Below are 57671 nucleotides of genomic sequence, written 5' to 3' on the forward strand. Positions count from 1 at the left end.
CCATCGTTATACACTTTCGGCAATATGTGCACACTTTACTACACGTTTTACATAAAAACGACGCAAATAGTCGCTGCTCTATATTTCCACAGCGCTGACATACATATTTAGAAGCCTTCTTTTTTACACCTTGTACACACACGACCTCTCCCTTCTTTTTCAAATCATTTAATTCCCTCTGTAAATCTGAAGAAAGTTCGTCTAATAGCAACTGTTTCCCCGCTAGCATCAACAATCACCTCCAGCACTACTATAAACCTTTCTCATCATCTCGTAAAAACTCAAAAAAGCCGATAACCTACTTATAGAATAGTAAGCTATCGACTTTATACACATGTTTTATTCTTTTATAAATCCTAGAATCGACCGTATCCTAAGAAATGTTTTTTGTTATACGAACTGTTAATATCACCGTACGCAATTCCTTTATCACTAGCATGGATCATTTGGCCATTACCAACGTAAATACCGATGTGAGATGGGCCTGCTTTGTAAGTACCTTGGAAGAATACTAAGTCTCCTGGTTGTGGGCTACTTACTTTAGAAACTGAGTTCCAGTAACCATTAACGTCTTGACGACCTACACCAAAAATGTAAGAAATGAATCCACTACAGTCAAAACCACCGTTTGATGGAGATGCACTACCCCAAACATATGGTAAACCTAAGTAGCTTTGCGCTTTACCAATTACGCCACCCACATTTGAAGCTGGCTTTTTCTCTTCTTGTTTAGGTGCTTCTTTCTTAGGCTCTTCTTTTTTTGGTTCCTCTTTTTTAGGCTCTTCTTTTTTAGCTTGTCCACCATTGTTTGCTGGTGCAGCTTGCTCTGCAGGTGCTTGTGCTGGCTGAGCTTGCGCAGCTTTAGCAGCTTGCTCTGCTTGCTCTGCTTGCTCTGCTTGCTCTGCTTGTTTTTGAGCAGCAGCTTCTTGTGCAGCTTTTGCTTGTGCTTCTTCTTCTGCAATGCGTTGTAATTGTAATGCTTGTTTCTCAAGCTCTTTCAATTGACCTTCCGTACTTGTCATTGAAGTTACAACTGTATCCATTTTACTGCTTAAATCGTTTACCGCTGTTGCTTTTTTCTCTTTTTCAGCGTCAAGTTCTTTCTTAGCAGTTTCAATTTGAGCTTGTGCTTCTTTTAATTCTTTTTGCTTCTCTTTTACAGTTGCAACATCTTTTTTCACACTAGCTTGATCTTCTTGTTGTGTTTTCATGATATCTTCATCAGACTCAAGAATTTTAGAAACAGAAGTTAAACGATCAACTAAATCTGCAACGTTTTTAGAGTTTACAAGAACTTCTGTTACAACGTTCGTATTTGGTTGTTCTTGAAGTGCAACTAAACGCTTTCTTAATAGCTCTTCACGTTTTGCAATCTTTGTTTGTAATTCTGCAATATCTTTATTTTTCTTTTCAATTAATTGCTCAGTATCAGAAACTTTTTTCGTTGTTTCATCAAGCTTTGCAGCATTCTCTTGAACAGATTTATCTAAACCTTGAATTGTTTTGTTTAAGTCATTCATTTGTTTTTGTAATTCATCACGTTCTTGTTGTTGTTTATGTAAAGTTTCATTTTGTGTATTAATTTGTGATTTCACGTCAGAAATTTTATCTTCTGCAAATACATTTGGTGTTAGCCCTGAAAACATTAACCCTGCAACTAATGCGCAAGATGTCATTTTTAGCTTTTTCATTTTATTTTTTACACCGCTTTCTTTTTTCTTTTTCCGTATATAACCTATAAAATTTATACCATAATTCGGGATTTTTTTTGCTAATGTTACGTTTTTGTAAAACAAATGTAATATTATATGTAACTATAGTGCAAAATTCGTATATTTTTGTATGTGTGTGTAGAAATTTATATACTTTCCTTACTTCTATAAACAAAGAAAAAACGTAAGGAATCCCTTACGTTTTATTAAATATACGAATACAAATGAAATGCTACTTCATCCATTTCTCAGCCCAATTTTGGACCTCATCCATAACACTTTCTAACGCTTTTCCCTTGTCAGTTAAGCCATACTCGATTCGAACTGGTACTTCTGGATAGACATTACGAACTACAATGCCCTCGCTTTCCAATTCCTTCAAACGCTCTGACAACATACGATCGCTCATATTTGGGATAATATCTGCGATTTCTCTAAAACGTTTCGACTCTTCAAGCAAAGATTTAATAATTAAGCCAGTCCACTTCTTACTAAGCAGAGTAAAAGCTGACTCAAACTTTGGACATAAACAAGAATTATGCTCCATATGTTTCACCTCTCTTCTATTATAATATAGTTTCTTGTAAAAAGTAAGTTATAAAACTTTCCTCATTATTTTATTTTACGTACATTTTACCATTTCCAAATATTAACTTGTCAACTAAACGTAACATACCCGTAAAAAAACCCTCTTAAAAAGAGAGCTTTTTATATCTTTATTACTTCGTATACCATCCAAGACCTAATGCACCTTCACCTAAGTGCGTACCAATTACAGCTCCAAAATAACCTGTACGAATTGTGACGTGAGGATATTTTGCTTCTAATTCTTTCTTCCATTCATTCGCTTCTTCTTCACGTTGCGCATGAATGATAACTGCTTCCATAGGTACACCTTTACTTGCTTGCTCATCAAAAATTTCAATGATACGTTTTAATGCTTTTTTACGTGTACGAATCTTTTCAAACGGAATAATGATTTTATCTCTAAAATATAAAACTGGCTTCACTTGTAACAGACTGCCGATGAAAGCTTGCGCGCTATTCAATCGACCACCACGCTGTAAATGATGTAAATCATCAACTACAAAATAGGCGTCCATCGTTTTCTTCATTTCATCAAAACGAGCGATAATCTCTTTTGGGTTCTTTCCTTCACTTGCTAACTTTGCACCTTCACGCACATAAAATCCTTGTACTTCACAACTAATTTCAGAGTCATACGTGTATACATCAATACCCTCTACCATCTGTCCAGCTGTCGTTGATGTTTGATATGTACCACTAATTCCACTTGATAGGTGAATACTAATAACTGCATCATAATCTTTAGCTAGTTCTTCATATAGCTCAACAAACTTTCCGATTGCTGGTTGAGAAGTTTTTGGAAGTTCCTCTTGTTCACGTACTTTCACATAAAAATCATCTGCTGAAATTTCAGCTTCTTCTTGATAAGATTCTGTTCCAAACACAACGTTTAATGGAATCATATATATATTGAGTTCATCACGAATTTGCTTCGGTATATATGCCGTACTATCAGTAACAATAGCTATTTTCATTTTCGTACCTGCCTTATAAAAAGTTTTATTTCCTAATTTTACACGAAAACTACAAATGGTGCATCCATACATGAAAATGCCGGTTGAAATTATACCTACCATCTCGACAAATTACAACAAAAAGATAAAATACTCACCAAAAACTTCAGCATATTTAGAAAAAATGTTTGAATATAAAAAGGCTCGCTTTTAAAATGGAAAGTACTAGTCATTTTGATAGATAGGGGCGTACACAAGTGCTATTACAATATTTTACAATCAAAGACTACGGCGAACACGAAATCGTCATTCAAAAATCAAGATTTATTTGTTATATTAGCCGAGCAATGACTGAGGAAGAGGCTCAAGCATTTATACAAAAAATAAAAAAACAACATTGGAATGCAACACATAATTGTTCCGCTTATTTAATTGGCGAACAAGACCATATTCAAAAAGCAAATGATGACGGCGAGCCTAGCGGTACAGCTGGCGTACCAATGCTAGAGGTACTTAAAAAACGTGGACTAAAAGATACCGTTGTTGTCGTAACACGCTATTTTGGTGGTATTAAACTTGGCGCAGGTGGATTAATTCGTGCATATGGAAAATGTACAAGTGAAGGCATTAATCATGTCGGTGTTGTCCAGCGAAAACTAATGCGTGTGATGCAAACCGAGATTGATTACACATTACTTGGCAAAGTGGAAAATGAATTACGCAATTCAAAATATGCCATTAAAGATATACATTATCTAGAAAATGTCACATTTGATACGTATGTAGAAGAAGACGGCAAACAAGCATTTACAGATTGGATGATTGAATTAACAAACGGGAAATGTACAATTACAGAAGGAGATATGCTGTACTTAGAACAAGATGTTATCTAAGCATAACCCATTTATCACCTTCAAAGATTAATGTAGTGAATTACTTCCCTACAAATGAACTAACGAACTAAGGAGATTATATATGGAAGAACGTTATTATCATCTCCAAAATAGCAGAATAAAAAAGAAGCGAAGAAGGAAACTTTTCTTCTTCCTTATTTTCGCATTTTTATTTGGCAGTATAGGAGTTTATGTGTTAAATTCTTACTCTTCTCTTATGGGGATGTATAGTGGTTTTACTCGTGAAAAATCGGATTTAAGAAATAAAGATGTAGAAATTACAAAGGAACCTTTTACAATTCTCATTATGGGTATAGAAGATTATGCGACAGACGGTCAAAATGGTCGTACAGACTCATTAATGTTTGCAACAGTCAATCCAAAAACACAAAAGATTTCACTTATGAGTATTCCTCGTGATTCTCGAGTTAAAATTGTTGGCAAAAATAAAGAAGACAAAATTAACGCTGCCCATGCTTACGGCGGAGAAGAAATGGCAATCAAAACTGTCGAAGGCTTTCTAAAAGTTCCTGTAGACCATTATCTTAAAATTGATTTCCAAGGCTTTAAAGGTATCGTTGATGCTGTTGGCGGCGTTACCGTTGACGTACCCTTCGATTTCTGGGAGCGATCTGACGTCGATTACTACAAAAAAATCCAATTTAAGCAAGGACAGCAAAACTTAAACGGTGAAGAAGCACTTGCTTATGTACGTATGCGAAAGCAAGATCCAAATGGCGATTATGGTCGAGCTGCTAGACAAAGACAATTACTAGCCGCTGTTGCTCATAAACTAAACTCCACTTCTACTGTATTTAAAATTAAAGATTTAACAGCTGTCGTTGGAAAATATATAAAAACCGACATTCCTATTTCAGACGGACTTGCTCTTTACAATAAACTTTCTGGATTTGATCCTTCTACAATGCAAACGTTAAAGCTTGAAGGTGAAGATAAAAAGATAGGCGGTATTTATTACTTCCTTCCAGATCCAATCAGTATAGAAATGGTGCGTAACGAAATTGAAAAAGAATTAGGAGAAAAAGCAAAAAATCCAACTACAAAAAACAACTCAAATCCTGATTCAAATTCAAGTTCTAATTCTAACGAACAAACAAAAAAAGAAACAAACCAAAATAAAACACCAACTGATCCGCCACCTTCTACAAATGCTCATGCGGAGTGGATTATGCGCAATCAGCCGTAGCAAAAAGGCCCAATCTATCCGATTGGGCCTTTTTTATTTACTTATTAAAGTGTTGTAAAATTGCTTCTACAATACGCTCTGATGCACGACCATCACCGTAAGGGTTAGATGCTTTCGCCATCTTATCATGAGCTTCTTTATCTGATAACAATTCATCAGCAAGACTAAAGATTGTCTCTTCGTCTGTTCCTGCTAATTTCAGCGTACCTGCTTCAATACCTTCAGGGCGCTCTGTTGTATCACGAAGAACAAGAACTGGTACACCAAGTGATGGAGCTTCTTCTTGTACACCACCAGAATCCGTTAACATTAAGTATGAACGAGCTGCAACATTGTGGAAATCAATTACATCTAGCGGCTCAATTAAATGAATACGGTTATGTTCACCTAAAATTTCATTTGCTATTTCACGAACGACAGGGTTCATATGAACAGGGTATACAACTTGTACATCTTCATGCTTATCAACAAGACGCTTAATTGCACGGAACATGTTACGCATCGGTTCACCTAAGTTTTCACGACGATGAGCTGTCATAAGTACAAGACGATCATTTCCAAGTTTCTCTAGTACAGGATGACTATATGTTTCTTTTACAGTCGTTTGCAGCGCATCAATCGCTGTATTTCCTGTGATGAAAATACGTGATTCATCTTTATTTTCCTTCTGTAAGTTCGTTGCTGATTTTGCTGTCGGTGAGAAATGAAGATCCGCCATTACACCTGTTAATTGACGATTCATCTCTTCTGGGTATGGAGAATACTTATCCCACGTACGAAGGCCCGCCTCAACATGACCTACTGGAATTTGATTATAAAAAGCAGCTAAGCTTGCAATAAATGTTGTTGTTGTATCACCATGTACAAGTACAATATCCGGCTTCGCTTCTTTCATTACTTTATCCAAACCTTCTAAGCCACGCGTTGTAACATCAATTAAAGTTTGGCGATCTTTCATGATATTTAAATCGAAATCTGGCGTAATTCCAAAGATACTTAATACTTGGTCTAACATTTGGCGATGTTGTGCTGTTACAGTCACAATCGATTCAATTTTTTCTGGGTGTTTTTGCAACTCTAATACAAGAGGTGCCATTTTAATTGCTTCTGGACGTGTCCCGAAAATTGTCATTACTTTTAAACGTTCAGTCATGTGATTGCCTCTTTTCTTTCACTAATTACAGCTTCTATTATGACATATAAAAATAGGCATGAGTATATCCCTTTTTAACGTATAACAGAAACTTTTCTATTACAAATACTTTTTCTTCCCACCGAGTAATAATCTATCTTTTGTTTCTTAACATCTTCATCAGTATAACAATTTCTCCCATCAAATAAAATAGGCTCCCTCATAAGTTGTACGTACTTTTCTAACGGATAAGTTTGAATATCTTCCCATTCTGTTACGATAAAAACCGCACTCGCATCTCTAATCGATTCATCTATACAATTGCTATATTGTATAGCATCTCCAAATATATTTTTCACATATTGAATTGCTTTTGGGTCGTAAAGAACAATATCTGCACCTATATTAATTAATGCTTCTATTATAATAAGAGATGGCGCCTCTCTAATATCATCCGTATTTGGTTTAAAGGATGCGCCAAGAACTGCAATCCGCTTTTTATTCATGTTCATGACTTTTTTCGCTTTTTCAATCAATAGCAGTTGTTGCTTATTATTTACTTCAATAACCGCTTTTAACAAACGAAAATCATGAGCAACATTTCCCGCAATTTGCACCAGCGCTTTCGTATCTTTCGGAAAACACGACCCTCCGTATCCAATGCCCGCATTTAAAAAAGACGCACCAATTCTCTTATCCATTCCCATCCCTTTAGCAACATCCAGTACATTTGCGCCTACCTTCTCACATATATTTGAAATTTCATTAATGAAACTAATCTTTGTAGCTAAAAAGGCATTCGACGCGTATTTAATCATCTCTGCACTTTTAATATCTGTAACATACGTTTCTAAGCGTAATTCGCTATACAAACTCTCTACTCTTCTTGCTACTTCCTCACTATCTGCTCCAATTACAATACGATCTCCATGAAAGAAATCATAAATACCTGAACCTTCACGCAAAAACTCTGGATTCGATACGATATGTAATGTATATCTCCCCTTTAACTCCTCCTCAATCCATCCTTTCATTACATCATTTGTACCTACTGGAACTGTACTTTTCGTAACAACAATAATATCGTTCGTCGCATATACTCCAATATCATTACAAGCACTCTGAATATACGTTAAATCCGCCGTCCCATCTAATAAAGGTGGTGTTCCAACTGCAATAAATATAAACTCTACATCCTCAAACGCCTCTTCTTTATTTGATGTGAAAGTTAAAGCATTATTCTCATATGCATGATTTATTAATTCATGTAATCTAACCTCATAAATAGGTAAATCCCCTTGTTTTATCCGTTCAATTTTCTCATCATCTATATCAAAACATGTAACTGAATGCCCCAACTTTGCCAATCCTACTCCTGTAATCAATCCAACATATCCAGTACCTACTATCGTAATTTTCATTTCCTTTTCGCACAGGAATATACAATAGAAAAGATATGAAATATAGAATTCTCCCTGTGCTTCCCCCTCTCACATTAAAAATGAGAAAACTCTTTTCCTTTTTCATTATATGAATTACTTCCCTCATTCTTTTTAAAGTTTTTGTAAAATTAAATGCACTATAATATAAAGTGCAACTTAATCATTGGGAAACCAGCTACCAGCTCACTCCAGATAAATTCCCACATTTTAACACGAGACTTACTCATTTCTACGTGTAACACTTATAATACTGAAATAAAAGTATTCACTATTGAAGAAAAAGAGGAAATGTCATATTCCAAAGTCTAGTACGATTAACCTTCTCATATGATTCAACATTCTATATACAATTGTCATATATTTTATCCGCTTCCATTAAGCGTAAAAAGAAAAAAAGATTGAATTCTAATCTTTTTGTGATACCATATGTTATGAGCCTGTAAATAAACATCATAATTTTCAGATAAATATATTTTCAAAAAAAAATTACGTTAGACTATAAAGGGTGGGGTATTAATGGACTCACAAGTGATTTATGCCATTTTGGCATCTTTCATCACTGTACTCGTCGTTACTCCTTTAGTTATTAAATTAGCTTTTAAAATAGGAGCGACAGATAAGCCAAACGCACGTAAAGTGCACCAAAAGATTATGCCTCGTCTTGGCGGGTTAGCAATCTTTATCGGTGTAGCTGTAGGATTTGTTGTTGGCGGCTTATATGAGCAAAGAATGTTATCGATAACGCTAGGTGCGATTATCATTGTAATCATCGGAATTTTAGATGATATGTACGAGTTATCTGCGAGAGTAAAATTCGGTGGACAACTGTTAGTTGCCATTATGATTGTAAAAAGTGGATTATTAGTGCAAGTATTATATATCCCATTCCTTGGGGATACTGAACTTGGATGGCTTGCTTATCCAATTACAGTATTTTGGCTTGTAGGTATTACGAATGCAATCAACTTAATTGACGGCTTAGATGGATTATCTGCGGGGATTTCATCTATCGTACTTGCAACGCTAGCATATATGGCCTTCACTAGTCCATGGGGTACTGGAACAGCTATTATATTGCCACTTGCATTAATTATATTAGCAAGTACAATTGGATTTTTATTCTACAACTTCCATCCAGCAAAAATTTTCATGGGAGATACAGGAGCACTATTTTTAGGATACTGTATTTCTGTTATATCGTTACTTGGATTATACAAAAGTGTAACGTTATTCAGTTTTATCGTTCCAATTATCATTTTAGGTGTACCTATATTTGATACGATATTTGCAATCATCCGTCGTATCGTAAATAAAAAACCTATTTCAGCACCAGATAAATCGCATTTACATCACCGCTTACTTGCAATGGGATTCTCTCATCGCAAAACGGTACTAATTATATACGCATTCGGTATTTTCTTTAGTGTAAATGCCATTATTTTCACTAGTGCAACATTATGGTTATCCATTATTCTTCTTTTCGCTTTGATTTTCTTCACAGAAATCATTGCTGAAATAATCGGGCTTGTACATGAACGCTACAAACCAATTATTTCCTTTTATAAAAAAGTGAAAAAACGCGAAGACTAATTGTAGTATAGCCTTTACCATTATGAAATATTCAAATAGCATCCTCTTTCTTATAAGAGGATGCTATTTTTTATTCCTTATTTTATATTTCCAAAATATAGATTGTTTGAGAGTTCCTCTATTGGAGAAAGATATACATAATAAGAAACGTATCAAGTTTTCTTTTTACATCTTGATTGTCAAACTGAGGGTGAATGTTATGATCAAGCGAGTATTGCAATGTATTATTTTATTTTTGACCATTACTATGTACGCATCATCTAATACTGAAGCAACAACTGTTATTCCTGCTGAATATCATCCAAATACTGAAACGACCTCTCCTACACAAAAAATTGCGTACTTAACATTTGATGACGGGCCAAACAAATATACTACACAAATTTTAAACATCTTAAAAGAAAAGAACGGAAAAGCAACTTTCTTTGTTATTGGCGGAAAAGTGCCACATTACACAAAAACGATGCAAAGATTAATTAAAGAAGGACATTATATCGGTCTCCACAGCATGTCACATGATGTAAAACGCCTTTACACTGGTGACCCTTCCACTTTAATTGCAGAAATGGAGCAAACACAAAGCATTGTCCAGCAAGTTACGAAATTAAATACACATCTCGTTCGCGTTCCATATGGTAGTATGCCTTACTTAAAAAAGAATTACCGTGACGCACTTGTATCGGCCCAGTATAAAATGTGGGATTGGACAATCGATACATACGACTGGAAAAGCTATGACAATCCTTCTGCCATACTCGAAAGAGTACGTAATCAAAGTGATGAACAAGTAGAAGTCATTTTAATGCATGATTCGAGTGTAACCGTACAAATACTTCCAAAAGTAATTGATTATTTACAGTCACAAGGATACAAACTTCTTCCCTATAATCCTTCTTCTCATCTCAAGGTAAATTTTTGGAAAGACACAAGATTGTAACAGCTTTAGTGCCTATGTGCTAAAGCTGTTTTATTTTTCTCTTCCCACCCTTCCCGTTTTTGTGTAAAATTTTAAATAGTGATGAAGTTTCGAGGTGAATAGAAATGAAACGAATAGATCTCATTTTTAACGCAATACAAAAAGGCAATTATACAGAAGGTGTAACCGCATCAGAACTCGCTACCTTTCTGCAACTAGATCGCGCCAATGTAAGTAGCGACTTAAACAAACTTGTAAAAGATAAACGTTTATTAAAAACAAATACGCGTCCCGTTCGTTTTTATATAGAAACGAACGCTTTGTTGGAAACGCATTCAAAAGAAGTGACTTCATTAGATACCTTTGCAATTGAAAATACAAGCCTTAAAATCGCAATTGAAAAAGCGAAAGCTTCTATGCTCTATCCTCCAAACGGTATGCATACTTTACTGCTCGGAGAAACAGGAGTCGGAAAGTCTATGTTTGCTTCTTTAATGCACGAATATGCAATTGAAGTTGAACAACTTCCTAAAAATGCACCATTTATCGTCTTTAACTGCGCTGATTATGCAAATAATCCACAGCTACTACTTGGACAGTTATTTGGAATTAAAAAAGGAGCTTACACAGGTGCAAGTGATCAAAAAGGGTTAATTGAAAAAGCTCATGAAGGGATTCTCTTCTTAGATGAAGTACATCGCCTGCCTCCAGAAGGCCAAGAAATGCTTTTCACCTTTATTGACCGCGGAGTATATCGCCGCCTTGGAGAAACAGAAAACGAGCGTAAAGCACAAGTATTAATCATTACTGCAACAACAGAAGAACCAAATTCATTTTTATTAAAAACATTTACAAGACGTATACCGATGACTATCACGCTGCCACCACTTCGTGAGCGTACACATAAAGAGCGCTTTGCTTTACTACAACTATTTTTTACAAATGAAGCAATTCGTCTGCGAAAAGAAATTCACGTTAGTCCGAATGCAATGCGTGCTTTCGTCTTTTACAATTGTCCCAATAACATCGGTCAATTAAAAACGGATGTACAGATCGCCTGTGCGAAAGCCTATTCTGAATTCGTAACAAAGAAACGTGATTCTGTCTATGTTTCAAGTACAGACTTACCTTGGTATATGAAAGAGGGGCTGTTCATCGAAAGAAAGAGCCGTCACTTATACCAAATACCAAATGAAACATTTGTATTTACAAGTGATGAAGGTTGGAGTAATCATAAAACAGAAGATGAAAAACGCTCTTCTATTTACGATTATATTGATTATAAATACGAAGAACTTCAAGCACGCGGTATTGAAGAGGAAGAATTAGAATTACTAATAGAAAATGATGTTCAAAGCTTTTTCGTACAATATTTTAACCAAATATCAAAAAAAACAAGCCATGAAAATGTTTTTAAAATTGTGGATCGTAATATCGTTTCCGTATGTGAAAAAATAGCGGAACTTGCGGAAAAGCATTTATCTAAGACGTTTGATGAAAAAGTATTTCTCGCTTTAAGTTTACATGTACAGACAACTCTACAACGTTTACAAAGCGGCAAACAAATACATCACCCACAATTAAATCAAATTCGTACGAAATATAAAAAAGCCTTTTCCGTAGCTATGCAAGGCATTCAACTACTGGAAGAAGAGTTACAAATAACAATGCCTATTGATGAAGCTGGCTTTTTAACAATGTTCTTCGTTGTTGATCCAATTCCTGCCTCACAAACAGAAGTAAAAGTATTAATATTAGCACACGGTAATGGCATAGCAACTGAAATGGCAAACGTTGCAAACGAACTTCTCGGCATTGAGGAAGTAACCGGTATTGATATGCCGTTACATGAATCACCGAAAGATTTCTTGGAACGTGTGAAAGTATATATGAAAACACTACAAAATGTAAATGGGCTTCTCTTACTTGTCGATATGGGGTCACTTGCTTATATCGGTGACATATTAGAAACGGAGTTTAAAATCCCTGTACGTGTTCTCTCGATGACGAGCACACCACATGCACTGGAAGCAGCTCGAAAAGCTCAGCTCGGTTATTCATTAGATGCGCTATATGAAACAGTAAAAAATTTAACACCGTTTTACTTAAACGTACAAGAAGAAAAGAAAAAACCTCTCTCTCCAATGAAATCTGTTATTTTAACAGCTTGTTTAACTGGTGAAGGAAGTGCTTTAGCTATTCAAAAAATGTTAGAGAATTATTTACGATTTGATAAAGACTTAATTGAAATTATTCCGATTAGTATCGTCCATGAAAAAGATTTAACGAAAATGATCGAGAACATAAAAAAAGAGCGTAACATCATTTGTATTGTCACGAATTTCGATGTGCAAGTGCCATGCTTAACATATCATTTCCAAGACATCGTAAACTACACAGCAATTCAGCCCATTCAAGAATTAATTACGTATGAAGAAACATATGCAAAAATGGCGGATATTCTTGAACAACAAATGCAGCGTAACGATGGAGCATTACTTATCAAAACAATTCGTTACGCATTAAATACAATTCAAGAATTAATTTCCTTACAGCTAACTCCTGATAGCTTAATGGGTGTTATTCTGCATATGAGCTGTATGGTTGACCGTCTTCAAAAAGGAGAAAACCTTCTTCCTCACCCTGATAAAGAGAAAAGAAGACAAGATGAATACTGGATGTATATGAAAGTAAAAAAAGCATTGCAACCAATTGAAAATACATTTGAAATACAAATACCTGATGACGAAGTGTTTTACGTTATGGACTTCTTTATTAAAAATCAACCTTTTAAAAATTAATTGAGGCCGTTTTTAAAAATATCGACCGTAACATGAGTTATATCAGCGATTATTAAAATATATCGGCGCAACTCAGATTATATCAGCGATTCTCACAATATATCGGCGTAACTCAGATTATATCAACGGTTTTCACAATATATCGTTTTACCGACAATAATCGCTAAAACTAGCACCTTATATAATGAGAAAAGGCTGTTCCAACATATGGACAGCCTTTTCCTCTACTTCTTTACTTTTCTAACTCGCCCTCTTATTTCTCCCCTTTTTTGTGATTTCGTATGGACATTAACATATACATTTGCTTGAATAATTTCTTGAAGTAAATGTACAAATGATTTCCCTTGTAAAGGTCCCTCAAAATCCTCTACATTCACTACACCAGTAATACTTCCCTCGTTCAAGCTAATCCCTTGCTCCAGTGGACCATACAAATAGAAAACAACAGGACCAATTTGAGTAGACTTCCCTAAATGAATTTGACACGATGTAACCTTTTCTATATTTTTTAGTATTACTCTGTAATGCAATTTCGTTAAATCATCACTAAAAATAAACTCTGCTACCCCAAAAGCTTCTGTATTTACAGGAGGCACTTCCCTCTTACCTGTTAACCTGGCAAAGAAATGTGTTGTCATAAGGCATTCTCCTTATATAAATTTCCCAGCACTACTTCTACTACTTTATGGTTTAGACATAATCATTTATGACTTTTTCAATTTTAATTACAAAGAAAAGATTCACAAAATCTTTACATTAAAATCGTTCCTATAGATTGAACGTCTCTTGTATAATGCACATAGAAAAACATTATAGGAGGTTATTTTGAAAAAAAACAAACACACCTTTCACACATTATTAGAGATTTTTCTCGTCTCATTTAAATTAGGACTTACTTCATTCGGCGGTCCTGTCGCTCATCTCGGCTATTTCCACCACGAATACGTGCAAAAAAGAAAATGGATGAATGAACGAAGCTATGGAGATTTAGTAGCATTATGTCAATTCCTTCCTGGTCCTGCCAGCAGTCAAGTCGGTATGGGCGTTGGATTATTAAGGGGCGGGCTTTTAGGAGCTATTATTTCATGGATTGGATTCACTTTACCGTCTGTACTTATTTTGGTTTTCTTCGCCTCATTCCTTAATCAGTTCGATCTTGGAAGTGCTGGCTGGATTCATGGACTAAAACTTGTAGCAGTCGCTATTGTCGCTCATGCCATATGGGGAATGGCGCAAAAGTTAACTCCAGATCGCAACCGTGCAACAATTGCGATCGTAACTGCCGCAATCGCCTTATTATGGCCAAGTAGTTGGACACAAGTCATCCTCATTATAATATGTGGCTTTATCGGCTGGTTTTTATATCGCAACCAACCAATTAGCCAATCTCAAAATATAAAAGTACCTATTTCAAAAAAAATAGCAGTTTCTTGTCTCGTCTTATTCTTTGGACTATTACTACTGCTACCAATATTAAGACCGTTCTCTTATTACATCGCTTTATTTGACAGTTTCTATCGCTCTGGCGCACTTGTATTTGGAGGAGGACACGTCGTGCTGCCCCTTCTTGAAGGTGAGTTCGTACAAAACGGAATGATGACGAAAGAACAGTTCCTAGCTGGATACGGATTAACACAAGCAGTACCAGGACCACTATTTACATTCGCCTCTTATATAGGAGCAGTGTTAAACGGGACGCTTGGGGCAATACTCGCAACAATTGCGATTTTCCTCCCTGCTTTCTTACTCGTTATTGGTGTTTTACCATTTTGGAACAGTGTAAGAAAAATATCTTTCATACAAGGCGCACTACTTGGAGTCAATGCCGCTGTTGTCGGTATTTTAATTGCCGCTTTTTATGACCCTATTTGGACAAGCACAATTATGAACGCTGGAGATTTTGTTTTTGCGTCTCTTCTATTTTGCTTGCTCGCTTTTTGGAAAACACCACCTTGGGTTATCGTTATACTTGGAGCCTTTGGCGGATATGTTCTGTCCATTTTATAAATAGAAAAAACGACGGCATGGTATAGCCGTCGTTTTTTCTATTAAAACTTTACAAGCTCTATTCCTTCTGGCAACTCACTCTCTGTTAAAATACGCAATTCCTTCACACGATCCATTACGTAAGAAGAACGCTTCACAAGCTCTGGATCAATATAAGCTGGATGAACCATAATTTCTACCGTTTGTTCACCTTGTACTCTTTCTTTTAACTTCACAAAGTAATCTTCCGTCACACCATCTGCGTAAAAGTCACTGTAAAATACATCAGAAAATGGATGCACCGCTCTATCTTCCTCACAACGACGAATTGGAACATTATATGTAGCCGCTAATCTCTCAAGAACATCGTGTAAGATCGGTAATCCGTGTACATGATGATGACTATCTAAATGAGTTGGTGTTAATCCGTAAGATAAAAACTTCTCAATTTGAGCAGTCCATTCTCTCTCAACTTCTTCTGGATTTATATTCCCTTCCCTTACAACACTTTGTTTATGAAACGACCCGTTTGCCCCTACGAGTGACGGTACATCCTTTAACAGTGGTTCTCCTGCTGTTAATACGAGATGTACGCCTACTCCGAGTAGGTTGTACTCTTTCGCTAAGCGTACCGCATGCTCTGTTCCTGGCATATTCATCATCATCGTCGTTGAATTTACAAGTCCATTTATATGTCCATCAATAATGCCGTAATTTGTACCTTCTGTAAGACCGAAATCATCTGCATTTACAATTAACTTAATCATCATAATACCTCCTAATAAAGTGAAACTTTAATCAGTGGGGGGTTTTCTCCCCCCACTGATTATTAGTTGAACCAATCGGACTTTTATGGGCAGTTGATCCCCCACCTAATTTCTTTGTTTTCGCTGAATTTTGAGGTAGTGGTCTTACTGCCCATTAAAGTGGGATAGAATAAAAAAGCGGGCTAAATAGCGCCGCTTTATTTCTCTACCTTTTTAAAGAATTGCGGAAGATACTCTTTATGTGCTTCCAACATTTCATCTAAAATTTGTTTTGCAACTTTATCTGATGGTACAAGTGGATTAATTGTCATAGCAAGCAGCGCCTTATGATAATCCCCTGTAACAGCAGCTTCAATTGTTGTGCGCTCGAACGATTTAATTTGTTGTACTAAACCGCGAACTGGTACTGGAAGATCTCCAACTGCAATTGGTTTTGGGCCTTCTTTCGTAATAATACAGTTCACTTCAACAGCTGAATCATGTGGTAAGCTTGCAATTATTCCGTTGTTTCGTGTATTAACAGGCTGGATATCACCTTTATTATTGTAGATAGACGTAATTAAGCTACATGCTGCATCACTATAATAAGCTCCGCCACGTTTTTCTAATTGTGGTGGTTTAATATCTAAGTTCGGGTCTTTATATAACTCGAATAAATCATTTTCTAATTGTTTTACTACTTCTGCACGTGTACCTTTTTCAATTGAAGCTTCTTTCTCTTCTTCTAACATTTCACGTGTTTTGTAGTAGTAACGATGGTATGGACATGGAATTGCACGAAGGCCACGAATAAAGTCTGGTTCCCAGTTAAGCGCTGCGATATTTTCCATCGTAATTTGCTTTTCTGGATCTGTCACAAGCTCTAACACACGATCCATTACACTTACGCCATCTAAGTATACATCTAGTCCGTATACCATATGATTTAAACCTGCGAAATCAACGTGAACACGACTCGCATCTACTTCAAGTAACTTTGCAAGACCCATACGGATTCCGATTGGAACGTTACATAGACCAACTACTCTTTGAATATTTGTATAACGAAGAACAGCTTCTGTTACCATACCAGCTGGGTTTGCAAAGTTAATTAACCATGCATTCGGACAAAGCTCCTCCATATCCTTACAAATATCTAAAATAACAGGAATCGTTCTCAGCGCTTTGAATAAACCACCAGGACCATTCGTTTCCTGACCGATTACATCATATTTTAATGGGATTGCTTCATCTTTTGCACGTGCTTCTAATAAACCAACACGAAGCTGCGTCGTTACGAAATCAGCATCCTTTAATGCCTCGCGGCGATCAAGCGTTAAATGTACCTCGATTGGTAAACCAGATTTTTTTACCATACGTTTCGCTAAGTTACCAACGATTTCTAACTTTTCTTTTCCTGCCTCAATATCTACTAACCAAATTTCACGAACAGGAAGCTCATCATAACGCTTAATAAATCCTTCAATTAACTCTGGTGTATAACTAGATCCACCGCCGATTGTAGCAATTTTAATTCCAGTCATGCTTTATTCCCCTTTCGCTTCTAACTTTTTATAAAGATCGATAAACTCTGCCGCTAATTCTTTTACTGTAATCGCATTCATTAAATGATCTTGTGCGTGAATTAAGAGAACACTAACCGCTGTTTTTTCTCCTCTTGCTTCTGATTGTATGAGCTCTGTTTGGAAATGATGCGCTTCATTGATCGCTTCTTTCGCCTTTACCATCGCTTCATCAGCCTCTGCCATTTTCCCCTGTTTGGCAAATTGAATTGCCTCCATTGCAAAGCTGCGTGCGTTACCACTATTTAAAATCAATTGGAATGGAATTTGTTCTGCTGTAGTCATCATAATTACCGTCCTCTCTATAAGGTTCAACCGATTGAAATACCCCTTCAGTTTGAACATTTCTATTAAATTATTATTTTATGAATGATAGTTTGGTGTTCTTGTAGATGAGTATCATCTTTTTGAACATGATATAAAGGTAATTGTTCTCACAGATCATGTTGTCTGTGAGAACAATTATTATGTTACATAGGTACAGAGTTGTTATTTCCTTGAGCTGCTTTCTCAGTACGGATAACTGAACGATCGCATGCGACAACGAATGGGAAGTAAATCGCCATTGCAACAACAAAGTTGAATAATTGTAAAATCGCACCAGAAGGATGTAAACCTGTTACAAGATACCCACTAATAATTGGTGGAACGTTCCATGGAACCATCGCTACTGTTTTTGGTACCCATCCTAAGTAAATTGCTGTATAAGATGTAATAACTAACACAACAGGTGTTAATACGAACGGGATGAATAAAATTGGATTTAATACGATTGGTGTACCAAAGATTACTGGTTCGTTAATGTTAAATGCACCAGGTCCAATTGATAGACGAGATACACCGCGTAATTGTGCACTTTTCGCTACAATTAATACAACTACTAAGAATGCTAATGTTGCACCAGAACCACCAAGATATACGAAAGTATCAAAGAATGGTTTTGTAACAATGTTTGGAACATCAAATGCAGATGTACCATCTTGGAATAACTTAATATTTTTCTCTAATGCTGGTAAATAAAGTGGCTCAATAATACCACCAACAATATTTGGACCATGTAAACCGAAGAACCAAAGTACATGTACTAATAACGCAATAAAGATTGCACTTGGTAACGTACCCGCTAACCCTTGTAATGGAACTTGTAATGTATTAAAGATATACTCATGAACACTTGTACCTGCTAGTTTTACTGCTAATTGAATACCTGCTACACCTGTTAAAATTACAAATGCCGGAACTAATGCAGCGAAAGATTTCATTACTGCTGGTGGTACACCGTCAGGCATTTTAATTGTAATGTTTCTTTGAACAAAGAAGCGGAATATCTCCGTTACGAGTATGGAGACAATAAGTGAAACGAACAAACCCTGTGCGCCTGTCCAAAGCATATTTATTCCAGCTTCTTTTGGTGTTGTTGGTGTAAGAATAATTAATGCACCAAACGAAATAATACCTGCTGACAATCCATCAACACCATAAGATTTTGCTAGGTTATAACTTATGGTAACCGCCACCATCAGAGCTAATACCCCGAAGGACCCTGTCCACATACCAGCACCAATTTGTGTCCAAGTTTCACCGAATAAATCTTTCATAAAACCTTGGAATGCTGGAATTGGTAAACCATTAACTAGTACTGCCATCGAACCAACTAAAATAAGTGGCATAACTGCAATAAATCCATCTCGGATCGCAGCTAAGTGACGTTGCGATCCGATTTTACCAGCAATCGGAACCATGTACTTCTCCATAAATGCAATAAACTTTTGCATTTTACTTCCCCCCTAATTATTTTTTAAGTGTTAATGCGTGATCTAAAACTGCTTCTCCATTCATCATGCCGTAGTGCATTGGATTGATAACGTCGATTCCAACGTTTTTCTCGTCAGCAAGCGTTTTCATTGAAGAGAGCATGTAACGAACTTGTGGTCCTAGTAATAACACATCTGCTTGGTCGATATTGTTTTTTACTGCATCCCCAGATACAGCCCAAATCTTTCCTTCTAAACCGCGAGCTTTTGCAGCCGCTTCCATTTTTGTAACTAGTAAACTTGTAGACATCCCTGCTGAGCAACATAATAAAATATTCATTTGAAAATCCCCCTTGTGTAGTATAAAAAATTTATGTTTTATTTATTTTTCTTTACGCTATTTATTAATGCAATTAGCGTGCCAACTTTTTAAAAGCACTAAAATCAGTGCTTTTTCGAGCATTTTCTTTGTGTGTTAACGCTTTCAATTAGTGTGTCGTCTAAAAAACACACAGTGTGTTATAAAACAACACGCTTTTAACACATAACTGTATGAAAATAGATTAGTGTTTAGTTGTCTAGTTGTATTTAAAACAAAAAAACACTAAAAAAATTTTTTTAGCGTGAAAATCTATTAAAAAAACTCCTCTATCTATTATCCAAGCAAACTCTACTAAATTACATAGAATAGAATAAAATAACACAATTCGAAAGGGGATTCCTATGCCAAAACATAGAAAACAAAGCAAAATAAAGATTTATAGAATAACAAGCTATAAAAAAGACAAGCGTTCTGAATTAGACTCTAACAAATTTGAACTAGAACAGCAGGAGGTAGAAAATAAGCAGGACAAACAAGATAATCAAGTACAATCGGAAAATGTAGTCATAGTACCCACAGATTCACACAACTTAGATATATGGGATGAAATTTCTCTAAAGGAAATACAAGCTGGTGAACATACAAATTTATTTGTGGAACAAAGTAATTATCAAAATATTAATTTGTTGCAAGTTAGCGATATCCGTTTATATTTGGACAAGCAACTACAATTCAGTTCCGTCGATGAGCAAATTTATCATGAAGCACTTGTGCATCCAATTATGTCAAAAGTAATTGATCCAAAACGTGTTCTCATATTAGGCGGTGGCGATGGTCTTGCCCTGCGAGAAGTTTTAAAATATGAAACTGTACTACATGTAGACCTTGTTGACTTAGATGGATCGATGATTGATATGGCTCGTAATGTTCCTGAATTAGTTTCTTTAAACAAAAGTGCATTTTTTGATAATCGTGTAAATACACACGTATGTGATGCAAAAGAATTTTTAAGCTCTCCTTCCCCTTTATACGATGTAATCATTATTGATTTCCCAGACCCAGCGACAGAGTTGTTAAGTACTTTATATACAAGCGAACTTTTTGCTCGTATAGCTACATTCTTAACAGAAGACGGCGCGTTCGTCTGCCAATCTAATTCACCCGCTGATGCACCACTAGTATATTGGAGTATTGGTAAAACAATTGAACATGCGGGATTAACTGTGAAAAGTTATCATACAATCGTTCCTTCTTTCGGAACTGACTGGGGATTTCATATTGCCACTAATTCTGCCTATGTACTCGATCAAATTGAGCAATTATACGTAGTACCAACTCCTCGAACATTGCCTTCTCTTCTTTTTCCTTTATTTCAATTTAAAGAAGAACATCTAGAACAACGTAACCTCGCTCTTTTAAATTCAGAATCAAATCTTATCTTACACCAATGTTACAAAAAGGAAATGGAGTTTTGACGATATCACAGGAAGGAGTGCTACCTTATGGAATATTCTACTTTCGGTAAGCATATAATAGTAGATTTGTGGGGAGTGGATTTTTTCCCTATTAGATAATATGTACTTTTTAGAACATCATTTAGTTAACGCTGCTGATCAATCTGGTGCCCACGTTTTAAACGTAAGTACAAAAGAATTTGATCCGCATGGTGTTACTATTTTAGTTTTACTATCAGAAAGCCACCTTTCTATTCACACTTATCCAGAAAAAAACTTTGCAGCCATCGACTGTTATACTTGCGGTACGACCGTTGAACCGCAAATAGCGATTGATTATATCGTAAGTATATTAAAACCAAATGAGATGCATATAAAAAAACTAATTCGTGGTATAGGAGAGATTGTAAATACTGATTAAATACCGCTCTTATTCATTTGTAAAAAGGAGGAGTGTAAATACCATCAGTGGAACGAACATTCCACTGATGGTACAGACACATACATAAAGTGAAACTTTAATTAGTGGGGGTTTTGTTCATCTCCCACTAATTATTAGTTGAACCAATCGGGCCTTTACGGACAGTTAAGCTCCCTCCTAACTTCCTTGCTCCAGCCACATTTTGAGGTGGGAGTTTTACTGCCCGTTAATGCGGGATAAAAAAACCTTGCATACGCAAGGTTCATTCAGTCACTGACATCTTCCTATATAATTCTACAAATTCACTCGCTAATTCCTTCACCGTAATCGCATTCATTAAATGATCTTGCGCATGCACCATCAGAAGGGTAACTTCCGTCTTTTCACCACCAGCTTCTTTCTGTATGAGCTCCGTTTGTACACGGTGCGCCTCTTTTAATTCCTCTAGTGCTTCTTGTAATTTAGCTTCAGCTTCTGTAAACTCCCCACGCTTCGCACAATCAATTGCTTCCATTGAACAACTTCTCGCGTTTCCCCCATGCAAGATTAAATGAAAAGCTTTCGTCTCTATCGTATCCATTGTAGTTCTTTACTCCCCCTTTTCTTCCGCCAGTTTTTGTTTATCCCATATTTTTAAGAACGGTAAATAAATGAAGAATGCTAGCGCAAAGTTAACAAGTTGTAAAATAACACCTGAAATTTTCCCGCCCGATCCTAAATATCCACTAAAAAGAATAGGTGTCGTCCAAGGTACAGCGGCCCCACTTGGACGTGCGACCCATCCCCATTCCATTGCAAAGTAAGAAACAATTGTTAACACAACTGGAACTAATATAAATGGAATTAGTAAAAGTGGGTTCATTACAATCGGCATACCAAAAGTTACCATCTCATTAATATTAAATATACCAGGTGCAATTGACAATCTCCCTAAACTTTTTAATTGTTGACTTCGTGCAAATAGTAACATTCCGACAACTAGAGCAAGCGTTGCACCAGAACCGCCCATATAAATCCATAAATCAAAAAACTGTGCCGTAATCGTATTTGGTACATCTTGCCCAGCTTGAAAAGCCACTCGGTTTTGATCCATTAACGATAACCAAACGGGGCTCATTACACCACCAACAATAGTAGCACCATGAATTCCACACGACCAAAGAACATGAACGAGAATAACTGCTATTATTGCGCCCCAAAGACTAGCACCAAGTACACTAAGTGGCTCCTGTAAAATTTGTCCTACAATATTATGGATACTGCCAAAAGAAGTATTTTCTATAATTAAGCGTAAAATCCAAATAACTGTTACAACAATAAATCCTGGAACAAGTGCCGCAAATGAACGCGTGACAGCTGATGGAACTGTCTCTGGCATCTTTATAATTATCTTTTTTTGTACAATAAATCGATAAAGTTCAGTAGATATAAGTGCAATAATCATTGCTACAAATAACCCTTGGCTTCCCATTAATACAGCTGGGATAGCGCCTTCTACAAGTACACTCTCTTTTGTACTTGGTATAATATATGCAACTTGGAATGGAGTCGCAAGTAAAAACGTCACAAGCGACAATGCCCCGGATGCTAAAGCATCCACTTTATAATACTCTCCAAGCCTGTAAGCGATTCCAAAAACAGCTATTAAAGCCATTATATTAAAAGTTGCACTAACTGGATAGCCTAAAGCTCTCTGCCAATTCTCCCCAAACAAACCTGCCATAAACTCGTTATATCCCGGTATCGGTAGCGCACTAATAATAAGGAAAAATGATCCAATAATTAAGAACGGCATCGTTAAAATAATTCCATCTCGAATCGCTTGTAAATGCCTCTGCTCTGCAACCTTCCCCGCTATCGGCATCACATACTTCTCTAAAAACCGTATCATCTATCCCACTCTCCTCATGGTTTCATTGACAAAGCTGCTTGCAAGATAGCTTCTCCATTACAAAGTCCGTAATGAACGGATTGAATGACATCAACAGGTATCCCTTTATCCTTACATAATTCTTTCATCTTCGGTAATAAATAACGTACTTGTGGTCCAAGTAAAAGTACATCGGCTTTATCAATATGGCTATTTACTTCAGAACCTGATACAGCCCAAATCTTTACCTCTATTCCTCTTGCCTCTGCTGCTTTCTCCATCTTTGTAACAATCAAACTGGAAGACATTCCCGCTGCACAGCAAAGCAAAATATTCATTCCGCTTCCCTCCCCCTTTTATTAAGCCTAAGTTATGGTGCATCCCTTGCCACCACTAGTTTACAAATATATATGTCTAGATTTCCTGCTGTATGCCGAGCTTAAAAACAAAAATTTCTTGGTTTTCACGCTATTCCATTTATCCGTATTCTCCTAGTAAAGAGGACTCTAACTCGCTATAATGATTCAGTATGAATTTTTTTAATTGATAGGAGGATATATTTATGAAGGCATATCGCTTTCCACTTATTTTATTATCTTCTATCCTAATTGGTGGTTTCATTGGTTATTTCATGGGTGCCGATGCAGTTGCTTTAAAGCCGCTTGGTGATATTTTCTTAAACTTAATGTTTACGATTGTTGTACCTTTAGTGTTCTTTAGCATCGCATCGTCTATTGCTAATATGGATGGATTAAAACGTTTCGGTAAAATTATGTCTAGTATGGCTGGGACTTTCTTATTTACAAGTATTTTAGCTGCTATTTTTATGATTATTGTCGTGAAAGTATTCCCGCCAGCACAAGGTGTTGTACTAGAACTAACACAACCTGACAAAGCCGGCAAAGCTGTTAGTGTTGCAGATCAAATCGTCGGTATTTTAACAGTATCTGACTTCTCTAAGTTACTATCTCGTGAAAATATGTTAGCTCTTATTTTCTTCTCTATTTTAATGGGGATTGCAACTTCAGCAGTTGGCGAAAAAGGAAAGCCATTCGCTACATTCCTACAAGCTGGTGCAGAAATTTCAATGAAAGTTGTATCTTTCATTATGTACTACGCTCCAATCGGACTTGCTGCTTACTTCGCAGCATTAGTTGGTGAATTCGGACCACAACTTCTTGGAACTTACTTCCGAGCAGCAATGGTATACTATCCAGCTTCTCTAATTTATTTCTTTGTATTCTTCACATTCTATGCATACCTTGCAGGTCGCAAGCAAGGTGTACAAGTATTTTGGAAGAACATGGTCTCTCCTACAGTTACATCACTTGCAACTTGTAGTAGTGCCGCAAGTATTCCAGCAAACTTAGAAGCAACAAAGAAAATGGGTATTTCTTCAGACGTTCGTGAAACAGTTGTCCTTCTTGGTTCTACTCTTCATAAAGATGGCTCTGTTTTAGGCGGCGTATTAAAAATCGCTTTCTTATTCGGTATTTTCAACATGGAATTTGAAGGACCGAAAACATTAGCAATCGCACTTGTTGTTTCTTTATTAGTAGGAACAGTAATGGGTGCTATTCCAGGCGGCGGTATGATCGGTGAAATGTTAATCGTATCTCTATACGGTTTCCCGCCAGAAGCATTGCCAATTATTGCAGCAATTAGTACAATTATTGATCCTCCTGCAACGATGTTAAACGTAACAGCAGATAACGCTTGTGCCGTAATGACAGCTCGCCTTGTAGAAGGTAAGAATTGGATCAAAAACAAATTTGCTTAATAGATAGAAAGAGGATGCTCCAAACGAGCATCCTCTTTTTTTGTTGTGAATCCATTCCGCCACAAATTTGTTATAATCTTCACAAATATTCCACACTCATTATCCATTCTCCGTACTATAATCATGTATGGAAAAGGAGTTGGACATAATGACACAAAGCGCACCAGAATTTAAAGTTTTGCAAAGCATTGCATTCCTTGCTGTCGTTTTGCAAAGTTCGTTATTATATACAATGAATCAAGGAAATGTCTTACTTGAGCAATCTCTCATTATGGGCATGCTATTTAACCTTGCAAAATTTTCGGCACCTGCATTCATATTTATCGTTGGATTTCATTTAATTCGTCACTATACAAAGCAATTAGTATACAAAGAATATATTTCTGAAAAAGCCGCACATTTACTCATTCCTTATTTCTTCTGGTCTATTCTTTACTTATTAACAACAAACGATATGATCACATTACAAGGCGGAATAAAAAGTGTATTACTCGGAACAGCCGCACCCCATCTTTGGTACGTAATTATGATGTTCCAAATTCACTTATTGTTCCCTTTGCTGTGCACACTATTTTATTGGTTTCAAAAACGAACAGAAAATAAAAAAGACATATATAAATATATGACCATCTTTGCTTGCCTATATTTCCTCTTAATGTGGTATTCTTCGCACTACATTTTTAATGGAGAGAAATTGACTAGCTCAACCATTTTACATTATACAGATCGTTCCTTCTTCTTCTACTCGTTCTATTTCGTCATGGGAGGAATCGCTGCTGTAGCACTAAAAACGTGGCGGCTATTCGTCATGAAACATATCCCGCTTATCACAATATTATTTTTCATCTTATTTTTATTCATCAATTATGAGTTGTTTAGTTTTTACGGAGCAAACTCTATTCATTTAACTGTTTCTACCTATTTAAAACCATCTATGTTTTTATATATCGTATGCGAAATTATCATACTGTATGTGTTATCTATTATGATAGTACAGCGTCGTGGTTTCTTATATAAAACGTTACGTTTCATTGGAAATTACACGTATGGTGCTTATTTAGCTCATTTATTCTTCTTGCAACTATGCACAAAACTTCTTTCCTTATTCACGCTGCAAGAAAATACTATATTATATAGCCTATTACTATTTGTATTAACGGCCATTACCTCTATTTCAACAATGGTCATTTGTAGTACAATACCATTTCACACTTGGATTACAGGTCCTTCTCCTACAACTAAGATGAAATGGACGAAGGTTGTATTCCGAAAAAATCATAGAAAACTATTCAAACCATATATTTGATATAATAATACGCATATAAAAAAGAAAGCGAGAGACACCTATGATTAATCAAGTTGGACAAATTATGCTATATGTAAATGACCAAGACGAAACAGTACAATTTTGGATAGAAAAAGTAGGATTCCAAATCATTGCGGATGAAAATAACGGAAACGGATTCCGCTGGATTGAAATTGCGCCGGCGAAAGAAGCAGGAACAAGCATCGTCCTTCACGATAAAGCGTTAATTGCGAAGATGCAACCTGAATTAAACTTAGGTACTCCTTCACTTATGTTCTTCTCTAATAACTTAGATCAACTGTATAAAGATCTTTCTGAGAAAAATGTCACAGTTGGACAGATTGTAGATTTACCTACTGGCAGAGCATTTAACTTTGCTGATAATGAAAATAATTACTTTGCAGTAATGGAACGTAAATAAAAAAGAAGCTATCTGAAAAAATCGGATAGCTTCTTTCATTTTAAGAAACTTGTTCTGCATTCGTTTCTCTATGCTGTATATGACTCGTGACCCAAGCAATGCCACCGGCAACAACGAGATAACATAACAATATTAAAATTTGCATTTGTAATTGCGACCAATCTCCTAAAGAGATAACATCTTGTAATCCTCTAAGAGAATGGGACATTGGGAGAAACTGTCCAATTTTGCTAAGAACAGCTATGTTTAATTCTCCTGGGAAAGTACCTCCGCTCGTCGCTAATTGCAGGACAAGAAGCGTTACCGCTAAGAACTTTCCAACAAGACCAAATACTGTGACTAACATAAGAATAAATGTCATGAACGTAAAGGAAATCACAATACTTGATAAAACAAAAAGTGGCACACTTGCGACTTCTAATTTCATAACACCTAGCACAACTACATCTACGAGTAGCGCTTGAATAAGTCCAATTAAATATACCAATCCTAGTTTATTAATAAAATGTACGGTTCCACTTACCTTCATATTTTGTCTGCGGCCAAGCGGTAAAATATTCGATGCCATAATTCCGCCAACATAAAATGCAAGTGATAAGAAATATGGTGCAATGCCTGAACCGTAGTTAGGAACGTCAGAAACTGTTGACTTCACTAACTGAACTGGCTCTGAGAACATCGTATTGCGTGCATCATCATTACGAACATCCGCTATCTTCTCTGCGCCCTCTCCTAATTTCGTAGAAAGTTCTTTCGCACCATCGTCAAGTTTAACAAGTCCGTTCGTTAACTGATTAGCACCATGATTCAGCTCTGTTCCGCCACTCGCAAGTTGATTGACACCTTCTTGTAATGATGTAAATCCATTTCCCCACTTCGTAAATCCATTAGCCAAATTCGATGCACCATCTGCTATCTTTTTCGTTCCAGCAGTAGCTTCATTTAACTTAACTCCGAATGTATTCATACCTTCTTCAATCTTATGTTGACCGTCAGTAAGCTTCTTCGCACCTTGTGTCAATTGTTGTTGGCTATTATTTAAAGTACTTGTTGCTTTAGCTAGTCCATTAGACGTAGCAACAATTTTTTGAAAAGCGGGATCTTGCTGCACTTCTGGATGATTTTTCACGTACTCTTCTAATTGTTGTTTTATACTATTAGCCGCACCATCCGCTTTTACTTGGCCTTCAGCAAGCTTCTCACTTCCGCTCACCCATTCATTTGTACCAGCACTTAATTCACTAACTCCTGATTGTAACGTTTTTTCACCTTGTGCTAATAACTCCATACCACTATGAAGTGATGTCGCTCCTTGACTCAGCTCATTTGCTCCCCCCGTTAAGGCAGATTGACTGGATGCAAGTTTTTCACTTCCTTCTTTCAATTTCGATGTCCCACTACTTAAACGATCAATACCATCCGCAAGCTGATTCGCTCCATTTTTTGCATCGGTCGTTCCTTCATGTAACTTCTCAGCACCATTACTTGCATCACTCAATCCTTGTGCCAAATCTTGAAACTTTGAAAAGACGCCTTCTGTATAAGATTTCGTAATACTGTTTGAGATTTTTGTTTTCATATTTTCAACAGCTGTCGTTCCAATTTGAGCCGCTACAAAGTTTTTCCCTGGATTTACTTTGTACTGCAACGTTGCCGGCTCTGGTTTCTCATCCATAAGTGTACTTACCTTTTTAGAGAAATCTTCCGGAATCGTAACAACCATATAATATTTATCTTCTTTTAACCCTTCATCAGCATTTTTTCCTGATACGAAATAAAAAGCCAATTCCTTATTCTCTTTTAAATTTTTAACAAAATCGTCTCCTGCATGAATTGTTTTTTCATCCATCACAGCACCCTTATCTAAATTCACAACCGCAACAGGTAATTTATCTAATTTTCCATACGGATCCCAATATCCAGCCAAGAAGAATCCTGAATAAATTAACGGAACGATTAATAAAAAAATTAAAGCGATACGTCCATGTTTATGGTGCCACATCGCTTTCCAATCTTTAAATATAAGTTGAATTCCTTTCATGAAACATACTCCTTCTCCTAATTTCACACCATTACAATGGTTTAACAGATTTACTATACACGTCACTTTCCATACTGTATAATACATCTTTAATTATCAATTCATTCCTTTTGGTCTATAGAAAGGAGATTCGAAATGGAACTGCTCCAGTTAAAATACTTTCAGACAGTTGCACGACTAGAACATATGACAAAGGCAGCTGAAGAATTGCATATCGCGCAACCTTCACTCAGCAAAACAATCGCTAGACTCGAAAAGGATTTAGGCGTCCCTTTATTTGATCGCCAAGGCCGACAGATTACTTTAAATTCTTTCGGAAAAGTATTTTTAAAACGGGTAGAACGTATTTTTCATGAATTAAGTGAAGGGGAACGAGAAATTAAAGATTTAGCCGAATTACAACAAAGCTCTATTACACTGGCCGTTTCTATTCCGAGAATATTACCAGAACTACTTGGCTCTTTTTTACTAGAACATCCTAACGTTCGATTCCAACAATTTCTTGCATCCACTCCTTCTATGAAACGACAACTAGATAATATAGAAATTGACTTTTGTATCTCCTCTGTACCAATTGAAGGTGAGGAGATTGTTTGGGAACCACTTATTACAGAAGAAATTTTCTTAGTTGTCCCTTCAGACCATCGTTTATCAAGCCGAGAAAATATCCACCTGCATGAAGTAAAAGACGAACCATTTATTAGTATGAACACTGGCTATGGATTTCGGCACTTAACAGATGCATTTTGTAAAGAAGCTGGTTTCACTCCGCATATTGCTTTTGAAGTAGATGAACCGACCGTGATTAGCGACCTCATTAAGCAAGGTCTCGGCATCGCTTTTGTTCCAAGTTTAACTTTATTAAAAAACTCTGCTTTAGCATCAAGCAAATTGCGTATTATTGAACCCACTTGTCAGCGAACTATCGGTTTAAGTTGGTCGAAAAAACGCTACTTATCAAAAACAGCTCAGCAATTTCGTGAATTCGTGATTGATTACTTCTCCAACATTAGGACGTAAGATTATATCAACAAATAAAAGTTGCCACCCTCATATGGTGGCAACTTTTATTGTTCACTCTTTTTTAATTCCATTTCAGCTAAAAGTGGTAGTACATTATCAAAAATATGCGTATTATTATTTTCACCTGTTACATATCCACCGTAATATCTACTAAATACGTTATCATTTCGGAATGTGGCCATATGATCATACAATTCTTTCGCAAACTTTGTATCACCTGTTTGTAGTACGTACAAAATCGTTAATCCGTATGCGGCTGGCGATTCATAATTCACAGTTTGTTTTCCCGTTTCTAAATTGTAACGACCGTATAGCTTTCCATCCTCCTGGAATTTCTTCTTTATAAATTCTAAATAAGCAGCTGATGAAAGACCACCTAAACTTCGATGATATGCAACGTACGATTGGTCAATAAGATTCACTTCTTTATCGTACGTAAATGTACCATCTTCTTTATACTCTTTCGGGAATGCCCAGCCATGCCTTGGATAATCCGCTAAAAATTGAACGACTTTCTGATATTGCTGAGCAGAAACTTTGCCGTACTTCTTCATATAGGAGAATGCACGCGGATTTATGTATGATGTTGTTACAAAATTATTTTGTTTCCCTGCATCTGCATCATAATAATCAACATAATAATTATCTTTTTTATTATAACGAAGTACAGCATCACTTAATTGATCGGCAACGTTTTTATAACGCTCTTCCTTATATATTTCATAAGCACGATATAATTGTTCTATAATACGAAGATCATCTATAAGTGCATTTGTAGCTGACTGCCTCTCTCCCTTTTCAGAGAGTTTCCATAAAACGATATGATTCTTATATACGAAATTATCTTGAATAACCTTTACTTGCTCATCAAATAACGCCTGATCATCTTTATCAAGTGTATATTGTAACCATAATCCCGCCGATTCTGATAAAGCTTCACGTCCCTTAGCTTCACCCGTACCTGCCTTAGTATCTACTAAACGATACGTGGCAAGCGTTCCATTGTCATTCACCATATGTCTTAAAATAAAATTTTCTGTACGGTTTCCTTGTAAAGCTGACCAAAATACAATTCCACCTAAAGCGATTAAGAAGATAACCCCAATCCCTATATATAAACGTTTCCGCAATCTTTTCACCTCCCTAGTAAGGCTAACCTTAATTTTATCAGAACATACATAAATTTAAAAAAGACAATCTATTAGATTGTCTCCCGCATTTCTACCCCTCGCAAACCCCTTTAGAAGGTTTATATAGCGATTGTACAAGTCGATCATATTCACGACGTGTAATCTCTTTATTATATAACTTCAATAATAAATCTCTATGCTCTTTTGAAAATGCCATCTTTTTAATGACTTCAGGATACATAAAACACCCTCTCCATTTCACATAAACTTCTTTTCCGAAAAACAGAACTTATGTTCGCATAAAAGATTATAAAAGATTCCTGCGCAAAAAACAAACAAAATATAAGCAACTACTTATTTCTTTCTATTCAAAATATTACAACATTATATTATCATATTCACTTTTTAAATACATATATATTTTTGGTAGTTTTTTTGAATAAATCTTCCAATTCAATCAGAAAATAATGGCAAAAAAGAAGAGGAGTTTACATATGGATACGGTAACATTAGCAAGAGCATTTTTTGGTTCTTCATTAGCATTCCACATTATCTTTGCAACACTTGGCGTTGGACTTTCATTGATGATTTTTATAAGCGAAATACTCTATCACTGGAAGAAAGACTCCGACTATGCCATTATGGCGAAAAGATGGACAAAGGCGTTTGCTATTCTTCTCGGTGTAGCAATTCCAACTGGAACAATTGTCGGTGTGCAAATCTCACTTCTTTGGCCTGGTTTTGCCAAAATTGTTGGACAAGTTATTTCTGTTCCCTTCCAAATTGAGATTTTCGCCTTCTTTTTGGAGGCTTTATTCATGTCGATTTACGTATATGCAGCCGATAAACTTCCTCCATTTATGAGATTAATCTCGCTATTTTTCGTCATGCTTGGTGCCACGGCATCCGCCGTTCTTATTACATCAGCAAATACATGGATGAATACACCAGCAGGTTTTTCAATGAATCCAGACGGATCTGTTTTTAACGTTGATCCGTGGAAAGCTTTCTTTAATCCGAGTTTTGGCACAAGTGCATTCCATGTCGTTATTACGGCTTATGCAACTGGTGCGGCTGTCATTGCTTCTATCGCTGGATTTAAATTATTGAAGAAAAATTTAAGTACACGTGAAATTGCTTATCATAAAAAAGGGCTACTATTAGGGCTTGTCGTTACATTTATTACAGGCGCTACGATGTGGCTTTCAGGACATGAATCAGCGATTGCCTTACATAAACACTCACCTGAAAAACTTGCATCTGCTGAAGCTTTATTTGAAACGACATCACACGCACCGTTATCCATTGGCGGAGTTGTGGATCCTAATACACTTGAACTAAACTATGCACTTGAAATTCCAAACATGCTTAGCTTATTAGTGGGACTAGACCCTAGCACTGTCGTAAAAGGTCTAAACGAATTTCCACAAGAAACATGGCCACCATTTTATACACATACTCTTTTCAACTTAATGGTCGGCACTGCTGCGTTTACCTTTGCTGTTGCAGCAATTGCGCTCTTATATTGGTACTTCGTTTACCGAAAAAAAGGAACAGAACTACCGAAGTGGCTACTTTGGGGGACTGCCGCATGCGGACCAATTATGATGCTCGGTATTGAATTCGGATGGATTTTCAGTTGTAGCGGTCGTCAGCCATGGACAATTTATGGTATGCAACGTACAGTCGATGCATCTACACGCGCTGATTTCGTCGGTCCTTTATTTGTTTTGTTCATCATTTTATATATTGGACTCGCTATTTTAACAGTCATTGTTCTACGGACATTCTTTAGAAGACATCCATTAAAGAATGATTTACAACACCAAGGAGGCGATTCTCGTGCATGAGGAAAGTATTGCAATCATCATCTTATGGGCCCTTATTTTCGTATACAGTATATTAGGGTCTATCGATTTTGGAGCTGGTTTTTGGGGCATGGTATACGCAAAACATCCAACGCTCGCTGCCAAACTTGCGAATCGGTACTTATCACCAACTTGGGAAGTAACAAATACGTTTCTCGTTTTCGTCGTTGTCGCATTTCTCGGCTTCTTTCCGAAAGCGGCCTTTACTCTTGCGACAGTAATGTTCGTACCAGTTATGTTAATTTTAGTGCTCATTGCAGTACGTAGTACATTTATGGTATTTGCTTACTCCTTGCCAAAATATCAATACCTTCTTCGGGTTATTTCAGGTATTACCGGTCTATTAATTCCAGCACTATTAATTACCGTTTTACCCGTTACAGAGGGAGCCTATATTACAATGTCTGAAGGAAAAGAAGTACTCCTATATGGAAAACTTCTTTCTAGCCCGGTTATTTACTGTTATATGCTCTTCGGACTAACGTCTGAACTATTTCTCTCCTCTCTCTTTCTTGCTGATTTTTCGAGAGAACAAAGTTCAGAAGATACGTATAGAATTTATAGAAGAAATGCCATCATCCTTGGTCCTGCAACGCTCATCACGGCAATTATTGCCCTCGTTGTAATGGATCCAGAAACACATTGGCTTATGCAAGGATTAATAAAGCAATTCCCGTGGTTTACAGTTTCTATTGTTTTATTCGTTATCGGATACTCGTCCCTTTGGTGGACAAACAAAAAGTACAATACACTAGGATACCCTCGCATTGCCGTTTTAGCTGTCGTCGCTCAATATGCATTTGCAAGCTATGCTTACGGGGTCGCGCATTTACCGTATATTATTTATCCTGACGTAACTGTATTTACAAGCTTTACAACGAAAGAAACGTTCTATGCACTGCTCATTCTATACGCAATTGGAATCGCAATTTTACTACCTGGATTTATTTTCTTCTGGAATTTATTCTTAAAAGATCGTACTTTTTTGAAGGAAAAATAATATAACCTTGGAGTCTGTTCCAAAAGGCATTTTGGGATAGACTCCTTTTGTCATGTTTTGTCGTTAAATCGATATATTTTAATAACCGCTAATATATTTTGAGTTGCGCCGATATATTTCAATAATCGCTGATATATTTCAATAATCGCTGATATATTTTAAGTTGCGCCAATACATCTCCATAATCGCCCATATAAATCTCATTTACTACCTTACTGCCCAATCAATTTATAGACTCCTATCACAATAGTTATTTCACTACTAATGACACTTGTCCTTTAGCTTGAAAAACACATATTCGCTTCATCTCGTTATACGTCTAGTTCTTCTTATTTTTTGCTGAATATACTACCAATATAAACTTGAGACAAGCTACATCTGTTTAAGGGAAAATAGAAAGGTAGGCAAAATATGAGCATTGAAATATGGATTACTATTATTGTATTTTTCTTAACAATGATTGTTATCTTTTGGCGGCCTCGAGGTTTAAATGAGGCGTGGCCAGCGGCAATCGGTGCTGGCATTATCCTAATTACTGGACTTGTGTCAAAACCAGACGTCATAGATATTGTTAGTAAAATAGGAGGAGCCTCCATAACAATATTAGCGACCATAGTTATGGCAGTTATATTAGAAAGCTTCGGCTTCTTCCATTGGTCCGCAGCGAAACTGGCAAATCTAGCGAAAGGTTCTGGCCGCCGTCTATACTGGTATATTCAATTATTATGTTTTCTTATGACTCTTTTATTTAATAACGACGGCAGTATTTTAATTACAACTCCCATTTTAATTCTCCTTCTAAAAAACCTTCAATTAAAACCACACCAACAAATTCCTTATTTATTAAGTGGCGCTTTAATCGCTACTGCGTCTAGTGCACCAATTGGTGTAAGTAATATCGTAAACTTAATTGCATTAAATATCGTTAATATGACTCTTTATATGCATACCGCTATGATGTTTGTACCTGCAACACTAGGCTTATTATTTATGTCATGGCTCATGTATACAGTTTTGAAGAAAAAACTTCCGAAAAAATTACCTGTTTCTTCATATGATATTGAAGAAATTTTCTTCACGAAAAACTTCCATCCACTAAAAGGAAATAATTCTGTTGATACGAAACAAAAACGGACAAGATTCATGTTAAAAGTATTAGGCTTCGTCTTCCTTATGCGCTGCCTTCTATTCGTTGCATCCTTCTTATCCATCCCAATTGAAATCGTTGCGGTACTTGGTTCACTCGTTCTTCTCATTTGGAGATGGTACTACTTACGAACAAATCCTGTCGACATTCTGAAAAAAACACCGTGGCACATTTTAATTTTCGCCTTCTCTATGTACGTCATTATTTACGGACTCCACAACGCAGGATTAACAGCTGCACTTGTACAATGGCTCGAGCCAGTTGTGAATCAGCATCTACTTTATGCTAGCTTTGCGATGGACGGACTTGTATCCATCCTCTCTAACGTCTTCAATAACCATCCTGCCCTTATGATTGGTACAATCACATTAACAGAAATGGGATTAGATCCAGTCACATTAAAAACAATCTATCTTGCAAACATCATTGGTAGTGACATCGGTTCACTATTACTACCAATTGGTACACTAGCTTCACTCATTTGGATGTATATTCTGAAACAAAACAAAATTAAAGTAAAATGGAAAGACTATTTAAGTGTATCCCTTATCGTTATCCCGCTCACAACAGTCGTCACACTATTCCTCTTATTCTACTGGGTACATCTCTTCTTTGCCCTCTAAACAACAGAAGCCCCATTTTGCTACCGTCTTAGCAAATGGGGCTTCTTCTATAATAAAGTTAGGTACTACAGTGTGATCAATCAAGTAAAGAGGTGTAACGTGTTATTGATATAAATGACTACCAGCTTCTTTAAATTCTTCTGCTTTCTCTTTCATTCCTTTTTCAATTGCTTCTGTCGTTTCTAAATCATTTTCTTTTGCATATTCACGAATATCATGTGAAATTCTCATACTACAAAACTTCGGTCCACACATTGAACAGAAGTGAGCTGTCTTTGCCCCTTCTGCAGGCAACGTTTCATCGTGATATTCCATCGCACGTTCAGGATCTAAAGATAAATTAAATTGATCGCGCCAACGGAATTCGAAGCGTGCTTTTGAAAGTGCATCATCACGCTGATGAGCCGTTTTATGTCCTTTCGCAAGATCAGCCGCATGCGCTGCAATTTTGTACGTAATAACACCCGTGCGTACATCATCTTTGTTTGGCAAACCTAAATGTTCTTTCGGCGTTACATAACAAAGCATCGCCGTTCCAAACCAGCCAATCATCGCAGCTCCAATCGCTGATGTAATATGGTCATAACCTGGTGCAATATCTGTCGTTAACGGCCCAAGTGTGTAAAACGGCGCGCCCTGACAAATATCAAGCTCTTTCTCCATATTCTCTTTAATTAAGTGCATCGGTACATGTCCAGGTCCTTCGATCATAACTTGCACATCATGTTTCCAAGCAATTTTGGTTAATTCACCAAGTGTTTCAAGCTCAGAAAACTGTGCTTCGTCATTTGCATCTGCAATAGACCCTGGACGTAATCCATCTCCAAGAGAGAACGAAACATCGTACTGCTTCATAATTTCACAAATCTCTTCAAAGTGAGTATATAGGAAGTTTTCTTTATGATGGAATAAACACCACTGTGCCATAATCGAACCACCACGTGAAACGATACCTGTCGTACGCTTTGCCGTGATTGGAATGTAACGAAGCAATACACCAGCGTGAATCGTAAAGTAATCAACGCCTTGCTCCGCCTGCTCAATTAACGTATCACGATATACTTCCCACGTTAAATCTTCTGCAATTCCGTTTACTTTTTCCAGCGCTTGATAGATTGGTACAGTTCCAACTGGTACAGGTGCGTTACGAATAATCCACTCACGCGTCGTATGAATATTTTTACCTGTAGATAAATCCATAATCGTATCTGCACCCCAGCGCGTTGCCCACGTCATTTTCTCTACTTCTTCTGCAATCGAAGAAGATACAGCTGAGTTTCCGATATTCGCGTTTACCTTCACATGGAAGTTACGCCCGATGATCATCGGTTCAGCTTCTGGATGATTAATATTCGCCGGTAAAATAGCGCGGCCTTCTGCGATTTCCTTACGAACAAACTCCGGCTCTACCCCTTCACGAATCGCAACGTATTCCATCTCAGACGTAATAATGCCATTACGTGCATAGTGCATTTGCGTAACATTTGCACCTTCCTTTGCTCTAAGCGGCTTACGATCCATTTGCGGGAAAACAGGTGTATGTTTCGAAGCCACTTTCACACCGTCATCCTCTGGTTTCACTTCACGCCCTTCGTATGCTTCTACATCACCACGCCCCATAATCCAAGAGTGGCGCGGCGTTGGAATACCTTTTTCCAACTCGACCTTATACGCAGGATCTGTATAAGGACCGCTCGTATCATACACACGAATTGGCGGATTTGGAACGCCATTCGTTTCGCTTTGTTCAATCTCACGCATCGGGACTTTCATACCTTCTCGTGATCCATCCACATATACTTTCTTACTCCCTGGTAAACTCGATTTCAATTCAATTTGCTCAGCTGAAACAGATTGTTTCATAAACTTTATTGCCCCCCTGTTCGTGACAAGGACGAGATATGGCCAGCGCATGCCAAAATAAAAAGAGCCAGGTCCATAGAAAAATAAGGACCTGGCTCATAAAGACATCATTATGTAAAGCCGTTAACTTCCCTACGCTGGTACGAGCCAGATCAGGTCCAAAGGGTTAAGAAGTTCACGCGCTTCTCTCTCAGCCTACGCATACGTTAGGCACCCCTAGTTTATCACTGATTTAATTTTCAATACTTTCCCATCATACACCATAATCTGAAAAATTCAAAGTTTATTTCTTTTATTGTTTATGGAATCATCCACGTTATACGATGCTTTTAAACCGTTATAACAGGAGACAACATCTTTACCCCTTATTGTTACAGGATTCTTGGCGTTCAATACCCTTTCTAAACTGTTCCATTAGGATACAAAATTGCGACGTTCTGCCCCAATTCTGCCCCATAATTTAATCGATATAACACCACATAAAAAAGAAAGTATTTACATTCGTTAAATAACGATGTTAAAATTTTGTAATGTTGAATTTTAACAATTTTAACCTATTCATATAAAATTTTGATTAGTTTTTTGGAGGTTCTAAATGAGAACATTAGGTATAAGGGTTGCCCCAAAATGCATATATTTTTCCGTTATTGAATCAAATGTTGCAATAAATATCTTAACAGTTGATAGCATACATGTACCTAAAGCTTTAGATGTACCAAGGTCCCTTTCTTTTATTCGTACTACAATTATCTCTATTATACAAGAGTATGGCATTACAAAAGCTGGTATGAAAGTATACGAGGGAAATGCACAAAAGACAACTCCTTTCCGCTTAAATATAGAAGGTGTAATACTGGAACTTTTAGCTAATTCTTCAGTTGAAAATTACTTTGAAGGGTATATCAGCTCGATTGCCAAAAGATTAGAATCGAAACCTCAAGAAATAAAGGCTGTACTTGATGGTGAACAAAATCCTTTGGAAATACCAAATTGGTTTCAATATAAAAAAGAACAAAGAGAAGCCATTTTAACAGGCCTTGCCACTTTGTTTTAAAAAGCAGGTGAATTGATTGTCATTATTAGTAACAACAAAACTTAATTTTAAACAGATAAAAGAAATTGGACAGGAAGGAAAGAATTCCAATGTTCATCTCGTACACGACCCACAATTAAACGCTGAATTGGTTGTAAAACGAATAAAGAAAGATAGTATGAGAGTAGATGAATACTTTAAAGAAGCTCACATTTTGTATAACTATCCACACCCTAATATTGTTGAAATCAATTATGCTTCATCAGAAGAAGATCATGTGTATATTGCTATGCCACATTATAAGAATGGATCTATCAATTCTCTTATGAAGCAAAAATCTTTAACCGTTCGTGAGATTATTCAATATTCTTTAGACTTTTTATTAGGTCTACATTTCATTCATACACAAGGTCTTATCCATTTTGATGTAAAACCTACTAACATATTAATCAATGACTCCAATCGAGCCTTAATAACCGACTTTGGATTAGCCAAATATATTGATATTGATGCTACTGCTAGTCCTGAAATGACATATATGCCACAGCAAACACCTGAATCCATAACGCAGCAAGATCTGACTCTTCACGCTGATATATACCAATCAGGCATTACCTTATATAGAATGTGCAATGGTAATAGTGTGTTCAGACAACAACTAACTCAATATCACTCTATGGATGCATTTGATGATGCTGTAAAAAAAGGAACTTTTCCAAATCGAAAATTTTACTTACCACATATACCAAAGTCACTTACCAAAGTTATTAATGATATGATGGAGCCGGATCCAGACAAAAGACCACAAAATCTTCTCATAACAATAAATGCTTTATCAAAAATTGACAAAAATTTAGATTGGGAATACACTATTGATAACAAATCAAGAACAGAAGTTTGGTCTCTGGAGAAAGAAAAAACTAAAGATAGTATAATTTTATCCTTTAACGGGCAGGATTGGTTTACTAAAGGCGAGAAAGTATTAAAGACATCTGGTAAAACCCAGCAAATTCACGCTTTTAAACACACAAGCATCACTTCGCAAGCTGAAGCATATAATATAATAGCAAAAATGATTTCTAACCACACGTAATTAATATAAAAGGAGGATTGGTTAAATGAAAAAGATTAGTGTAGGAATCAAAACTGTATCGAGAGAACATTTAGCCAATCCATTCCTTAATGATACTGTTAAAAGTAGATTAAAAGCCAAACAAGCAGTTAACCTTGAAAATAACTCAAAGGTAATCAACTTGGGAAATGGTTACGTAAAACGAATAGTTATAGATAATTCAAAAACACATTAATATTGATAAAAGAGGGTATATTCACTTACCCTCTTTTTGATTTCCCTTCTCACCGATAGTTATTACTTCTTATTTAATTAAATTTGGTATCATAAATTAAAATTATTATTTTATCCGGGGGAAATGATTTTGAGAAGAAGAGATTTATGTTTTATATTTATTTTAATTAACTTAGTCTTATTTTCAATTACTATGACAGGACTATATCTAAACAAACATGTCATAGAATATAGCTTTATAATGGAACAAATATCTTTTGCTTCAAGTATTGTATCAATATTACTAGCAATTATTGCAATTCTTTATGCTTTTGTACAATCCTATCAATCTGGTATCCAAAATCAAGAAACGCAAAATCTCCTTACGTTAATTAGCCATAAAGTTGAAGGTATTAACGTTGTAAAAAATGAAGTAGTAACGTCTAAAACTGAAATAAAAAATGAATTAACAAAAATGCACGCTGTCATTGATAATTCCTATAAACAAATAGACTCACAAAAAGAGACCTCTTATATCAATAAACATGAGGTTTTCAAATCATATATCGATAGTTATTTTAAAAATACAATTGACGAACTAAATTTTGAATCTAAAGATGGGATTAATAAAGATAAAGAATTTCATGTCACTTTAATCCTCAAAGAACTGAAGGATCCCTATTTAAAAACAACAAACTCTTACGATATAGTCGATGAATATCTTACGTATTTTAAAAACAAAACTTCTTTAAGAACCTTTGGATCCAACATATTAGTATTCTCCGATTATTATGGGATGTCTTTTACTTTAAGTTTCCCAGATAATGATCATGCATGGACTCCAAAAAAAGTGAAAGACATGTTAACTGATTATGAGCACAGTAACTTAGAAGTTTTTACCGTTGCCAAGTTAGACTATTAATTTATTTTATAAAATCTAAAGGAACGTTAGCTTATAACGTTCCTTTTCCTATATGCATAAAATCCTTATATAATCTGCCATATCCTTATCATCCATATAAATCAAATTTACTTAACCAATTAAACTATTGTTCTTATCTATTCCTTCCTTTCTGAGCTATCAATCCTTCCAATGAATAAATAATTGAGTTCGTTTGTTTCGTAAATTCAATGTAATACTCCGTAAAAAGGGTGCAGTACTCCATAAAATTGTATGCAGTACTAAATTGCAAAGGTGCAGTATATAAGGACTAATAGACATTTCTAATGTATTAGGTTGAGTTGAGTTTGTTTTGTAAATTCAATAGAATGCTCTATTGGTAACGTTACTATTGCAAAAAGGGGCATTACCTTTGAATCCCGGTAGTATCAACGCTTTATGCCCACTAAACTATATTTGAGTTTGTTTTGTAAACCCAATAGGGCGTTCGGTATTTTCTTTACAAATTGGGAATGTACACCGTAAAATGAATAACATTTAAAACCTTAACATTTCTTAATATCTGCAGCAGATATGTAGTTATATAAAAGTTACTTAACCAGATTTTCGGCTGAGTAACTTTCTTTAATCCGCCGTCAATGACTAATCACCCCAAAGTATAAGGTAGATAATATCGACCTCGCCTTTAAAAACAATAAAGAGTAAAATTGATGCTAGCAGACACAGAGTTATTATGGTCGATTAAACCGACTGTAACCCAATGGCTCAAACCCATCAGGTTTAATTAAATCATTTAAATGTGTATCAAAGTCACTCGTCAAAAACGATGAGTGACACGTATCCTTCAAACGGATAAGAAATTTTATCATTCAGCGCATGTTGTTTATCTGCTATTTATATAAAAAGTTAGCATTTGTGAGCATGTATATAGAAATGTCTGGTTTTGTTAAGCTCTTATATAGGACGGGGCAATTTTGTGCTCTCCTCACGTTATAGATCATTCCAAGTTTAAACGTATCGCTTTTAGAACATACACTTTAGTAAAACTTAGGATTTCTTAGGCCCATACCTATATTTATTTAATAATTGTGGTGGGTTAAATCCACTTTCTTGATAGAGCGGGCAGAACTTTAGTTTTACCTAATACTCCTCATGAGGTATAGCTATAAAACACTATTAAATGTAAGTAAAAATAATATATTTTATTGCTTATATTAAATTTTGAGTTTCGTTAGGTAATAATTGCACTAATTTTATAAAAGAGATAAATTTATAGTAGGTATTATTTTCCTGAAATATCTAATGAGGAGGGACACCCAAATTGTTTAACCATGATAATCGTCCTACTGTATTTATTAGTTCTACTATTAGTGACTTTGCAGATTTGCGAAGCGCACTTGGTTATTATTTGGAGAAAAGTGGATATAGGGTATATATGTCAGAAACAACGACTTTCCCTGTGAATCCTAACAAATCTAACTTCGAACAATGCTTCGAGTTAATTGATAAATCCCAATACTACATACTTCTAATCGGTAACAAAAGGGGTAGTTGGTATAAAGACGGAATAAGTACTATCACACAAGAAGAATTTAGATATGCTAGAAATAAATTCGAACAAACAGGAGATATCTCACTTCTCACGTTTATTAGATCTGATGTTTGGTCCATCATTAATGAATATAAACGATCACAAGGTATAAATAAATCAGGGACTATGGAAGATATTGAATTTACCACAACATTCATTGATGAAATCACAAAAGATGAAGATTATATTAAAGCACAGAAACAGGATCAAAGTTACCCTAAAGGTACATGGGTGTCGAGATTCTCCCGTTTTTCTGACATAATCGATGTAATGTCCATGACCATGAATATAGAAACAAATAGACGTATGGAAATTCTTCGAACTTTGGCTTTAGAGGAGTTACAAGAAAATATCAGAGCATGTTTTGATGATTACACCACTACCGGAAACGCTTTTCCATATGCACTTTCTCCTTTGCTCAGGGCTTTTTCGGAAGTCAAACATCCAATAGGACAAAGGTTCCCTGCTAAAGAAGTAAGGAGATTTGCTACAATAGGTGTACATGGTTTAAATACAAAAGCGTTTAAATCTGAAGCAATCAAAGAGCTAATTTCCAGTGGGGAACTACTAGATTACGATATCAAAACGAAGAGTTATAAAAAATCCCCCATTATGAAATTAGCTGAAGTAATGATTATGGAAATAGATCGTATTCAATCATTTTTCAGATCAGAAGAAGGTTATTATTCTAAATTATTAGCATTTTCTAAAGATGCTGAAGCACTCCCCAATGAACAACTTATTGAAATCCCATGGGACCTATTTATGGTCATGTGGATGCAAGAAAGAACAAGAATAGTCTTTAATAACGCTTGGCTATTACATCAGTATCTCAGCCATCCAGAAAAAGATTTTTCAAATATTTTAGCTAATGTTGACCCTGAGTATTATCAAATTAGTACCGTTAGTGGCCAACCTGTTGGATCTGTTACCTGGGAAAAAGTTCAAACATGGTTTAATGGACAAAACGTAACAATATAAAAACTATATACATAAGAAAGGCTCCTACACAGAATTAGGAGCCTTTCTTATGCCACACCACATTACATATAACCTTAAAATATAGACTTTCTAAGTAACCCTTTTTTTACATCGTTAATTTATTCTGCTATTAAATAAAACGTCTGGTTTTGTTAGGTTCTTATATAAGGCAAGTCAAATTTAACCAGCCCTCACTTTATAAATCAATTTACGTGTAGACTTATCAATTTTGATGAATACAACCATCGCCATTAAAAAAACTTCCAAATACAATGTGCTTATCTTATATGAAAAAGTTAAGTTTTGTGAGGTTGTGTTATATGACAAAAAAATTATAAGTTATAATAAAATGGATTTTTTATTTCAATTGCTATTTGTACAGCCTTCAATTGACCGCTGATTAATGATACATACCATTAAAACACCTTATCTGTATCAAGAATCTTTCAATGTCCGTTTGCTATCCAGCCCATAAATACAACTGAGGTACATTATTTAGTACAAACTGAATATTACTCATCAGGTTACTTTTGAATGGTTTTAAGAAAAGTAAAAAAGCACTCACCCTACTGGGTAAATGCTTTTTGTATATTATATTACCCCGTTATCCCTCATAGTTGACATGAGTTCTGGGTTATCATTCTCAACATCATACCAAAATACCTCATCCACATGGTTTTCAATATCCCATTCCTCTATAATTTGATCATTTGTAGTAATTAGCACTACTTTCCGTGATGCGGTATCTCTAATTTCATTTAAAAATTCATTATACTTTTCAGTATTATTCAATACAGATTGAACAGGATGAAATACCGTGAAAGTATTTTTATTACCTTTAGGGTTAGATTTTGTATGGGATTTGTAACTGCTTATCTTAATAATCATTCGTCCTAATTTATAATTAGCTGTTGATGTAACATTATAAGGTAATAAGTTTTTATTCCAAGCTCTATTAATAAACCCTGAGATATCAGACATATCACTTGTTCTTATAATCCCCTTGCTAAACTCCTTATTCAAACAATAAAACACTACCTTCAATTTAGCATCATCATCATAACCTTTTACCAATAACGTTTTTTTAGTTTTGTCTTGCAGAAAATTCATTACATATTCAATAGCCTTTTGCTTGTCGTTCATACTCATTCCCCCTCTTTTCATTATATTTTATACCAAAACTGAATACAGGGGATCATGTTTGCAAATCCTAGCTCCAATAATTGTAATCATTCTGAACGATTACTTTTTAATACGCCGTTCGTCATCCTCAATAATACTTTACAATCCCCACTGCTCCTTTAAACGATTCACAAGTACCATAGCCTTGCCGCTATCCTTATTTATATCTGGATGAAATTCTCTTGCTAATACTCGATAGAATTTCTTAAGCTGCTTCCTTTCTTCCTCTGTGTAGTTACTGGATGAAGATGTTTGGTAACTACCGCTATTCGACCTATTGTAGTTACGCTTAAAACTTTCTTCGTAACTACGTTGTTGATATTCCTGTTTTGCTGCATATTCATCTTGCAGCTGCTCTTTATACTCTTTATTCCTTAATACACCATAAATGTCATAGCAACGATCATATGAGCCTTGTCCATATTGTTTATCAAAGGTAGCTTGCTTTGTACGATATCCCTCAAGAATCTCTCTTTGCTCCTGTTTTGCTTTATATTCTTCCGTCTGCTCATATTCGGCTTGTACCCTATCAATGATCGGCTGTAACTTCACATAAACCATATTCCATAGTTCCTGCTCTGTAATCCCCATATCAACTAACTTTTCATTTAATTTCGTTTGTATAATACAATCTCCAGGCCAATATTCTAATAAAGTATAATATCCCATGGTAGTTATAACCCACTGTTTCTTTTTAACTTTCCCCAGCTCCCTGTAGCTGTGATGAATACTTATCTTATAAGCCTTCTTAATTGGTCTTTTAAAACGCTCCCCAGTACTTTTATACCCATAAATAACCTGACCATCATAAGAAGTCCCCTCTGTCACTTCTAACCCCTCATATGTATAGCTAACAGATTCTTTTTTTGTCTCAATCTCTTGTATAATACAAAACATTTATATGCTCCCTCCCTGTAGTTACCGTTAAGTATTTTCAAGTACCTACATATAAAACAAAGACACGAGATATTCCCATGCCTTCTCTTCAAACCTATTAACAGTGCTCTGCTCTTGTTTTCATTCATTTCTATCCCGCTGACACATCTGATCTCCTTTTAATTTATACCTACTAACTTATAGTAGGCATACAAGAAATTTCATTATCGACAATTTCAATTAAGGCTTTTGCAGCCTCCTCTCTTGTATAATTTTCATCATCCATTAAATTCAATGCTATATGTGATAGATCACTAACTAACCGAGTTTTATTTGCAAGTAATAGTAATTGTTCTGTTTTTTCCTCTTTTGTTAACATACTTATCTCCCCTATTCAATATTATTAAGTTCACAATGACGGCCTACGATATAATACATAGCTAAAACCAACATCATTGTTATGAAACTAGCAATCTCCAAACCTTTGTCATACTTGAAACCAGAATACATATTTACAATAAATGTCATGCATAGTAAAATACGAATAACTTTAAACATGAAATCAACGTCCTTTCGTTGATAATTTGCAGAGAGTAGGTGTGCCAGCACTTACTCTCTTTTCAATTTCTAAATGTACCTTTACCACTCCTTAGCCCCTTCAGGAATATTTAGTTTTATTCCTTCTATCCCCAAAAGTTCTATCATCTTCTCTCGACATATGTTTATTTTTCTCTTATATCGATGCTTAGGCAGTCCTAAAGCATTTCCGTGCGCTGTATCTGACTTATAACTTACTTCCCAGAAATAACGCTCAAATAACAATTCCTGTTCTACCGCTTCTAACTGATTAACCGCATTAATAACAAACTCCATAAATGCATACAATTAGCCTGTTTAAAACATGCTATACACTCTACAAATGAGTTAAATTCATTTGTATGTGGGTTATCTATCCAAAACCCATCCTTTGCAATACGAATATACAAACTCTGATGTAACTCCCACATGTAACAGCGACATGCGATAAATACATTTTCTAATAACTTATTAGATATTGATTTGCTTGCCATTTAACATCACTGCTTATGAATCTGCACCTTTGCTTTTCATATCCTCAATAAACTTCAAGTAATCTTCTACTCTCATTAATAGATAATCAAATGTAACTGCCTTAGCTATTAATCTTGTATGTGGAGCACTTCTCTGGCTATTCCAATGTGTTTCCCTCCACGCTGTCCAAAAACCGTCTATATGATCGATATATAGGCAGCTTGTCTTACTGAATGTTAATGTATACATCCTTCCGCTAATAGCTATCACATAGCCCTCCTTTTTCGCCTTCTCATCTCTTTCTTTCGCTTTATTTGGATCCGGTACACGAGTAGTTTTCATTTTTATCTCCTCCAATTTATAAAAAGATTATTTTAGATTACGTACCCACATTACCGGGGAACAGCATTTCTTTCTTAAATGTGGTAAGTGTGGATAACTGTGGATGATGTATACCTACACTACAAACTCAGTAACATCAATGGTTCTTCCTTGATTGTGGGTAGTGTGGGTAACATTTTAGGAATTTAATAAAATAGGGTTTATTGCTACAAAGGTTTTTCTTTAAGACTTCTTACCTACATTACCTACATTTCATTCAACACCTTGGTAGACAAGGAGTTTCACGTTTACCTTAAATGTAGATACGGTACCTACATTACCTACACTACAAATCCAGTAACATCAATGATTCTTCCTTAATTGTAGGCAATGTAGGTAACATTTTAGGAATTTAATAAAATAGGGTTTATTGCGATAAAGGTTTTTCGACCCTCTTTATACTCTTTTACATAATTCCTTTCGCTCAATTCATTTAGCGTTCTCTTTAGGTGTTCTGCCTTCTTGAAACGTTTTATAACAAGTAATTGAATATCTCTATAAGCAATAATCTCTTTACCTTGATTTAATATAACCTTCCAAAGATACTTAGCATCTTCTTCTGAACTCCCTGCACTCAACAAACCAAAAGTAGCCATCATATGCTCTATAAAGTATTGTGATATATATAATCCACCTTGCACTATCCTCTCTTCTATTTCAGTTGGTATAGTCTCCTGATTGACATGGTGCGCTATATGGATAAGCGCCATAATTCGGGCTACTTGCCCAGGTAGTTTCCCTGCCCAAGATTGAAAATGCCCATAAGATAAGTCACTACCGTCTCCCATACGTTGTTCCATCTGCATACGATAGCCATTGAATAGCAGCCTCGCTTCTTCACTTAAAGATAAAGAAACATTTTCACATCTTAGAGTTAACAATTTCTTAATTTGTCTGCTATACCTTTGTTGAACGTCCTCCCTTATATCTTCTGTTTCTATCTTTCGGTATCCGATAAAACTTTTAGGAACTGTATAAAGAAAACGTGCCATTAAACCACGGTTATAGAAGTACTCTGGTAAATGCTTAATAACATCTAACTGTGCAAACAGTCCGACTGTTAAATGGGGATCATCTACTTTCTCTGTTCTCCCTCTACGATCTACTGTTATTTGATCTTGGCTAAATCCCTTTAGGTAAACATCTATATTTGTATTGCTGGAGTATCTGCCTTTAATTAAGTCAAAGAAGCCTCCTTCTGCCGATAACACAGCCATACGCCCCGAGTTATTGAGCATAAGTGTTACTAACTGCTCTGGCGTTACATCATCTGTAAAGTACCTTACATGGTGAATGCTCTCTATCTTCTCCATCTCTTCAACCATGGCATTTAACTCACCTTGTACAGCAGCTGCATCCTCTTCTGATTGAGTTTGTTTAGCTTTAACCCATTCTTTTTTCAAATCTTCCACCAATCGTTCCAATACTTCTCTCTCATGTTTACTTTGCTCTACATCAACACGTCTTCTTTCATTTTCTTCACTCTCATGCTCCAATAACGGAAACGTAAATGCCTTAAACACACTCGATTTCCTATTACTCGGTGGCATAAACGTGATTAGATATGTATTTAACGGCTCATACCAGCCTCTACTTGGTTGAATAGTATATTTTTTAGCCAGAACAACCGATAAGACAGATAAAGCCATCATACAAGACATATCAGCAGGCGTCTGTGTGTGTTCTGCTACATCTTCTATATAATCCCTTAACCATTTTGGGAATACTTCCACAGGGAAGGAAGGTACCTCATATTCATCAAAGGGATTGATTTCTCCCCATTCTCCTGCTGAATTATTACCTTGCTGTGCTTCTGCCGCTACAAGTGCATCCCCTGTCCCTTTTGAAAAGGTAAATCCTGTAGCAGCAGCTATTCCCTCATCTCCAAGAGCTGTTCTAAGCGCCTCAACAGATTTTTCGTTCATTGTACCCACTTCCTTCTAACCTCTTAAATAAGCGGTTTGTTTCTTCTAAAGTTGTTATCTTTACATACTCGCTATCATCAACCAAGCAATCGAGCCAGTATTCTATTTGTGGTAACAAGTGATACATATCCCCTACCTGTTCTAAATCCCCTATTGTCTTAACGGACTGCATTCTTTTACGAATAGCTTCCGAAAGATTATTTAGATTATTAATCTGTTCGATTACCTTTTTATTAAGAAAAGCTGCTGCTGCTGTATTTTCCTTTTTACGTTTCCTTTTTTGGTACATTTTTTGTTGCTCTTCTGCTGTAGGATTCTGCAAGCCAAAATCCTTCGCAAGTATCTCGAGAGCCTCTTTAACATTTACGTGATGTACCAAACGAACAACATCTATAACATCGCCTACACGTCCATCATTACAACCTGTAAAACATTTAAATGTATTTGTGTTTGGATAGATCACCATTGATGGACTGCCATCAGAATGAAACGGGCATCTTACGCTAATACTTCTGCGATTCGGATTAGGTACTTTTACATGAGTGTATTGCTCTAAAGCTTCAATAATGGAGATGTTCTCTTTTATCTGCTCAATGGATATCATTCATATCACACCTTTATCATAAAAAACATTTTGTTTCACATCAGAGATATAACGTTCGACTTCCTAAACAAATGTTAATACACTTTTATTTTATTTGTCAATTATTTTATTTACTTTCTCAAATATTTTGTTTTATAATATACTCATAAAGATTATTTTCAGAAAGGATTAATCATTATGATTAGTTACAAACCACTGCTTAAATTGATGATTGATAAAAACACAAACAAAACAGTTTTAAGAAATGAACTCGGATTTTCTTCATCTACTATGGCTAAGTTGAACAAAAACGAGTATGTATCCTTATCTGTTATCGATAGGCTATGTGCATACTTCAATTGCCAGCCGTCTGATCTAATTGAATACATTCCAGACGATTCAAGCGAAAATAACGGTTAAAAAATAGCGGTTACGCTCAATTCATGAGTTAACCGCTGTTATTTACATAATATTCCGTATTTTATAGGTGGTTTTAAGCCATCCTCCTGTACTATTTATTAATAAGTTGTGATAGAATCAATTTGGTTTTAATATTTCTTGTGGTCCATATGAGAGTTGGCGCTTTCATATGGATTTTTTATTTCTATCATCATTTTGGCAGGAATTAATTGACCTACGGTTAATAATATATACTTTTAAACCACCTCGTTTTGTTGTAACAACCTTCTAAACTTATCTCTTCCTTTTGGCGTTATCAATGTTTGTGTACCGGACCATCGATCCCCTTTACTCTCTTTAACCCCAAACAAAGAAGGTACATATCTCGCATAAGGTTGCAACTTCTTTTTTGCATCCCTATATACATATCCTCTCTCTAATAACCAGTTAACAAATCGTTTCGGTTTCATGCCAAATTCCTTTGCTGTCTCTCGAAAACCTGTAAGCAAATTACGTTCTACAAGTTCATCAAAGTATTCACCTTTTGGTTTCAACTCTTTATTCTCAGTTGTTAACTTCTCATTCTGTTCAGCTAAGTCAGCTGCTAATCGTAAAGCCTCCGCAAAGGTAGTTGGTACTTTAAATTGCTTATTTGTTAATTGTTCTTCCATTTCCTCAAAACGCATAACATATGTAGCTGTAAACAGCACACCCTTTTCACCTGTCAATTTGTTAGCTATCATGTCACAACCTTTACGCGTTAAGAGATAGCAAGGTTGCGCTTTGTTTTGATTGTTTAGATATGTACTGTTAATAAAGAATTGATGACTATCCAATTTTGGATTGTCCGCCATAATCTTTATATATCCCTTAATATCTCTTAACAAATGCGAATGTTGTTTTCCAACCATTTCAGCAACATCACGACTGTCGACTAAAAGTTGTCCGTTTTTGTTAATAATAGATAATGTTTGCTGTTCGTTTATTACAGTCAATTGATCTATCACACTCAACCTTCCTTTCATTTCATACATTTGTAGCCTGTCCCCCCTCTAAGCACTGTAATTCTTTATTGGTCATCCAGCGATCGAAAGTTTCTTTCCTAAATAGTTTCCTCCTTCCTATGCGAACACATGGTAATGATCCATATATACTTTCTTTGTAAACTAAATCCAAGGATATCCCCAAATATGTAGCTGCTTCTTTGGCCGTTAGTGTAGTACGCTCCATGTCCTCATCCCCCTTATAAATATTCTTTTTTAGCCTTTTCAATAGCTTGAAAAACCATTTCTTTCTTTTCTTTTGAAAGTTCTTTTCTTAGCCACACGGTAAATGTATTTGGAGATACTCCAACCACTTCTCCCACCTGCCAATACTTCACTCCTGCCTCCGCAATAGCCATTCTAATATCTTGATTCGATTTCATTTACAACACCTCTTTTTATTTAATGACACAATTCAACATTAAAAGTATTGTTTTAAGTCATTATCATTGCTATCATTTGTTTATAGAATACCTAATAGCCATACAGGTGTCAAACTTAAAATGACATAAAGTTTCCGTTAATTAATTATTTTTATGTCATTCACATTAATGAACTCTGCCTTTTATGAAGATAAAAATATAACAAATGCAGAAATAAATCGACAAAAAGTAGAAAGAATACGTAAACAACCTATAATACGCGAGGAGAAAATGACATGGAAAAAAACTTTTTAACCATAAGTGGTTTAGAAGAAAATGTAATGGTATGTAATGAATATTCATTACTATCAACTGAAGATATAATCGCTAATACTTCGGACTACTTCTCAAATATTGAGAATATCCCAGAAGGATTTCGTCGTGACACAGAAAGAAATAGGGCTCTAAATAATCCTTCGCTTGAAATAATCAACACATTTTGCTTAGATGAAGATTTTTCAAATTGGGCAAATTTTTATAAAGTATCTACGCATAAATTAAAAAGTATGCTACATGAACTACATTTTAGAAAACCTTCTGATGATATACAAAAAGTTTTTGCGGAGGCTGGTCATCCTGAAATTGTTGCAAAACCTGAACTCATTAAAGAAGACATAAAATTCTACAATCCCTTCAATGAGGGGAACTCACTTTTCACTGAACTTCCCAAGCTAAAAATATGGGATTTAAAAGAATTAAAACGATTCATTAAAGTTTATGGGTTGCCTACAGGATCTGGAATATATAAAATTACAGCTTTATACGATTCGAAAAACATTCTTTTTCGTTCTGTACAATTAAGAGACTTATTTATAGAATTAACGATTTACAGATATATTTTTTCATTATTTTTAGCAGTAAAAACTAAAGACATTAATCAATTACAATTTTTTAAAAGTAAATACCACCCTACAATAAATATTCAAAACAATGAAGAACTTATACTTTTGGAAAAGAAAACCCTTATCTTCTTTCTAAATAAACAAAATAGAATATCTCAAAAGTTAATCATCGAGACAGTTAATGAAAAACCAGAAATAATACCAATTGTACAGTTTACAAACCTCTTTGATGTTGCTTATTTTCAAATGACAAAATCTTTATTACAAGACACAGTATTACGAAAATGTGAACACTGTGGACATTACTTCGAAGCAGCTCACGAAAGCCGACGCTTCTGTCCCCCTTTGCCTTTTAGAAAGAGAAGTAGCTGTGAAACTGCTTATAATAGAAATAAAGTAAAAAAGAAAAATACAGAGGAGTGAATGATTAATGAAAGGCTCTCTCGAAAAGCATGGTACTAATTGGCGTATGCGTGTAACAGTTGGATATAATGAAAAAGGTAATCCTATCAGACGTTCGAGAATGGCTATTGCAAAAAATAAACGGCAAGCTGAAAAGGAACTCGCTTTGTTTATTGCTGAAATAGAAGCAGGTGAATATATACAGCCCCAAAAGATGCTATTTAAAGACTTTATTGAAGAATGGATACAAAAGTATGCAAAAACGAATTTACAAAAGACAACAGTGTCTAATTACATTCATATATTAAATACGCATGTCATACCTACATTTGGTCATAAAAAGGTGGAGGATATAAAAACAATTCATTTAGTTACTTTATTCCATGAGAATTTACCAACTAAAGGCTTAGCAACCACTACAATTAATTCCATTCATACAAGAGTTAAAATGCTATTTAAAAAAGCTTGCGAATGGGGATTTATTAAAAAGAACCCTATGGATGGTGTTTCAAAATTAAAAGGAAAGAAACAAGAAATGCAGCCTTACGACCAAAAAGAAATCATTAAGATTTTGGCTTTAACGGAACAAGAGGAAGAAATGAATAAAATGCTATTCCAATTAGCTATTGTTACTGGTATGCGTAGAGGCGAGCTATTAGGCTTAGAATGGGGACATATTGATTTTGATAATGATATGATTCATATCCAACAAACAGTTGTAAGAGCAGGCAAAGAGATACTATTAAAAGAGCCTAAAACGAGCAAATCGAAAAGGGCTATTTCTATCCCTCCTGCTTTTACGGCTAAGTTAAAACAATATAAAAAATACTGTGCTGAAAAACGCATTGCCTGTGGTGATCTATGGGAAGGTGAAGAACATTTCTTCTTATTCTCAACATGGACCGGTAAACCACTTACACCAGAAAAGGCTAGCAGCAGGTGGCAATACTTCACCAAAAAGCACAGATTACGCCACATTAAGTTACATGGGCTACGTTCCACTCATGCTACCTATTTATTAACGCGAGGTGAAAATTTAAAAGTCATATCAGAACGTTTAGGACATAGCGATATACAAACAACCATGAACATATACGCTCATGTATTAGAAGAAGCAAACAAAAAAGCAAGCAGCCATTTTGAAACGCTACTTGCTCAAACAATATCTTAATTATCCTTAACTGTAGGTATTGTAGGTAACGTACCTACAGTTGAAGGAAACGTGAAACACCTTGTCCCACAAAGGATTCACTTTAATGTAGGTATTGTAGGTAAGAAAACAGTAATAAGAATACATTTTATTAGATAGGAAAGAGCCTCACAGCCTAAACTCCAACTTATTTTATCGCTGTTTTCAAAGTATAATTCTCTAACAATTTATAGTAATATTCTTCTTCCGAACGCAAGAAACCATTACTTTTCTTTTTATAATACAAAATCCATTTCCGTAATAATAATGGCTTTTTATTTAATTTATCTCCCTCATTTTTTATACTTTTAAATCTTGAAATCCAATAACCAAAATTATATTTTCCTTCTTGATAAAGGGTTGGTGGTTGAACCCTTTCAATGGAAGCAATAAATACATTGTTACTCGCATAAAGATTGATACGTTTTTTATCGGCATCATATTTAGGGACAAGATTAAGCTCCTTAATGATATTTATTAATTGTCCCAGGTGCTCTTTAAATCGTTCTTTTTCTTTCTCTAATGCTCCGTTTAATTTATAGACTGTAATTTCAGCCATAATATAATCTAAATTCAAAACTTTCGCTATAACGCTTCTATGTGTTCCACCCATCGAAACATAATAACTATCCAAATCCTGATAATAATCAAAACCAATATCTGATTCTGTTTTTATGAATTCCTTAAACTCTTCAATCCCATATTTCTGAACGCTTTCTAAATTCTGCCGTATTCTATTCAAACTATATAATTGTTCTAGCCAACTTCCATCTCTTCGTTTAGAGTTATCAACTCCTTTAAGTTTTTCTAACGGAATCATTGCATATTTGCTTTCCGAATCAGTATCAAACCATTTAGTTAAAGGAATTTTCCTAACACTTGTATTTTTCATTTTTTGCAGATGTTCGAATTCAATAAATTGAAGTAAAAAATCCGTTGTGAGCACATCTATTTTCTCCGTCTCAATCGGAACAGATACCTCTTTTGACAAATCCTTTGATTTTAAATGTAGCATTTCCTCAATAATTTTCGGCGTAACTTCGCTTTGTTTTTCTTGATATGCCGGCTGCTTCTTGTTTTCTTCAGTCCACTCTGGATAGTTAATTACCTTTTCATTACCTACCTTATCCTTTTGTAACGGCAGATTTTTTGTCTCTTTAGATTGAGAAACCTGCTCTGCACTATATTCTTTTACTTTATATTTAATATCAATGTCTCTTACATTTAACAAAATGATTCTTTTATCTTCATAATAATCAACGATATTCCCTTTTATAAGAGCCAGTTTTCGATTTCCCTCTGTCTTTTTATCGATCCATTCCAATAAACTTTTCAATGTCATTTGAAATCTCTTTTTTCCATTTCCATTATAAATTAGCATAATACGTATTTGATCTGGTTTATTTTTATAGAACGGATAAGCAAACCCATACCCTTTTTGCTCTAATTTCTCTAAGTCATTTTTATCTAAAAAACCTTCAACTATAAATGTATGATTAGGCCTTTTTTCCCATAACGATTGATAACTTTCTCTTTTATATAGTTTATTAGTAACATATAATTGCTTTAATACGTTTCTAATAATTAAATCATCTTTACTATGCAGTAATTCAATAAGTTCACCAATGGTTCTAATATATTCATTTCTAACTCCGGAAACCTTCCTTGTAATAATTTTCTCCGGAACTGCTAAAACTTGATTCCTTGCAGATTTTTTCTTTTCTCCAGATTTTATTGCTGTAGTCTGCTTGCTACTAAACATATCTCGCTCATCTATATCCACTACTAACTTTTTGTCTTTAGGTACATTCCTAAATCGCTCTCTAACTGGAATAGTCTTCAAATTATATGAGCAGCTGTGTCCCTCTCGCCCTTCTGCCTTAGGCATCAAATTAAAAAAACGATCATTCGGTCCCCTATTTACTACCTTAACCTCAGCATTACAACCAGATTTAAGATGATTTTCACAATATAAAGTATACCCTTTAATATATCCTTGATCTCGTATAGTGATGGCCTCATCAGGTTCTATATATCTTACAGTATCTCCAAGTGAATAAATTGCTCTCTGCATTGACTCTGTACTTCTGGCCATTTTAACACCTCGCCTATATTTTTAGTTCTACCACTTCTATAATTCAATTTTACTATAGATGCTAAAAGTGAAAATTAAAAAATCAGACATTTTAATCATATATAAACCTAAAGATACAATATACTCCAGGAACAAGTACTACTTTTTTGTTAAAAGTACTATGCGTTGCATATATGAAATTTCTACTAAGCGATAACTGTTTCTAATTTTTTATACAAATAAAAAAGCCCAAAATTATTAAAGGTGATTCACCGTCTATTTCACTTGTCCTGTCAAGACAAGCTATCTCCAATGTTAGAAGAAAGACTTTCTTTAATAAATTGAGCTTTATAAACAACATTTTTTAAATTATTTTATTTGAAAATTATCTTTCTTTTTTCTGCCTCAAAACGACTTTTTAAAAGTTCCTGCCCCAATCCTGCCCCACAAGTGGTGTTCCATCAATTTTAACAATACGTTATACAACAGACAAACGCTGTTCTATCAACGATTATAACTATTTATTTTTCTATAAACACCATTACGGAATCATCCACGTTAAATAATACGCCTGCACATACGTCATAATACCAACAATAATTACGAAGAATAAACTATGCTTTACTGTAAAACGGAACAAATCCGATTCTTTTCCAGCAAGTCCAACTGCCGCACAAGCAATTGCAATCGATTGCGGAGAAATCATTTTTCCTGTTACACCGCCCGTTGTATTTGCTGCAACGAGAAGCACTTCAGATACACCGACTTGCTGCGCTGTAATGGCTTGTAAATTCGAGAACAGTGCATTCGCAGACGTATCAGACCCTGTTAGGAATACGCCAATCCAGCCTAAGAATGGTGAGAAGAACGGGAATAGTCCGCCAGTTCCGGCTAATGCTAACGCTAACGTAGAAGATAGACCAGAATAGTTTGCGATAAATGCAAACCCTAGTACGAATCCGATAGATAGAATTGGCATTTTTAATTCGCTTAACGTTTCTTTAAATGTCACTACTGCATCTTTTACATTCATTTTCAAAATAAACATGGAAATGATACAAGCAATTAAAATCGCTGTTCCAGTTGCCGATAATACATCAAACTTTAGAATTGCCTCGTAAGGCGTTGGTTTATTTACAATGGGCTCTGCTTTCATTACTAAATTATGTAGACCTGGAATTTCAAACTTAAATACAAGACTTTCTAAAGCCCCTCCTGGAGCGAATAATGCCTTAAAGAAACTTTGGCTCCAAATGACTACCATAACCGTTAATACGATAAATGGAGACCATGCCTTCACCACTTTTCCAAACGTTAATTTCGGCATCGATGCTGCTGTCGTTGCTGCTACTTCACTATTTGCTTGCCCGGATTGATAAGTTTCTTTCGGCTGCCAAACTTTTAAGAACAGCGCTAAACTAATTAAACTTACAAGTGCCGATGTAATATCCGGAAGTTCCGGCCCTAAAAATGTCGCTGTAATGAACTGCGTAATCGCAAATGAACTACCCGCTATAAGTAACGCAGGCCACGTTTGTCTTATACCTTTAAATCCATCCATTAAAAATACGATAAAGAATGGAACAAATAATGATAGGAACGGTAATTGATGCCCAGCCATTTGTCCAATTTTATGTGGATCAATACCTGTTACTTGTCCAGCAACTGTAATCGGAATTCCCATCGCTCCGAACGCCACTGGTGCAGTATTTGCAATCAAACAAAGACCTGCTGCATATAAAGGATTTAACCCAAGACCCGCAAGAAGCGCTGCTGTAATCGCTACTGGTGCCCCAAATCCTGCCGCTCCTTCTAAAAATGCTCCAAATGAAAATCCAATTAAAATAACGAGTAGACGATGATCGTTCGTAATCGATAATACCGATGCACGAATCATATCAAATTGACCTGTTTTTACAGAAATTTTATATAAAAATACG

Annotated in this window: 53 protein-coding genes, 1 pseudogene and 1 riboswitch (2 of these 55 running past the window's edge); of the genes and pseudogenes, 23 read left to right on the top strand and 31 right to left on the bottom strand. The window is 35.6% G+C overall.

Annotation, left to right across the window (positions count from 1 at the left end; genetic code table 11):
* From comFA to BAQ53_RS24535, 4 genes are all read right to left on the bottom strand, one after another.
* On the bottom strand, positions 1–229 hold the start of the coding sequence (comFA, locus tag BAQ53_RS24520; protein WP_000879412.1) for an ATP-dependent helicase ComFA. The gene continues 1121 nt to the left of window position 1, outside the view; 229 of the gene's 1350 nt are visible here — the first part of the coding sequence; it begins with the start codon at positions 227–229; its stop codon lies beyond the left edge, outside the window.
* Between the two features lie 127 nt (positions 230–356).
* Positions 357–1796 (bottom strand): C40 family peptidase, encoded by a 1440-nt coding sequence (locus tag BAQ53_RS24525; protein WP_208906327.1) that lies wholly within the window; start codon positions 1794–1796, stop codon positions 357–359.
* 148 nt (positions 1797–1944) lie between these two features.
* Positions 1945–2259 (bottom strand): winged helix-turn-helix transcriptional regulator, encoded by a 315-nt coding sequence (locus tag BAQ53_RS24530; RefSeq protein ID WP_000400857.1) that lies wholly within the window; start codon positions 2257–2259, stop codon positions 1945–1947.
* 172 nt (positions 2260–2431) lie between these two features.
* A complete protein-coding gene (locus BAQ53_RS24535) occupies positions 2432–3274 on the bottom strand; it encodes a DegV family protein (RefSeq protein ID WP_000684725.1) in 843 nt (280 codons plus the stop codon).
* 236 nt (positions 3275–3510) lie between these two features.
* On the opposite strand from BAQ53_RS24535, the gene BAQ53_RS24540 reads away from it, so the two are divergent.
* Together BAQ53_RS24540 and BAQ53_RS24545 are read left to right on the top strand one after the other, a co-directional pair.
* Entirely contained in the window at positions 3511–4146 is a 636-nt protein-coding gene (locus BAQ53_RS24540) for a YigZ family protein (protein ID WP_208906328.1), read from the top strand.
* Positions 4147–4228: 82 nt separating this feature from the next.
* Positions 4229–5353 (top strand): LCP family protein, encoded by a 1125-nt coding sequence (locus BAQ53_RS24545; protein ID WP_208906329.1) that lies wholly within the window; start codon positions 4229–4231, stop codon positions 5351–5353.
* Between the two features lie 37 nt (positions 5354–5390).
* Here BAQ53_RS24545 and wecB read toward each other — a convergent pair whose 3' ends face one another.
* Together wecB and BAQ53_RS24555 are read right to left on the bottom strand one after the other, a co-directional pair.
* Positions 5391–6506 carry a non-hydrolyzing UDP-N-acetylglucosamine 2-epimerase gene (wecB, locus tag BAQ53_RS24550; protein WP_061884757.1) on the bottom strand — a complete coding sequence of 372 codons (1116 nt, stop codon included), beginning with the start codon at positions 6504–6506 and terminating at the stop codon, positions 5391–5393.
* 74 nt (positions 6507–6580) lie between these two features.
* A complete protein-coding gene (locus tag BAQ53_RS24555) occupies positions 6581–7906 on the bottom strand; it encodes a UDP-glucose dehydrogenase family protein (RefSeq protein WP_000704922.1) in 1326 nt (441 codons plus the stop codon).
* A 537-nt stretch (positions 7907–8443) separates the two neighbouring features.
* Here BAQ53_RS24555 and BAQ53_RS24560 point away from each other — a divergent pair.
* The 3 genes from BAQ53_RS24560 to BAQ53_RS24570 all read left to right on the top strand — a co-directional run bounded on the left by BAQ53_RS24560 (position 8444) and on the right by BAQ53_RS24570 (position 13234).
* Entirely contained in the window at positions 8444–9517 is a 1074-nt protein-coding gene (locus tag BAQ53_RS24560) for a UDP-N-acetylglucosamine--undecaprenyl-phosphate N-acetylglucosaminephosphotransferase TagO (protein WP_000378319.1), read from the top strand.
* Positions 9518–9716: 199 nt separating this feature from the next.
* Positions 9717–10454, top strand: coding sequence for a polysaccharide deacetylase family protein (locus BAQ53_RS24565; RefSeq protein ID WP_000597185.1), 738 nt, complete (start codon positions 9717–9719; stop codon positions 10452–10454).
* A gap of 104 nt (positions 10455–10558) precedes the next feature.
* The gene (locus BAQ53_RS24570; RefSeq protein ID WP_208906330.1) at positions 10559–13234 is read left to right on the top strand and encodes a sigma-54-dependent transcriptional regulator; all 2676 of its coding nucleotides are present in this window, start codon (positions 10559–10561) and stop codon (positions 13232–13234) included.
* Between the two features lie 224 nt (positions 13235–13458).
* Here the strand turns inward: BAQ53_RS24570 and exsM are convergent, their stop codons facing one another.
* Positions 13459–13872: an exosporium regulatory protein ExsM gene (exsM, locus tag BAQ53_RS24575; RefSeq protein WP_000207045.1), complete on the bottom strand. Its 414-nt coding sequence runs from the start codon at positions 13870–13872 to the stop codon at positions 13459–13461.
* A gap of 187 nt (positions 13873–14059) precedes the next feature.
* Here exsM and BAQ53_RS24580 point away from each other — a divergent pair, with 187 nt between their 5' ends.
* Positions 14060–15241 carry a chromate transporter gene (locus BAQ53_RS24580; RefSeq protein ID WP_131250623.1) on the top strand — a complete coding sequence of 394 codons (1182 nt, stop codon included), beginning with the start codon at positions 14060–14062 and terminating at the stop codon, positions 15239–15241.
* Between the two features lie 41 nt (positions 15242–15282).
* On the opposite strand, the gene chbG is transcribed toward BAQ53_RS24580, so the two are convergent.
* The 5 genes from chbG to BAQ53_RS24605 form a co-directional block, all read right to left on the bottom strand.
* On the bottom strand, positions 15283–15987 hold the full coding sequence (gene chbG, locus BAQ53_RS24585; protein WP_046946620.1) for a chitin disaccharide deacetylase: 705 nt from the start codon (positions 15985–15987) through the stop codon (positions 15283–15285).
* A gap of 197 nt (positions 15988–16184) precedes the next feature.
* A complete protein-coding gene (gene celF / locus BAQ53_RS24590) occupies positions 16185–17510 on the bottom strand; it encodes a 6-phospho-beta-glucosidase (protein WP_208906331.1) in 1326 nt (441 codons plus the stop codon).
* Positions 17511–17513: 3 nt separating this feature from the next.
* The gene (locus BAQ53_RS24595; protein ID WP_000989046.1) at positions 17514–17837 is read right to left on the bottom strand and encodes a PTS lactose/cellobiose transporter subunit IIA; all 324 of its coding nucleotides are present in this window, start codon (positions 17835–17837) and stop codon (positions 17514–17516) included.
* Positions 17838–18019: 182 nt separating this feature from the next.
* Positions 18020–19324, bottom strand: a complete 1305-nt coding sequence (gene celB / locus BAQ53_RS24600) for a PTS cellobiose transporter subunit IIC (RefSeq protein WP_046946619.1) — start codon at positions 19322–19324, stop codon at positions 18020–18022.
* A gap of 16 nt (positions 19325–19340) precedes the next feature.
* Positions 19341–19643 carry a PTS sugar transporter subunit IIB gene (locus BAQ53_RS24605; protein ID WP_001023563.1) on the bottom strand — a complete coding sequence of 101 codons (303 nt, stop codon included), beginning with the start codon at positions 19641–19643 and terminating at the stop codon, positions 19341–19343.
* 383 nt (positions 19644–20026) lie between these two features.
* On the opposite strand from BAQ53_RS24605, the gene BAQ53_RS24610 reads away from it, so the two are divergent.
* Both BAQ53_RS24610 and speD read left to right on the top strand, forming a co-directional pair.
* Entirely contained in the window at positions 20027–21100 is a 1074-nt protein-coding gene (locus BAQ53_RS24610) for a polyamine aminopropyltransferase (RefSeq protein ID WP_208906332.1), read from the top strand.
* A 27-nt stretch (positions 21101–21127) separates the two neighbouring features.
* Positions 21128–21500: pseudogene (speD, locus tag BAQ53_RS24615) on the top strand (adenosylmethionine decarboxylase).
* A 262-nt stretch (positions 21501–21762) separates the two neighbouring features.
* On the opposite strand, the gene BAQ53_RS24620 reads toward speD, so the two are convergent.
* The 3 genes from BAQ53_RS24620 to BAQ53_RS24630 are packed head-to-tail and all read right to left on the bottom strand — an operon-like array spanning position 21763 to position 23708.
* Positions 21763–22080, bottom strand: a complete 318-nt coding sequence (locus BAQ53_RS24620) for a PTS sugar transporter subunit IIA (RefSeq protein WP_000379647.1) — start codon at positions 22078–22080, stop codon at positions 21763–21765.
* A 9-nt stretch (positions 22081–22089) separates the two neighbouring features.
* The gene (gene celB / locus BAQ53_RS24625; protein WP_208906333.1) at positions 22090–23391 is read right to left on the bottom strand and encodes a PTS cellobiose transporter subunit IIC; all 1302 of its coding nucleotides are present in this window, start codon (positions 23389–23391) and stop codon (positions 22090–22092) included.
* Between the two features lie 14 nt (positions 23392–23405).
* A complete protein-coding gene (locus BAQ53_RS24630; RefSeq protein ID WP_001023543.1) occupies positions 23406–23708 on the bottom strand; it encodes a PTS sugar transporter subunit IIB in 303 nt (100 codons plus the stop codon).
* A 224-nt stretch (positions 23709–23932) separates the two neighbouring features.
* Here BAQ53_RS24630 and BAQ53_RS24635 point away from each other — a divergent pair, with 224 nt between their 5' ends.
* From BAQ53_RS24635 to BAQ53_RS24645, 3 genes are all read left to right on the top strand, one after another.
* Positions 23933–25150, top strand: a complete 1218-nt coding sequence (locus BAQ53_RS24635) for a dicarboxylate/amino acid:cation symporter (RefSeq protein ID WP_000649376.1) — start codon at positions 23933–23935, stop codon at positions 25148–25150.
* A 148-nt stretch (positions 25151–25298) separates the two neighbouring features.
* Positions 25299–26456 (top strand): acyltransferase, encoded by a 1158-nt coding sequence (locus BAQ53_RS24640; RefSeq protein ID WP_000194298.1) that lies wholly within the window; start codon positions 25299–25301, stop codon positions 26454–26456.
* Positions 26457–26496: 40 nt separating this feature from the next.
* Entirely contained in the window at positions 26497–26877 is a 381-nt protein-coding gene (locus BAQ53_RS24645) for a VOC family protein (protein WP_000610153.1), read from the top strand.
* A 40-nt stretch (positions 26878–26917) separates the two neighbouring features.
* On the opposite strand, the gene BAQ53_RS24650 is transcribed toward BAQ53_RS24645, so the two are convergent.
* The gene (locus tag BAQ53_RS24650) at positions 26918–28918 is read right to left on the bottom strand and encodes a YhgE/Pip domain-containing protein (RefSeq protein ID WP_208906334.1); all 2001 of its coding nucleotides are present in this window, start codon (positions 28916–28918) and stop codon (positions 26918–26920) included.
* 135 nt (positions 28919–29053) lie between these two features.
* On the opposite strand from BAQ53_RS24650, the gene BAQ53_RS24655 reads away from it, so the two are divergent.
* Entirely contained in the window at positions 29054–29938 is an 885-nt protein-coding gene (locus BAQ53_RS24655; RefSeq protein ID WP_208906335.1) for a LysR family transcriptional regulator, read from the top strand.
* 47 nt (positions 29939–29985) lie between these two features.
* Here BAQ53_RS24655 and BAQ53_RS24660 read toward each other — a convergent pair whose 3' ends face one another.
* Both BAQ53_RS24660 and BAQ53_RS24665 read right to left on the bottom strand, forming a co-directional pair.
* Positions 29986–31071 (bottom strand): transcriptional regulator, encoded by a 1086-nt coding sequence (locus tag BAQ53_RS24660; RefSeq protein ID WP_208906336.1) that lies wholly within the window; start codon positions 31069–31071, stop codon positions 29986–29988.
* Positions 31072–31162: 91 nt separating this feature from the next.
* Positions 31163–31312, bottom strand: a complete 150-nt coding sequence (locus tag BAQ53_RS24665) for a hypothetical protein (RefSeq protein WP_000283182.1) — start codon at positions 31310–31312, stop codon at positions 31163–31165.
* A gap of 253 nt (positions 31313–31565) precedes the next feature.
* On the opposite strand from BAQ53_RS24665, the gene cydA reads away from it, so the two are divergent.
* The 3 genes from cydA (at position 31566) to BAQ53_RS24680 (ending at position 35709) form a co-directional block, all read left to right on the top strand.
* Positions 31566–32921 (top strand): cytochrome ubiquinol oxidase subunit I, encoded by a 1356-nt coding sequence (gene cydA, locus BAQ53_RS24670; RefSeq protein WP_046946617.1) that lies wholly within the window; start codon positions 31566–31568, stop codon positions 32919–32921.
* On the top strand, positions 32914–33939 hold the full coding sequence (locus BAQ53_RS24675) for a cytochrome d ubiquinol oxidase subunit II (RefSeq protein WP_208906337.1): 1026 nt from the start codon (positions 32914–32916) through the stop codon (positions 33937–33939). Before cydA ends, BAQ53_RS24675 begins: the two co-directional genes overlap by 8 nt.
* 411 nt (positions 33940–34350) lie before the next feature.
* Positions 34351–35709: an arsenic transporter gene (locus BAQ53_RS24680; protein ID WP_208906338.1), complete on the top strand. Its 1359-nt coding sequence runs from the start codon at positions 34351–34353 to the stop codon at positions 35707–35709.
* 102 nt (positions 35710–35811) lie between these two features.
* Here the strand turns inward: BAQ53_RS24680 and thiC are convergent, their stop codons facing one another.
* Positions 35812–37572 carry a phosphomethylpyrimidine synthase ThiC gene (gene thiC / locus BAQ53_RS24685; RefSeq protein WP_208906339.1) on the bottom strand — a complete coding sequence of 587 codons (1761 nt, stop codon included), beginning with the start codon at positions 37570–37572 and terminating at the stop codon, positions 35812–35814.
* Positions 37573–37684: 112 nt separating this feature from the next.
* Positions 37685–37800, bottom strand: a riboswitch (TPP riboswitch).
* A 367-nt stretch (positions 37801–38167) separates the two neighbouring features.
* On the opposite strand from thiC, the gene BAQ53_RS24690 reads away from it, so the two are divergent.
* From BAQ53_RS24690 to BAQ53_RS24710, 5 genes are all read left to right on the top strand, one after another.
* On the top strand, positions 38168–38626 hold the full coding sequence (locus tag BAQ53_RS24690; RefSeq protein WP_208906340.1) for a hypothetical protein: 459 nt from the start codon (positions 38168–38170) through the stop codon (positions 38624–38626).
* Between the two features lie 16 nt (positions 38627–38642).
* Positions 38643–39698, top strand: coding sequence for a serine/threonine-protein kinase (locus BAQ53_RS24695; protein WP_208906341.1), 1056 nt, complete (start codon positions 38643–38645; stop codon positions 39696–39698).
* A gap of 25 nt (positions 39699–39723) precedes the next feature.
* Complete coding sequence (locus BAQ53_RS24700; RefSeq protein WP_208906342.1) at positions 39724–39912, top strand: hypothetical protein; 189 nt, start codon at positions 39724–39726, stop codon at positions 39910–39912.
* A gap of 129 nt (positions 39913–40041) precedes the next feature.
* On the top strand, positions 40042–40812 hold the full coding sequence (locus BAQ53_RS24705) for a hypothetical protein (protein ID WP_208906343.1): 771 nt from the start codon (positions 40042–40044) through the stop codon (positions 40810–40812).
* 1300 nt (positions 40813–42112) lie between these two features.
* Positions 42113–43363: a DUF4062 domain-containing protein gene (locus BAQ53_RS24710; RefSeq protein WP_208906344.1), complete on the top strand. Its 1251-nt coding sequence runs from the start codon at positions 42113–42115 to the stop codon at positions 43361–43363.
* 591 nt (positions 43364–43954) lie between these two features.
* On the opposite strand, the gene BAQ53_RS24715 is transcribed toward BAQ53_RS24710, so the two are convergent.
* The 7 genes from BAQ53_RS24715 to BAQ53_RS24745 all read right to left on the bottom strand — a co-directional run bounded on the left by BAQ53_RS24715 (position 43955) and on the right by BAQ53_RS24745 (position 49381).
* Entirely contained in the window at positions 43955–44506 is a 552-nt protein-coding gene (locus tag BAQ53_RS24715; RefSeq protein WP_208906345.1) for a hypothetical protein, read from the bottom strand.
* A gap of 138 nt (positions 44507–44644) precedes the next feature.
* Entirely contained in the window at positions 44645–45442 is a 798-nt protein-coding gene (locus BAQ53_RS24720; protein WP_208906346.1) for a hypothetical protein, read from the bottom strand.
* A 172-nt stretch (positions 45443–45614) separates the two neighbouring features.
* Positions 45615–45800 carry a hypothetical protein gene (locus BAQ53_RS24725; protein ID WP_208906347.1) on the bottom strand — a complete coding sequence of 62 codons (186 nt, stop codon included), beginning with the start codon at positions 45798–45800 and terminating at the stop codon, positions 45615–45617.
* A gap of 260 nt (positions 45801–46060) precedes the next feature.
* Positions 46061–46294: a hypothetical protein gene (locus tag BAQ53_RS24730; protein WP_208906348.1), complete on the bottom strand. Its 234-nt coding sequence runs from the start codon at positions 46292–46294 to the stop codon at positions 46061–46063.
* 210 nt (positions 46295–46504) lie between these two features.
* Entirely contained in the window at positions 46505–46813 is a 309-nt protein-coding gene (locus BAQ53_RS24735; RefSeq protein ID WP_208906349.1) for a hypothetical protein, read from the bottom strand.
* A 383-nt stretch (positions 46814–47196) separates the two neighbouring features.
* Positions 47197–48777 (bottom strand): YfjI family protein, encoded by a 1581-nt coding sequence (locus BAQ53_RS24740; protein WP_208906350.1) that lies wholly within the window; start codon positions 48775–48777, stop codon positions 47197–47199.
* Positions 48758–49381: a CHC2 zinc finger domain-containing protein gene (locus BAQ53_RS24745; RefSeq protein ID WP_208906351.1), complete on the bottom strand. Its 624-nt coding sequence runs from the start codon at positions 49379–49381 to the stop codon at positions 48758–48760. Before BAQ53_RS24745 ends, BAQ53_RS24740 begins: the two co-directional genes overlap by 20 nt.
* 177 nt (positions 49382–49558) lie before the next feature.
* On the opposite strand from BAQ53_RS24745, the gene BAQ53_RS24750 reads away from it, so the two are divergent.
* Complete coding sequence (locus tag BAQ53_RS24750) at positions 49559–49780, top strand: helix-turn-helix domain-containing protein (RefSeq protein WP_208906352.1); 222 nt, start codon at positions 49559–49561, stop codon at positions 49778–49780.
* A 236-nt stretch (positions 49781–50016) separates the two neighbouring features.
* Here BAQ53_RS24750 and BAQ53_RS24755 read toward each other — a convergent pair whose 3' ends face one another.
* The 3 genes from BAQ53_RS24755 to BAQ53_RS24765 are packed head-to-tail and all read right to left on the bottom strand — an operon-like array spanning position 50017 to position 51185.
* Positions 50017–50766 carry a Rha family transcriptional regulator gene (locus BAQ53_RS24755; protein ID WP_244161463.1) on the bottom strand — a complete coding sequence of 250 codons (750 nt, stop codon included), beginning with the start codon at positions 50764–50766 and terminating at the stop codon, positions 50017–50019.
* A 19-nt stretch (positions 50767–50785) separates the two neighbouring features.
* Complete coding sequence (locus BAQ53_RS24760) at positions 50786–50989, bottom strand: excisionase family DNA-binding protein (RefSeq protein ID WP_208906354.1); 204 nt, start codon at positions 50987–50989, stop codon at positions 50786–50788.
* 13 nt (positions 50990–51002) lie between these two features.
* A complete protein-coding gene (locus BAQ53_RS24765; protein WP_208906355.1) occupies positions 51003–51185 on the bottom strand; it encodes a hypothetical protein in 183 nt (60 codons plus the stop codon).
* Between the two features lie 275 nt (positions 51186–51460).
* Between BAQ53_RS24765 and BAQ53_RS24770 the strand changes: the two genes are divergently transcribed.
* Together BAQ53_RS24770 and BAQ53_RS24775 are read left to right on the top strand one after the other, a co-directional pair.
* Positions 51461–52489 carry a DUF6076 domain-containing protein gene (locus tag BAQ53_RS24770; protein ID WP_208906356.1) on the top strand — a complete coding sequence of 343 codons (1029 nt, stop codon included), beginning with the start codon at positions 51461–51463 and terminating at the stop codon, positions 52487–52489.
* 7 nt (positions 52490–52496) lie between these two features.
* Positions 52497–53639, top strand: coding sequence for a tyrosine-type recombinase/integrase (locus BAQ53_RS24775; RefSeq protein ID WP_208906357.1), 1143 nt, complete (start codon positions 52497–52499; stop codon positions 53637–53639).
* A gap of 166 nt (positions 53640–53805) precedes the next feature.
* Here the strand turns inward: BAQ53_RS24775 and BAQ53_RS24780 are convergent, their stop codons facing one another.
* On the bottom strand, positions 53806–55752 hold the full coding sequence (locus tag BAQ53_RS24780) for a hypothetical protein (RefSeq protein WP_208906358.1): 1947 nt from the start codon (positions 55750–55752) through the stop codon (positions 53806–53808).
* A gap of 520 nt (positions 55753–56272) precedes the next feature.
* A protein-coding gene (gene lldP / locus BAQ53_RS24785) for an L-lactate permease (RefSeq protein WP_208906359.1) crosses the window boundary here: on the bottom strand, positions 56273–57671 show its 3' portion. 260 nt of this gene lie beyond the right edge of the window; the window shows 1399 of its 1659 coding nt (coding positions 261–1659); the start codon falls outside the window, past its right edge; it ends in the stop codon at positions 56273–56275.

It is taken from the genome of Bacillus sp. B25(2016b) (genome assembly GCF_001679765.1).
Taxonomy (GTDB): Bacteria; Bacillota; Bacilli; order Bacillales; family Bacillaceae_G; genus Bacillus_A; species Bacillus_A thuringiensis_K.

Excerpts from the sequence above, each read along its gene's own strand:
- BAQ53_RS24740 (WP_208906350.1), bottom strand. The coding sequence starts at position 48,777 with ATGAACGAAAAATCTGTTGAGGCGCTTAGAACAGCTCTTGGAGATGAG.
- BAQ53_RS24690 (WP_208906340.1), top strand. The coding sequence starts at position 38,168 with ATGAGAACATTAGGTATAAGGGTTGCCCCAAAATGCATATATTTTTCC.
- BAQ53_RS24765 (WP_208906355.1), bottom strand. The coding sequence starts at position 51,185 with ATGAAATCGAATCAAGATATTAGAATGGCTATTGCGGAGGCAGGAGTG.
- BAQ53_RS24635 (WP_000649376.1), top strand. The coding sequence starts at position 23,933 with ATGAAGGCATATCGCTTTCCACTTATTTTATTATCTTCTATCCTAATT.
- BAQ53_RS24565 (WP_000597185.1), top strand. The coding sequence starts at position 9,717 with ATGATCAAGCGAGTATTGCAATGTATTATTTTATTTTTGACCATTACT.
- BAQ53_RS24725 (WP_208906347.1), bottom strand. The coding sequence starts at position 45,800 with ATGTTAACAAAAGAGGAAAAAACAGAACAATTACTATTACTTGCAAAT.
- BAQ53_RS24545 (WP_208906329.1), top strand. The coding sequence starts at position 4,229 with ATGGAAGAACGTTATTATCATCTCCAAAATAGCAGAATAAAAAAGAAG.
- BAQ53_RS24715 (WP_208906345.1), bottom strand. The coding sequence starts at position 44,506 with ATGAACGACAAGCAAAAGGCTATTGAATATGTAATGAATTTTCTGCAA.
- BAQ53_RS24555 (WP_000704922.1), bottom strand. The coding sequence starts at position 7,906 with ATGAAAATTACGATAGTAGGTACTGGATATGTTGGATTGATTACAGGA.
- BAQ53_RS24655 (WP_208906335.1), top strand. The coding sequence starts at position 29,054 with ATGGAACTGCTCCAGTTAAAATACTTTCAGACAGTTGCACGACTAGAA.
- BAQ53_RS24700 (WP_208906342.1), top strand. The coding sequence starts at position 39,724 with ATGAAAAAGATTAGTGTAGGAATCAAAACTGTATCGAGAGAACATTTA.
- celB (WP_046946619.1), bottom strand. The coding sequence starts at position 19,324 with ATGCAAAAGTTTATTGCATTTATGGAGAAGTACATGGTTCCGATTGCT.
- celB (WP_208906333.1), bottom strand. The coding sequence starts at position 23,391 with ATGATACGGTTTTTAGAGAAGTATGTGATGCCGATAGCGGGGAAGGTT.
- BAQ53_RS24735 (WP_208906349.1), bottom strand. The coding sequence starts at position 46,813 with ATGAAAACTACTCGTGTACCGGATCCAAATAAAGCGAAAGAAAGAGAT.
- BAQ53_RS24720 (WP_208906346.1), bottom strand. The coding sequence starts at position 45,442 with ATGTTTTGTATTATACAAGAGATTGAGACAAAAAAAGAATCTGTTAGC.
- BAQ53_RS24535 (WP_000684725.1), bottom strand. The coding sequence starts at position 3,274 with ATGAAAATAGCTATTGTTACTGATAGTACGGCATATATACCGAAGCAA.
- BAQ53_RS24745 (WP_208906351.1), bottom strand. The coding sequence starts at position 49,381 with ATGATATCCATTGAGCAGATAAAAGAGAACATCTCCATTATTGAAGCT.
- exsM (WP_000207045.1), bottom strand. The coding sequence starts at position 13,872 with ATGACAACACATTTCTTTGCCAGGTTAACAGGTAAGAGGGAAGTGCCT.
- cydA (WP_046946617.1), top strand. The coding sequence starts at position 31,566 with ATGGATACGGTAACATTAGCAAGAGCATTTTTTGGTTCTTCATTAGCA.
- BAQ53_RS24605 (WP_001023563.1), bottom strand. The coding sequence starts at position 19,643 with ATGAATATTTTATTATGTTGCTCAGCAGGGATGTCTACAAGTTTACTA.
- BAQ53_RS24730 (WP_208906348.1), bottom strand. The coding sequence starts at position 46,294 with ATGGAGTTTGTTATTAATGCGGTTAATCAGTTAGAAGCGGTAGAACAG.
- BAQ53_RS24770 (WP_208906356.1), top strand. The coding sequence starts at position 51,461 with ATGGAAAAAAACTTTTTAACCATAAGTGGTTTAGAAGAAAATGTAATG.
- BAQ53_RS24775 (WP_208906357.1), top strand. The coding sequence starts at position 52,497 with ATGAAAGGCTCTCTCGAAAAGCATGGTACTAATTGGCGTATGCGTGTA.
- BAQ53_RS24665 (WP_000283182.1), bottom strand. The coding sequence starts at position 31,312 with ATGTATCCTGAAGTCATTAAAAAGATGGCATTTTCAAAAGAGCATAGA.
- BAQ53_RS24760 (WP_208906354.1), bottom strand. The coding sequence starts at position 50,989 with ATGGAGCGTACTACACTAACGGCCAAAGAAGCAGCTACATATTTGGGG.
- BAQ53_RS24750 (WP_208906352.1), top strand. The coding sequence starts at position 49,559 with ATGATTAGTTACAAACCACTGCTTAAATTGATGATTGATAAAAACACA.
- BAQ53_RS24560 (WP_000378319.1), top strand. The coding sequence starts at position 8,444 with ATGGACTCACAAGTGATTTATGCCATTTTGGCATCTTTCATCACTGTA.
- BAQ53_RS24570 (WP_208906330.1), top strand. The coding sequence starts at position 10,559 with ATGAAACGAATAGATCTCATTTTTAACGCAATACAAAAAGGCAATTAT.
- thiC (WP_208906339.1), bottom strand. The coding sequence starts at position 37,572 with ATGAAACAATCTGTTTCAGCTGAGCAAATTGAATTGAAATCGAGTTTA.
- wecB (WP_061884757.1), bottom strand. The coding sequence starts at position 6,506 with ATGACTGAACGTTTAAAAGTAATGACAATTTTCGGGACACGTCCAGAA.
- BAQ53_RS24645 (WP_000610153.1), top strand. The coding sequence starts at position 26,497 with ATGATTAATCAAGTTGGACAAATTATGCTATATGTAAATGACCAAGAC.
- BAQ53_RS24680 (WP_208906338.1), top strand. The coding sequence starts at position 34,351 with ATGAGCATTGAAATATGGATTACTATTATTGTATTTTTCTTAACAATG.
- BAQ53_RS24780 (WP_208906358.1), bottom strand. The coding sequence starts at position 55,752 with ATGGCCAGAAGTACAGAGTCAATGCAGAGAGCAATTTATTCACTTGGA.
- BAQ53_RS24650 (WP_208906334.1), bottom strand. The coding sequence starts at position 28,918 with ATGAAAGGAATTCAACTTATATTTAAAGATTGGAAAGCGATGTGGCAC.
- BAQ53_RS24595 (WP_000989046.1), bottom strand. The coding sequence starts at position 17,837 with ATGATGACTACAGCAGAACAAATTCCATTCCAATTGATTTTAAATAGT.
- BAQ53_RS24610 (WP_208906332.1), top strand. The coding sequence starts at position 20,027 with ATGCCAAAACATAGAAAACAAAGCAAAATAAAGATTTATAGAATAACA.
- celF (WP_208906331.1), bottom strand. The coding sequence starts at position 17,510 with ATGACTGGAATTAAAATTGCTACAATCGGCGGTGGATCTAGTTATACA.
- BAQ53_RS24620 (WP_000379647.1), bottom strand. The coding sequence starts at position 22,080 with ATGGATACGATAGAGACGAAAGCTTTTCATTTAATCTTGCATGGGGGA.
- BAQ53_RS24530 (WP_000400857.1), bottom strand. The coding sequence starts at position 2,259 with ATGGAGCATAATTCTTGTTTATGTCCAAAGTTTGAGTCAGCTTTTACT.
- chbG (WP_046946620.1), bottom strand. The coding sequence starts at position 15,987 with ATGATTAAGTTAATTGTAAATGCAGATGATTTCGGTCTTACAGAAGGT.
- BAQ53_RS24630 (WP_001023543.1), bottom strand. The coding sequence starts at position 23,708 with ATGAATATTTTGCTTTGCTGTGCAGCGGGAATGTCTTCCAGTTTGATT.
- BAQ53_RS24640 (WP_000194298.1), top strand. The coding sequence starts at position 25,299 with ATGACACAAAGCGCACCAGAATTTAAAGTTTTGCAAAGCATTGCATTC.